A 56,569-nucleotide genomic window follows, 5' to 3' on the forward strand; every position below is an offset into this window, starting at 1 on the left:
CGCGGTCACGACGCCGACGGGCAGCTCGACCGGAAACAGCGTGCGCGCGGCGGCGTCCGCGCCGACCACCAGGATGGCGCCGACGACGGCGGAGCCGACGAGCGGCTCGCCGGGGGTGCGCAGCAGGCGTCGTGCGATCTGCGGCGCGGCGAGGGCGACGAAGCCGACCGGACCGACGGCGGCGGTCGCCACCGAGGCGGCCACCACGGCAGCCCCGATCAGGATGGCCTGCTGGGTCTGGATGCGCACTCCCAGTGCGCGTGTGGTGTCGGAGCCGAGGCGCAACGCGGCGAGGGTGCGGGCGGAGGCGAGCGCGACTACGGCGGCGACGCCCGCGGCGATCGCGGCGGGCGCCAGGTGCGCGGAGTCGGCCGCGTTGAGCGATCCGTTCAGCCACAGCTGCGCGCGCTGGGCGTCCCCCAGGCCGGCGCGGGTGAGCAGCCAGCTGATCCCCGCTGTCAGCAGGGCGTTCACCCCGACGCCGATCAGCACCAGCCGCAGCCCGGTGGCGCCGTACCCGCCGGTGGCGGTGCGGCCCCAGGCCAGCAGGTAGATGGCGACGGCGGTGAGCAGACCGCCGGCGAGCGCGGCCAGCGGCGCACCGACCGAAGCGGCCAGTCCGGTGCTCGCGCCGCCGGTGCCGACCAGCACGGCGACAGCGCCCAGGCTCGCGCCCGAGGTGATGCCGAGCATGTCCGGCGCGGCCAGCGGATTGTGCAGGATGGACTGGGTGATCGCGCCCGCGAGCCCGAGCGCGAGGCCGACCACGAGCGCGGTGAGCGCGCGCGGCAGCCGCGATTCGAGCACGATGAACCGCTGCGCTCTGGTGCCGCCGCCGGTGAGCACGTCCAGCACGCGCCCGAGCGGCAGATGGGATTCGCCCACCGCGATGTCCAGGCAGAAGAGCCCGAGCGCCAGCGCGATCAGGACCGCGACGATCAGCACCATCCGCGGTCGCAGCACCGCCGACACCGGGCCGACGCGCAGTGCGGGACGCGCGCTCGTGGTTCGCGGGGAGATCGTCACGGATTCACCAGCTTTCGGCGACGCACGAACGCGAGGAAGAACGGCACGCCGACCACGGCCAGCATCACCCCGACCTCCAGCTCACCCGGCCGGGCCACCAGCCGGCCCGCCACGTCGGCGCTCAGCAGCAGCAACGCGCCGAACAGCCCGGAATAGGGGATCAGCCAGCGATTGTCCGGCCCGGTGACCGCGCGTGCCAGATGCGGGACGACCAGGCCGAGGAAGGCGATCGGACCGACCGCCGCCGTCGCCGCGCCCGTCAGCAGCACGACCGACGCGAGCCCGAGCGCGCGGCTGCGGCCGACGTGCACGCCGAGGCCGCGCGCGACGTCGTCGCCCAGGCCCAGGACGTTCAGTCCCGGCGCGGCCAGCACCGCCAGCAGCATGCCCGCCGCCAGAAACGGCAGCACCTGCCAGAACACCGCGGCGTCGCGGCCCGCGACCGTGCCGATCACCCAGAACCGGTAGGTGTCCAGCGCGGAGGCGTCGAACAGCACGACGGCGTTCGTCATCGCCTGCAGGAACGCGGTGACCGCGGCGCCACCGAGCACCAGGCTCAGCGGATTCGCCTTGCCGCCACCCACCGACGAGGTCGCGAACACCACCACGCCGGCGATCAGCGTTCCGGCGAAGGCGAACCAGATGTATTGCTCCGGTGCGCTGAAGGCGAACAGATACGTGCTCAGCGCGGCGAGAAACGCCGCGCCCGCGCTGAGTCCGAGCAATCCGGCGTCGGCGAGCGGATTGCGGGTGTAGCCCTGGATGAGCGCGCCCGCGATACCCAGGGCCGACCCGCAGACCAGCGCCAGCGCGGTGCGGGGCAGACGCAGGCCGCGCACGATCTGCTCCTCGATGGAATCGGCTGCGCAGGTGAAGGGCCCGCCGGGGCAGGTGAGTGCGTGGTGCACGGCGTCGTACACGGTCCCCGGCGCGAGCGAGCGGGCGCCGACCGCGACGCCGGCGAGCACGGCGAGCAGTAGCAGAACGGTCGAGACGAGAAGTCCGGAAAGACGTCGCCGCCTCACGGTGGCAAGGGAGGTCACGGCGACGAGCTGCTCCTGAAAATCAGCGATACGGTTGCTAGGTCTGGTAAGCCTAACCTATCTTTCGCTACAGACGGGCATGGCCGAGTGTCCGCCGCGCCGCGCGACGGAGCCGATCCCCGAGGAGGTTCGATGACCGAGCTCATCACCACGCCACATCGCTCGACGACGGCGTTCGGGCGCGCCGGTGCCCGGCTTCGCGCGCTGCAACCGGAGCATCCGCGGGTCTATGCCGTGGCCGCGATCGCGGAACAGGGGAAACGGCGCTGGTGGCAGCTGGCGGACGGCGTGCGCGAAGGGCGCGTCGAACTCATGTACCGGCGCCACGCGGCGGAGATGATCAGCGCCGACATCGCGGCGGAAGTGGTTGCCACGGCCCTGATCCACGCGATCGCCGGGCGAGTGGTCGCATTGCTCGTCGCGGAGGGTCGGGCGTGGGATCCCGGGCTGGAGAACCTCTGGATCCATACCGACAACGATGGCGGAATCGACTGGGCGGGTCTGTCGGACACCACGATTCGCGTGATCGACGGTGACCCGCTGGCGGGCGGCCCCGGTGTGGTCACGCTGCCGTGCGCGGAAGCGATGTACGTCTGGCTCGCGCATCGCTGCGCGTCCGCGCTGACCGTCGTCCAGCAGAGTATGACCCGCTGCTCCGGTTTGAGTGCCCGGCGGTTCTGGTCTCTCGTCGGTGAATCGGTAGCGGGCGCTTCGACTTACGTCCCCGATCTCGCGCGGACCGATTCCGTCACCGGCGCCCGGCGTGGGCAGGGACTGCTGGCGGCGATGGCCGAGCGCGGGCTCCCCGTGCGGCGGACCGGGGCCTTGCTTAGTTAGGTAAGCCTGACCTATACTCGAACGCGGCGTATGGATCGCGTGCGAGTCCCGAGGGCTGCGGTGACCCCCGATCCCTTGCCGCGGCGGGCTCCACTTCCGGTGGGGCCCGCCGCTCTGTCTTTCTGTGAACTACGTCGCCCGCTCTGGCGTGCCGCCCCGTCCCGGATCTAGTCTGACGCCGACACGAACGTAGAACCCGCTGCACAGCAAGGGTATTCGTCGTCGGGTCGTCCTCGGTGGGTCACCGCCGCGCCGTGGATCGGCCCGGTGCCGTGTCGCGATCATCGGTGCGCAGCGTCGCGCGCCGGCTTCGAGCCATCGATGACGCCCGCTCGCCGGGTTCACGGTGGCTCTCCGGAAGTTCGAGGGGTTGTCGGCTTGCCCACCAACACACCGTCCCGTCCCATCGCAGCGGTGCTGGCCGCCGTCGCGGTACTCGTGATTCCCGCCTGCGGCTCCGGCGAGCAGCTGTCGAGCGAAACCTCGCCGCACGCCGCGCCGCACTGGGATTACGACGCCGAGGGCCCCGACCACTGGGCCGACCTGGACCGGGACTTCGTCACCTGCAAGAGCGGCCATCAGCAGTCACCCGTGGACCTGCCCGGTCACGCCCGGCTCGAGCCGCACGAGCACACCACCGTCGATTACCACTCGACCCCCGCCGTGACGCTGCGCAACACCGGGCACACCGTGCAGGCGAATCTCCCCGCGGGCAACGGAAATCGCATCGTGGTCGACGGCGTGCCGTTCGAGCTCACGCAGTTCCATTTCCACCTGCCGAGCGAGCACACCGTGGACGGCGTGGGCACCACGATGGAAGCGCACTTCGTGCACAAGAGCGCGGCGGGCGGGGTGGCCGTGCTCGGTGTGCTGCTGCGCGCGGCGCCGGGACCGTCGGCCTTCGCGCCGATCCTCTCGGTCGCGCCGCGGGCGGTGGACGCCGACACCGTCGTGCCGGGCCCGATCGACCTGCGCTCCATGCTGCCTGCCGACACCGACCAATACCGCTATCAGGGTTCGCTCACCACGCCGCCGTGCAGCGAGGGCGTCTCGTGGACGGTGCTCGGCAGTCCGGTCACGGTGACCCCGGACGACGTCGACCGGTACCGGGCGCTGTTCGCGCACAGCAACCGGCCGACCCAGCCGCTGAACGGCCGGACGGTCACGCTGGCGGGCGAGTGAGGGCGAGAGCGCGGCGTGACCGGTCGTGGCTTCGGCCGTGGATCAGTTGCGCGTCGTGCTTCCGTTCAGCCGGAACCAGAACGACTGCCCGTTACGGGTGGGCTTGATGACAAAGTTTTGCGCGAGGTGGGTGCCGAAGCTGCACCTGATACTCATCGTGATGTGATTGTCCCGATTGAGGGTGACGGGAATCCACACGATGTCATCGCCCGCATCGCCGCCGTTCTTCCCGGTGCTGTGGTTGTGATACGTCACGAACGCGACTTTGTTGAATTTGCCCGCGCATTCCCACCCACCCCAGTTGGGTACGATGCCGTAGATGCCCGCGTTCGGTGGAGCGGCGTGCGCGGATGCCGGTGCCAGCAGCAGGCTGCCGAAAAGTGTTGCCGCAAGCAGTGTGACTCGACGATGTAAGCGCGACATGCCATTTCCTTCCGGAGATAGCTCGAAGTATTCCAGTCCCATTGCCGCCGGGCTGTAGTTCGAACGATGGATACCGGTCGCTGCCTGCCACCTTTCGAAACGCAAGTGCGCCTGGTGCAAAGGCGGCAGCCGAGGACTTCTGTCGTCGGTTCGAATGACTGTGCGCCCTCGAAACTCCCGGCCACGTTGTGTGAATTCACGCCGAGTGGCGGCGGGGACGAGCGGCAGATGTCGAGACGTGCCGACTCCAGCGCATGACCTGGCTGAATTGGGAGACGGCTCATGACATCGATCGCGGCTTTCGCCGGAGCGATCGGTATCGGAGTGGTTGTGTCGGCGCCGAGCGCGGCCGCCGAATCACGGCATCGCGTCGATCTCACCGAGGCGTGCAAGGATCAATACCACCGGCAGACGGTCTACGTCCGGCACATCGATCAAAGGGTCGCCGGCATCGGGGGCAAGGCGACGCCGTACGGCTACTACTGCGCCGAATGGACCGAGCAGCTGACGGTGTCGAAGGATCCCAGTCCGAATGGTCCGGCGGTCACACCGGCAGGCGGGTGAGGCCGCGAGGGCGGGGAGCGGACGCTGTGCGACAGTGAATACATGACACAGCAGGAAACCTCGCAGGTCGGCTCGCTGGCGGATGTCACGCCCGAGCAGATGAACGCCTACAGCGAAGGCACCTTCGCCGACCTGATCGGCCTGCGCTACACCGAGCTGAGCCCCGACCGCGTGTGCGGCGAGTGGGTCGTCAAGCCGCATCTCTACCAGCCCGCGGGCATTCAGAACGGCGGCGTGTACTGCACCGTCATCGAGACGCTCGCCAGCATCGCGGGCGGCGTCTGGCTCGGCGACCAGGGCACGGTGGTCGGCGTGAACAACAACACCGATTTCCTGCGCGCGGTGCGCGAGGGCACGCTGTTCGGCGAAGCGACGCCGGTGCATCGCGGCAGGCTCCAGCAGCTGTGGCAGGTCGTCATCACCGACGAGCAGGGGCGCACCGTGGCCCGCGGTCAGGTGCGATTGCAGAATCTGCCGCACCGTTCCTGAGCGCTCCTCCGGCGAGGGCGGAACGGGCGTGCCAGAATGGCCGTCACCCGCCCCTGCGAACCGGTGAGGAGCCCGGATGCGACTGTCACCGCACGAGCAGGAGCGCCTGCTGCTCAGCTACGCCGCGGAGCTGGCCCGGCGCAGGCAGGCGCGCGGGCTCAAGCTGAACCATCCCGAGGCGGTGGCGCTGATCACCGACCACGTGCTGGAAGGCGCGCGCGACGGCCGCACCGTCGCCGAACTGATGTCCTCGGGGCGGACGGTTCTCGCCCGCGACGACGTCATGGAAGGTGTGCCGGAGATGATCCCCGACGTCCAGGTCGAGGCGACCTTCCCGGACGGCACGAAGCTCGTCACCGTGCACCACCCGATCGGCTAGGCGGCCGGTATGCGATACCCGAGCGGCCTCGAGCCGGATCGAGGCCCGGCGTGATCCCCGGCGAGTATTTCTGCGCCGAGGGCGTCATCGAACTGAACGCCGGTGCGCGGCGGCTCGAACTGGACGTGATCAATACCGGTGACCGGCCGGTACAGGTCGGCAGCCATGTGCACTTCCCGCAGGCGAACGCGGCGCTGGAGTTCGACCGGGCGGCCGCGCACGGCCATCGTCTCGATATCCCGGCCGGGACCGCGGTGCGCTTCGAACCCGGTCTCGGGCAACGCGTGTGGCTCGTGCCGCTGGGTGGCGCCCGCGAAGTCCACGGCATCAGCCCGACCCCGCCGGGCCGTCTGGATGACTAGCGCGTGTGCCCGGCGCGGGGCGGGGCCGAGTGCGCGGGCTCAGGAGGTTGGACGCGATGAGTGAGCTGAGCCGGGCGCGGTACGCCGAACTGTTCGGGCCGACGACGGGCGACCGGATCAGATTGGCCGACACCGACCTGCTGATCGAGATCACCGAGGACCGCAGCGGTGGACCGGGGCGCGCGGGCGACGAGGCCGTGTTCGGTGGCGGCAAGGTACTGCGCGAATCCATGGGCCAGTCCCGCGCGACGCGCGCCGAGGGCGCTCCCGACACGGTGATCACCGGTGTGGTGATCATCGATCATTGGGGAATCATCAAGGCCGACGTCGGTATTCGCGACGGACGGATCAGCGCGATCGGCAAGGCGGGCAACCCCGACACCATGACCGGCGTACACCCGGACCTGGTCGTCGGCCCGTCCACCGAGATCATCGCGGGCAACGGCCGCATCCTCACCGCGGGCGCGATCGACTGTCACGTGCACTTCATCTGCCCGCAGCTGATGGAGGAGGCGCTCGGCGGCGGGATCACCACCCTCATCGGCGGGGGCACCGGTCCGGCGGAGGGCAGCAAGGCGACCACCGTGACGCCCGGCGCGTGGCATCTCGCGCGCATGCTCGAGGCCACCGACGCCTGGCCGCTGAACATCGTGCTGCTCGGCAAGGGCAACACCGTGAGCGCCGAGGCCATGTGGGAGCAATTGCGCGGCGGGGCATCGGGATTCAAGCTGCACGAGGACTGGGGCTCCACGCCCGCCGCGATCGACGCCTGTCTCACCGTGGCCGACGCCGCGGGGGTGCAGGTGGCGCTGCATTCGGACACCTTGAACGAGGCGGGTTTCGTCGAGGACACCCTCGCGGCGATCGCCGGGCGCGGCATCCACGCCTACCACACCGAGGGCGCGGGCGGCGGGCACGCGCCCGACATCATCACCGTCGCCGCCCACCCCAACGTGCTGCCCAGCTCGACCAACCCGACGCGCCCGCACACCGTCAACACCCTCGACGAGCACTTGGACATGCTCATGGTCTGCCACCACCTGAGCGCGTCGATCCCGGAGGATCTGGCCTTCGCCGAGAGCCGCATCCGCCCGTCCACCATCGCGGCGGAGGATCTGCTGCACGATCTCGGCGCCATCTCGATGATCGGCAGCGACTCGCAGGCCATGGGCCGCATCGGCGAGGTCGTGCTGCGCACCTGGCAGACCGCGCACGTCATGAAACGCCGCCGCGGCGCCCTGCCGGGCGACGGCGCGGCCGACAACGCCCGGGTGCGCCGCTACGTCGCGAAATACACCATCTGCCCGGCCGTCGCGCACGGCCTGGACCACGAGATCGGCTCGGTCGAAGTCGGCAAGCTCGCCGACCTGGTGCTCTGGGAGCCCGCGTTCTTCGGCGTCCGGCCACACGCCGTGCTCAAGGGCGGCGCGATCGCCTGGGCCGCGATGGGCGACGCCAACGCCTCCATCCCGACCCCGCAGCCGGTGTTGCCGCGCCCCATGTTCGGCGCCGCCCCGGCGACCGCCGCCGCCACCTCGCTGCATTTCGTCTCCGAGCAGGCGATCGAGGACGGCCTCGCCGACCGGTTGCGGGTCCAGCGCAAACTGGTGCCGGTCGGCAACGTGCGCGGCGTGACCAAGACGGACCTGCCGCACAACGACGCCATGCCGCGCATCGAGGTCGAGCCCGACACCTTCACCGTCCGCATCGACGGCGAGGTCTGGCGCGAAGAACCCGCCACCGAGTTGCCCATGGCGCAGCGATATTTCCTGTTCTGATCGTCCTCGACCGACGATCACCCCGCAGATAGCCGCAGCGAGGCGCGGGTAAGGGTCTCGGTGGTGTTCCACTTGTGCGGCAGCTAGCAGGGGAGGAGCGTATAGTCCGGTAGCCTGCTGGGCCTCGAGGAAGGGAGGGAAGCATGTTCCGACCAGGTGAGCGGGGGGTGGCGCGCCGAGTTCTGCTGGGCGTTGTGGGCGGAGGGACGTTCCTGGCGGCGATGTTCGCGACCTCCGCGGCCGCACCGTTGCCGTCCGGTAGCGGGCAGGCCGGAGCGCCGGACGGCTCAACGGTCACCCTGAACGACTATTGCCAGGATCCCGGCGCGGTCGGCCACCTCGCCGACGGGCGGACCGTCTACTGCACACAGGTGCAGGGCACCGACGCGTTCGTATGGTCCTACAGCCGAGACCCGATCCCGCGCGACCCCAACACGCGCGGCTACACCTGCGACAGCGATGCCTGCCACTGGCCCGACGGCACCGCCGTCCCGAACTACCAGCGCTGCGGGATCCTGTGCGGCGAGCCTCCCACCAGCGGCGACAGGCAGAGCGGCCTCTCCGACTGTGTCGAAGCGGGAACCGAGTTCGAGGAGTGCGAACGCCGGATCAGATGAGTCGGCCGGAAGATTACGGGAGCCGGTGCTCGTCGACCGAGGTGCTCAGGCCGGTGCCGTTGAGGTCCAGATACAGCAGGCGCTCGGTGACCGACAGGGTGACGGTGTTGCGCCGTTCGACGGCGGCGACGGCGGCATCGATGAAGTCGCGGTCGAAGCTGTACAGCGGTATGGCTTCGGCGCGATGGATGCGTTTGCCGGTAAGTTGCGCCAGCACCTTGACCGGATCGCGATGGGTGTAGACGGCGACGCGTTCGGCCAGTTTGCTGCCCCGGTGCAGCCGCTCCGCGTCCGGTGCGCCGACTTCGATCCACGCGGTGACGCGCCCGGTGAGGTCGCGCACCAGCACCGCGGGCTCGTCGGTCGAGGAGACCCCGCCGTCGCTGAACGCGATGCCCTCCTCGTACTCGAGGCAGTAGGCCAGCACGCGCGTGAGCATGAACTCCGCGGATTCCGACGGGTGACGCGCCACCCGCAATTCCAACTCCTGATAGACGCCGCGATCGACGTCGGCCAAGTGGACGGCGAAGTTGTGCAGTGTCGCGCTGAGTGCCATAGGTGCAGCAGCTTAACCGGAGGTGCGCCGGGTGCCACGCGTTGCCCGTTGCCGGACCGCAAGGTGGGGCGGAAAACGTCTCGGAGCCCGAAGTCGGCGGCTCGGCGAATGTCGTCGGCGGCTTCTAGGATTCGGCGGTGACAGTTACCCGTGACGACTTGGCCGGTTACGTCGAGCGAGACTTGGACGCCGACCTGGCGCGATGGTTCGCCGACCGGCCACCGGTCACCGTGCCGGAACAGACCCGGCCCGTGGCGCTCTTCCTCGAACGGTTGGCGCCCTCGAACGCGGCGGCGCTCGCGGCTTTCGATCGACGGGTGCGATCCGGGCGGATGCCGCAGTTCCTGGACATCCATTCTTGGTCCTACGGTTTCGACTTCGCCGGAAATGACTGCGGGATCCGGGATTGCGACTACGAGACCGAACTCACCGACGACGACGTGTACTCGATCGGCGCGGACGGCGGCGGCAACCTGTACGTGGTGCTCACCAACGGGCAGATCGCGATCTGGTTCCACGAGGAGGAAGTCGTCGAAGGAGAGACCCGTTTCGACGACCTCGATGTCTTCCTCTGGTCGGTCGTGCGGTACCACGCGGTGCGCGCGGGGGTACTGGAACCGGCCGCGGTCGAGGCGGATTTCCTGTCCCTGGGCCAGGACGGCGCGCTCGAGCCGAACCTCGGTTTGCTGCGCTCCATGAAGTAGCCGCCGACCTGCTCAGTCTTCGCCCGCTCGTCGCTGAAACGGCCTGCGGGCCCGGAATATGTCGCGCACCCAGGGTGCTCGGCGGTGGTGGGGGCGACTGCGGTCGGCCCAGAGCGGATTGGATTCGTCCCGGCGGTAGGCCGCGAGCTGACCCGCGATGGCGAAGTGCAGCCGGGTGGCTTTGCCGACCACCTCACCGTCGGTGGCCAGCGCCTCCGGAGTGGGCAGCTGCACGAAGAGTTCGGGCAACTGGCGCTCGCCGTAGACCTTGCTGTGGCCGATCGCCGACAGCAGCAGTGCCAGCACGGCGCGGGTGCGCGACCACCGCAGATCGGCGCGCAGCCAGCGCACGTCGAGCAGCCCGGCGTCGAGCCGGCCGCGGAAAGCGGGCACGGCGCCGTGCGGGTGATAGGGACCGTTGCCGACGAACAGGAACCACACCCGCTGCCAGCGCCCGTCCAGGCAGATCTCGATCGGCTCGGCCCGGCGCAGGGTGACCACGAGCGCGGCGGCGAACGCAGGCCACTTACCCCAGCGCGGCTGCCACTTCTCGCGCAGTTGCACCAGATCCGGATAGGCGCCGAGGCTGGCGGTGTTGATCAGATGCCTGGTGCGCGAACCGGTTTCGTCCTCGCATTCGACGCTCGCGATGTCGACCGCGACCGCCTCGCCGACGCCGGTGGCGTCGATCACCTCGCGCAGGTCGTAGACGCCGAGATCGCGGGCGAAGTGGTTGAGCGTGCCGGTGGGGATGACGACCAGGGGCAACTCGTGGCGCAACGCGACCGCGGCCACGGCGGCCACGGTGCCGTCACCACCGGCGACACCGACCGCGAGCACCGGTTCACCGTGCTCGGCGATGGCCTGCTCGAGTTGTTCGGCACAGTCCAGATCGGGTCGGGTGCGCAGCACGGTGGCGGCGGGCAGCGCCGCCGCGACGTCGTCGGTGGGATCGTAGTTCGGATCGCCCGAGATCGGATTCACCATGACCACAAGGCCTTTGCCCTCCACCAGGGTGGGTACCTCGCGGACCGGGCGGGCTTGCGCCTCGTCGGATTCGCGCACCGGCCACCAGCGCCGTGTGGCCAGTGCGACACCGGAACCGACGGCCGCGCCGACGAGCACATCCGAGCTCCAGTGCACGCCGGTGTGCACCCGCGAGTACGCGACGGTGGCGGCCAGCGGGGCGACGACCAGTGCGGTCCGCGGACTTTCCAGGGCCACGGCCGTGGCGAACGCTGCGGCGCAGGCGCTGTGTCCCGAAGGGAACGAGGAGGAGGTGGGGGCGGGAGTGAGTCGCCGGTGCACCGGCAGGAGTTCGGCGGCCGGCCTGCGTCGTGCGATGAGCGACTTGAGGCCGACGTTGACGACGAGACTGGCCCCGGCGAGGGAGACGACACCGCGCAGCGCGGCTCGCCGAGGTGCGCCCTGGCGGGTGGCGAGCAGCGTCGCGATGAACAGCCACAGCCCGCTGAAATCGGCGGTGTTGGTGATCCGCAGCAGCCCTCGGTCGACCATCGAAGCAGGCAGTTCGGCGACCGCGCCGCCGATCGCTCGATCGATTCGTCCGATACCTTGGAACTTCCGGCGCACCCAGCTACTCACCCGGTCGACACTACCGATCACCGCGCAGACCTCACCGAACGCGGTGCCGCGCAGCATTCGTCGGCAAGTGGCCTCCGGGACCGGGCAGAAATGGTGATCATGCCGAATACATGCCCGGAAAATCGCGGATGTAACGGTGTGCGTGCGATACCGACTTCCAGTCGTCGGGAATTCGAAAGGGAGGCGAATGAAGACGATCATCGGTGCGGTGGTGACGGCGATGGCGATGAGCGTGGCTGTCGCGGGTTGTCAGGGTGAATCGGGTGCGCCGGCGACCGGAACGAGCGAACCCGGCCGGTCCACTGTCGAGGCCACCCCGACGACGCCCACGCGCGGCGGTGCCACCACTACCGAGGCCGCACCCGCGAAACTTCCTGCTACCAGCGGAAATGGGAGATGCGTCGATCCCGGGTCGAGCGTGGTCGCCCGCGCGATGACTTCGCTCGGGCCCGCGCCGGGCGGCACGCCGTACGTCGTCGACAGTGCCACCGACGCGTCCGCGGGAGCTTGCCCCGAACTGCTGTGGGTGCTGGCCGCGACACCCGGCGGAACGGCGAGTTCCCCTTGGCACGTGCTGTTCTTCGACCACGACGGCTATCTCGGCACCGCGACGGCGAAAGCGACGTCCTACACGACGGTGGTCGGTTCGGGCGACCGCGATGTGCGCGTGCAGTACCGGTGGCTGGAGGGTCGCGACGCCAACTGCTGTCCCTCCGGTGGTCCGGTCGTGATCACCTTCACTCTCGCCGGCGACGACCGCACAGTGACACCCAGTCCGGCGATCCCGGATCAGGTCGGGTGATCCCGGCCGCTGTCCGGTCGAGAAAGGCCGTGTGCGCGGCTACTCTCGGGACGCCGGCGGGGCTTTCTGTTGCCGTTGATCGTCGGGATCCTTGTCGTCCTGGGATTCGCCGCGTCCCTGGCCATTCAGGCTCGGCTCGAACCAGCCCATCCACCCGCCGCCGCCCCGGCCGACCTCTGCGCGGCGATCGGACCCGCTCTGTTCGAGCGATTGGTGCCCGACGGCGTTCCCTCTCCCGGGGGCAGCTACTCCTCCGGACCGGACGCCGCATGCTCTTACCGGACCGCGGATAGCCGTCATTCCGGCTCCGACGCCTACGGCCTCCTGGACGTGCGCGTGCTGCGCTACGGCCAGGTCGGGTGGGACTCCGGCGCCGAGCGAGCCGGGGCCGCTCTGGCCACCTCCTGTCGAGGCACCGCGGCGGCCGGGCAGTTGCACAGCGAGGGTGCCCTCGGGGACGAGGCGTGCAGCGCCTACAGCGCCGAGGGCGAGGGTGGTACGGCCTACGGTTCGGCTGTGGTCCGCCGCGGCGACCGTATCGGCCGTCCGGCCTATCGCATAGCGGTGGGAATGAGGTGGCGGCGGGCGAAGAGGCGGGCGTCTTCGTCGGTCTCGAGGGAGAAGTAGCTGTCCGGGATGAGCAGGAGGGTGAGGGACAGGCGCGCGGCGATCTCGGCCGACGCGTCGGGATCGATGTCGCCGAGGTCGTCGGCTCGGCGGAGCTGTTCGGCGAAGAACGCGCGCGCCGCGGCGAGAAGTGTTGCGCCGTAGGTGATGACGAAGGGCTGGCCGCCTTCGTCGGCGAGCAGGATGCGGTTGGTGAGTGGGTCGGTGCGCAGCGTGCGCAGGGCGATGGCGAAACCTTCGGCGGCGCGGTCGCGCACGTCGGTGTGGTCGGCGACAGCAGTGGTGATCCCGGACAGCACGCGCCGCAGCCACACTGTCAGCGCCATGGTGACGAGCAGATCCTTGCTGGGAAAGGCCCGGTAGACGGTGGCGCGATGCAGACCGGCGCGGCGGGCGATGTGCTCCATGCGGACGCGATCGATGCCGTGGTCGCGGAATTCCGCCAGGGCCGCGTCGATGATCCGGATGGCCTGCGGGTCGCCTTCGATGCCTGCGGCGAGCTGGTCGGCATCGAAGGCGGTGGTCGTCTGCCGGGCACTGCGCATGGCCCTAATACTGCCCGAGAGCGCGGGCGTGCCGCATGCCCGCGCGCGCCCTCGGGTGGTAGCGCACCGGCTCGGGGATGAGCCGCCAAGCGTTGCGGATCAAGCCTGCGGCGGCGCGGAAATGCGCCTGGTCGGTTTTGCTGTAGCGCAGGCCGAGCTTTTCCCGGGCGGGTTCGGGTAGCAGCGCGGCGGTGAGCACCCGGTATTCGGACATGATCACCGGCCGGAGTACCCGTTCGACCGGTTGCGGCAGATACGGCAGTCGCATGTCGCTGGTGAATCGCAGCCGCTCGGTCAGCCGGCGTGCCGACTCCGTGGCTTCCAGTACGTCGCGGCAGACGTCGTCGAAGTACTTCTGGAAAGCGGCGTAGTCGGCGGGCATCGGCCGGTCGCTCACGCCGTATCGCCGAAACCAGGTCTTGCTCTCCTGGTACAGCTGCTCGCGTTCGGCCGTGGTCAGGCCGTCGCCGAACACGTCGGCGACGTCGATGGTCGCTTGCACCATCGTGGCGTGTGTCCAGTAGTAGGTCTCGGGATCGAGTGCGTGATAGCGCTTTCCGTGCGCGTCGGTGCCCCGGATGGCGCGGTGATAGTCGCGGACCCGGGTTCCGGTGCCGCGTTCGACCGGGTCGTAGACGGTGCCGATGATCTCCGGAATCGAGCGCAGGACCCGATCCCACGGGTCGCCGAAGAAGTCGGAGTGCCCGGTGACGCCCGCGCCGACCGCGGGGTGCATCAGCTCCAGCATGCCGTACGGGGCGGCGACCAGAAACAGCCGCAGGTCACCCAAGTAACGCCACAGCAGTGTGCCGGGTCCGAGCCGCGGGTCCTCTCCCGTGCTCTCGTCGTGGGCGGTCTCCAGGTGCGCGGTCATCATCGACCCCTCTCGTGTGTGCGACGAAATTACTGTAAATGTCGCATACGTCGCATTCAAGCGTCCGCCGGTGCACATCTCGGACAATATGCAACCAATGGTTGCGTGACAGGCGAAGTCGGGTTAGCGTGATGTGCAACCAAATGTTGCGCATGGCGAAAGGGTGGCAAGTATGGAGTACGGCAGCATCGAACGGGAGATCTACGTCGACGCCTCGCCCGAGGTGGTCTTCGAGGTGGTCAGCAGGCCGGAGCACATCTCGCAGTGGTGGACCGACGATGCCGAATTCGAGGTGGCCTCCGGCGCGGTCGGTGAACTCGTCTGGGGTGACCGGGCGCAGGTCGCTCCGATCACCGTGGTGAACGCCGATCCGCCTCGGGTGTTCTCGTTCCGCTGGTGCTACCCCGACCGCGAGGTCGACGACTCCGCCGGGTCACTGCTGGTCACCTTCGAGCTCGCTCCCTCGGGCGCGGGTACCACGATCCGGCTCATCGAGACCGGATTCCGGGAGATGGGCTGGGAGGCCGCGAAGTCGGCGGAGCAGTACCGCGAGCACACCGTGGGCTGGGACACCTATATTCCGCGGCTGGGGGAGTACATCGCCCGACTGATGGCCACCCGGTGACCGCCGCCGTCGACGACGACCTGTGGTCCGCGGTCGGAGATCCGACCCGTCGGCGGATGCTCGACCTGCTGCTCGCGGAGGGCGGCGGCACCGCAACCAGTCTCAGTGAGCAACTGCCCGTCACGCGGCAGGCGGTCGCGAAACATCTCGGCGTGCTCGACCGCGTCGGCTTGGTGCACGCCACATCCGCCGGGCGGGAGCGGCGGTACCGGGTGGACGAGGCGCAGCTCGCCCGCGCGGTCGCGCAGTTGTCCTCGGTGGGGGCGGCGTGGGACGCCAGGCTGCGTCGTATCAAGCGGATCGCCGAGGCGATTCAGCGCAGTCAAGACCAGCAGTGAGTTCGTGGAAGTCAACGACAATCGACATCGGAAAGAAGTGGACGAAATGGTGGACATCCTGCACAGGGTAGGAATCAAATCCTCGGTGGCCGACGTTTACGCGGCCTTGACCACCACCGAAGGGTTGGCAGGCTGGTGGACGACCGACACCAGAGGCAAAGGCAGTGACGTCGGTGGTGTGCTCGAATTTCGCTTCGGCGCAGGGGGATTCGACATGAGGGTCACCGAACTCGATCCGGGCAGGCGCGTGCGGTGGGAAGTGATCGATGGACCCGAGGACTGGGTCGGCACGCAGTTGCACTGGGATCTCGCTCAGGCCGAGGACTACGCCATCGTTCTGTTCAAGCATCAGGGCTGGAAGGAACCGGTGGAATCCATGCACCACTGCAGCACCAAGTGGGCGGTCTTTCTGCTGAGTCTGAAGTCGCTGATCGAAACCGGGAAAGGCGCGCCGGAGCCCTACGACGTCAAGATCGACAACTGGAACTGACGTTTCCGGGGGAACCCGAGCTTCTCGCGCGGCGCGGGAATCGCGACAACGCCTTTACCGGCGCACTTCAATCGGTGACGGCGTCCTCGCCCTGACCGCGCGCACGCTCGGCCTCGGCTCAGTGGCGTGGTCGCCGTCGCAGTACTACGGCTACTGGAAGTAGTGGCCTTTGTCGAGGTCGTCGATGAGCCCGGGCTGGGTCGGCTGCCACCCGAGCCGCTGCCGGGTCAGCGCGCTCGAGGTGGGGCGGTCCATAGCGTAGAAAGCGGCCAACCAGCCGAAGTGCGCGCCCGCATCCCGGGGTGAGACCGAGGCGACCGGCACGCCGAGGTTGCGCCCGATCGCCGCGGCGATGTCTCGCGTCGCGACGCCCTCGTCGGCCACGGCGTGCAGGATCGATCTCGCCGGGGCGTGTTCCAGTGCCAGCCGCGCCAGTCTGGCCGCGTCGAGCCGGTGTACCGCGGGCCACCGATTGGACCCATCGCCGATGTACCCTGCCACGCCCGTTTCGCGGGCGATGGTGACCAGCCCCGCCATGAACCCGTTGTCGCCTTCGCCGTACACCGTCGGGGCGAATCGCATTACGCTGGAACGGATCCCGCGGTCGGCCAGCGCGAGCGTCGATTCCGCGGTGGCGAGCCGGAGCATCGGGCCCTCGGGTGTCGTCCCCGGCTCCGGGCCGAATCCGTCCTCCTCGGTCAGTACAGGGCCGGCGGCCTGCCCGATGACGCCGGAGGCGATGGCGAACGGTCGATCCGAACCGTCGAGCGCCGCGGCGATCGTCTCCACCGCACGGCGATCCGCTGCGGCCGCGCCCGCGAAGTCTCCGGAGAACGCGATGTCGTGTTTGAAGGCCAGATGGATCACGCCGTCGGAACCGGCCGCGGCGTTGCGCAGCACCTCGAGGTCATCGAGCGAGCCACGCCGCACCTGCGCTCCGGCGGCGGCGAGCGCGGCGGCCGAGGTGTCGGAGCGAGCGAGCCCGAGGACCTGGTGACCTGCGGTGATCAGTTCGGGAACCACGGCAGAGCCGATCCACCCGGAGGCTCCGGTGACAAAAACGCGCATGAGAAGTCCTTTGTGCGGATGCCGACCGACTGATGTCAGTCACTGACATCAGCGTAGCAACGATGTCAGCAACTGTCATGACCTAGAATTCGGACATGGGTCGATGGGAGCCGAACGGGCGCGGCAGATTGGAGGCGGCGGCGCTCGAGCTCTACGCCGAACAGGGGTTCGAGCAGACCACCGTGGCCGAGATCGCCAAGCGGGCCGGGCTGACCGAGCGCACGTTCTTTCGGCACTTCGCCGACAAGCGGGAGGTGTTGTTCCCCGGTGGAACGGCGCTGCACGATGTGTTGATTCGCGCCGTCGCGGAATCGCCGGAGTCGGCCGCGCCGATCCAAGCGACCGCGGCGGCCGTGGAAGCCATCGGCGCGGTGTTACAGGAGCGGCGGGAATTCTCCCGGCAGCGGCAAGCCGTCATCGACGCGAATGCCGAGTTGCGCGAGCGCGAACTCATCAAACTCGCCTCGTTGGCGGCGGCGATAACGGGCGCGCTGTGTGAGCGCGGTGTCGCCGAGCCCGCGGCGAACCTGGCCGGGGAGACCGGCATCGCCGTATTCCGGGTGGCGTTCCGGCGCTGGCACGACGACGCGAACACGAAAGAACTGCCGCGCCTGGTACGGGAGTCGTTCGGCGAGTTGACGGCCGTGGTGAACGGCGATGCCGGAGCCGCCACGATGTCGGACCACCTTCGCCAGGCAGCAATCGTCGCAGCGCAGCAGCCGGTGGCCACCGAATCGCTCGGTGGCAACGACGGCCTCGATCAGGCGCCGATGTAGTCCGCGAGATGCTTGCCGGTCAGGGTGGAGCGGGCGGCGACGAGGTCGGCGGGAGTGCCCTCGAAGACGACCCGGCCGCCGTCGTGCCCGGCGCCCGGGCCGAGGTCGACGATCCAGTCGGCATGCGCCATGACCGCCTGGTGATGTTCGATGACGATGACCGACTTGCCGGAGTCGACGAGCCGGTCGAGCAGGCTCAGCAGCTGCTCGACATCGGCCAGGTGCAGGCCGGTGGTCGGCTCGTCGAGGATGTAGACGCCGCCCTTGTCGGCCATGTGGGTGGCCAGCTTGAGCCGCTGCCGCTCGCCGCCGGACAGCGTGGTGAGCGGCTGGCCGAGGCTGAGGTAGCCCAGCCCGACGTCGGCGAGCCTGCCGAGGATGGCGTGCGCGGCCGGCGTGCGCGCCGCACCGTCGCCGAAGAACTCCTGGGCCTCGAGCACCGACATGGCGAGCACCTCGCTGATGTCGCGGCCGCCGAGGTGATATTCCAGCACCGACGCCTGGTAGCGCTTGCCCTCGCACTCCTCGCAGGGGATGGCGACACCGGCCATCATCGCCAGGTCGGTGTAGACGACGCCCGCGCCGTTGCAGGTGGGGCAGGCTCCCTCGGAGTTCGCGCTGAACAGCGCAGGCTTCACGCCGTTGGCCTTCGCGAACGCCTTGCGGATCGGGTCTAGCAGTCCGGTGTAGGTCGCCGGGTTGCTGCGCCGCGAGCCGCGGATGGGCGCCTGGTCCACCGACACCACGCCCTCGCCCGCGGGAATGGACCCGTGCAGCAGCGAGCTCTTGCCGGACCCGGCCACACCGGTGACGGCGACCAGCACTCCCAGCGGAATGTCGACGTCGACGTCACGCAGGTTGTTCGCCTTCGCGCCGCGGATCTCCAACGCGCCCGTGGGTTCGCGCACCGTCTCCTTGAGGGACGCCCGGTCGTCGAAATGGCGGCCGGTGACCGTTCCGCTGGCCCGCAGCCCTTCGATGCTGCCCTCGAAGCAGACGGTGCCGCCCGCCGCACCGGCGCCGGGGCCGAGGTCGACGACGTGATCGGCGATCGCGATCGCCTCCGGCTTGTGCTCCACGACGAGCACCGTGTTGCCCTTGTCGCGCAGCCGCAGCAGTAGATCGTTCATCCGCTGGATGTCGTGGGGGTGCAGGCCGATGGTCGGCTCGTCGAAGACGTAGGTGACGTCGGTAAGCGAGGAGCCGAGGTGGCGAATCATCTTGGTGCGCTGGGCCTCACCGCCCGACAGCGTGCCCGATGGCCGGTCGAGCGAGAGGTAGCCCAGCCCGATCTCCACGAACGAGTCGAGGGTGTGCCGCAGCGCGGCCAGCAGCGGCGCCACCGACGGCTCGTCCAGGCCGCCGACCCATTCGGCCAGGTCGCTGATCTGCATCGCGCAAGCGTCGGCGATGCTGATCCCCTTGATCTTCGATGATCGAGCCGCCTCGCTCAGCCGGGTGCCGTCGCACTCGGGACAGGTGGTGAAGGTGACCGCCCGGTCCACGAAGGCGCGGATGTGCGGCTGCATCGCCTCCCGGTCCTTGGCCAGGAACGTTTTCTGGATCTTGGGGATCAGCCCCTCGTAGGTGAGGTTGACGCCCTCGACCTTCACCTTGGTCGGCTCTTTGTACAGGAAGTCCTGCATCTCCTTCTTGGTGTACTCGCGGATCGGCTTGTCCGGGTCGACGAAGCCCGACTCCGCGTAGACCCGCACCGTCCAGAAGCTGTCCGACTTCCAGCCCGGAATGGTGAACGCGCCCTCGGTGAGCGACTTGGAATCGTCGTAGAGTTGCGTGAGGTCGATATCGGACACCGAGCCCCTGCCTTCGCACCGTGGGCACATGCCGCCGGTGATGCTGAAGCTGCGGCGCTCCTTCACGGTCTTCCCGGCGCGCTCGGTCGTGACCGCACCCGCTCCGCTGATCGAGGCGACGTTGAAGGAGTACGCCTGCGGTGAGCCGATGTGCGGCTTTCCGAGCCGGCTGAACAGGATGCGCAGCATGGCGTTGGCATCGGTGGCGGTGCCGACCGTGGAGCGCGGGTCCGAACCCATGCGTTGCTGGTCGACGATGATCGCGGTGGTCAGCCCTTCGAGCACGTCGACATCGGGCCGTGCCAGCGTCGGCATGAAGCCCTGGACGAAGGCGCTGTAGGTCTCGTTGATCAGCCGCTGCGACTCCGCGGCGATGGTGCTGAACACCAGGGAGCTCTTGCCCGAGCCGGAGACGCCGGTGAACACCGTCAGCCGCCGCTTCGGGATCTCGATGCTGACATCCTTCAAGTTGTTCTCGCGCGCGCCGTGCACGCGGATCAGATCGTGGCTGTCGGCAGCGTGCGGCGCGGGCGACCGCGTGTCCGTCGTCGTGGCCGTGCTCATCGTGTCTCCCTTTGTCGGCGGGGCCGCCTGCGCGGCCCGGGGTCGGCGTCGCCTGGCTCGATTCAACCAGGTGGACCGCTCCGTCTGAGTGTTTGTCGATGCGCCCGGTCCGAGACGCCGGACCAGCGACGGGTCGCGGCCGTCTCCGGGGCGAACCGGTCGTGAGGCGGCTGTCGTGGGTGGCGGCTCCGATGCCGGCGCACCGCCCACCGAGTCGCAGGCACGCGGACGCGTTCGTCGGATGACGTGCTGCTCGGTGTGACGGTGGCCATCGCGCGGGGCGCGGCCGCGCGGCTCAGCGCAGTTGCTGGATGCGGATCAGGTTGCCCGCGGGATCGCGGACGGCGCAGTCGCGGACCCCGTACGGCTGCTCGGTCGGCTCCTGGACGATCTCCGCGTCCCCGGCCACCAGCCGCTCGAAAGCGCCGTCGAGATCTTTGGTAGCCAGAAGGATGCCGCCATAGGTGCCCTTGGCCATCATCTCGGTGATGGTGCGGCGCTCGTCATCGGTGATGCCCGGGTCGGCGCCCGGCGGGTGCAGAACGATGGACGTGCCCGGCTGGTCGACGGGGCCGACCGTGAGCCAACGCATCCCTTCGTATCCGACGTCGTTGCGCACCTCGAAGCCGAGAAGGTCACGGTAGAAGGCGAGGGCCGCGTCCGGATCGTCGTGCGGCAGGAAGCTCGCGTGAATGGTGATGTCCATGGCAGTCAGGCTAATTGCGGCTCGGTAACCGGTGCTTCTCGATTCCTGATCGGTCTGGTCACCTGTTTCGCCACACACGACGGAATCCCCGCCGTCGTGCGCGCGGCGTCGCGCCGGTAGACGCTGGGCGGCACGCCGACCAGCTCGGTGAAGCGCGTACTGAAGGTGCCCAGCGACGAACAGCCGACCGCGAAACAGACCTCGGTGACGCTGAGGTCGCCCCGGCGCAGCAGCGACATCGCGCGTTCGATGCGCCGCGTCATCAGATAGGCGTACGGCGACTCGCCGTAGGCGAGCCGGAACTGGCGGCTGAGGTGCCCGGCCGATATGTGCGCGTCGCGCGCGAGCGCCTCCACGTCCAGCGGCTGCGCGTACTCGCGGTCGATGCGGTCGCGAACGCGGCGCAGTCGCGCGAGATCGTGCAGGTGCTGCGTCGCGGCGGGTCTGCTGGTCACTCACCAGATCGTGCCACATCGCGGTGACAAACGACCGCGTGGAGCCGCTGAACCGGCAGGTCACCCCCGTCGCTACCAGAAGGTCGCCGAGAGCTCGTACTCGGCGAGCGCGGCCCGCACCAGCTCGCTGAGTTGCTCGGCGTCCAGGAGCGTGGGCGGGTGGAAACCCATGACGCGCAGCGTGATCGCTTCCCCGGTTTCGACCAGCGCGACGTACAGATTGCCGCCGCGTTCGGTCACCACGGTCGGCGAGTTCAGGCTCTGATTGACCAGGCCGATCATCATCGCCGAGGCCGGACGGCCGTCGATGCGGAGGATCTCGGAGTCGAGCTTGCCGAGACTGGAACACACCGTCGAGATGGCGTCGGTGGCGGCTTGCCGCGCCAGCACCGCGTAGCGGCCGCGCGGCAGCGCCACCGCGACCGGGACCAGCGGCGGGACATCCGGTCCGCCGGCCGTGGCCGCGCTGAGCTGTTCCTTCATCACCGCGCGCAGCGGGGCGAGGTCGGCCGGTTCGCCGTCGCGCGTATCCACCTCGAAGGCGATGGAGGTCAGCGCGTTCGCGCGGAGATCGTCGGCGGTGCGGGTGCTGACCGGCATCATCATGCGCACCCGGCCCTCGTCGTCGGTGCGGCCGATCGCGGTGGCGATGGACGCCATCATCGCCACCGCCAAGGTGGTGCCGGTGCCGCCCCGGTTGCGTGCCGCCGCATGCCAGAGCTGCGCCGGGACCGTCGCGGTGACCGTCGGCAGGCGGAAGTCCCGCGCGTCCTCGTCGGTAGGTCCGGTCTTGCCGCCCCGCCCGGTCACGGCCAACCGCAACGCCAGAACGGCAGCCGACGGCAACGACCGGGCGCGCCGCGCGGCATCGCGAAGATCGTCGGCCAGCAGACGCATCCGGCCGAATTCGTCGCTGCGGTACGCCAGATCGAGCCGCTTGTCCGCGACCGCGTCCGCGACCGCCGCGCAGAAGGCCTGGCCGTCCGCGAGCGTGTGCGAGACCAGCAGCGACACCGCGCTGCCCCCGTCGTCGAGGTGGGTCGCCGCCAGCCGCCATGCGGGTCCGCCGAAGGTGCGCAACTCGGCATGCCCCTGCTCGGCGATCCAGGCTTCCAGATCGCCCGGGGGGATGGGCGCTTCCGTGACCTCGAGCGGGCTGAACTCGGTGCGGGTGGTCCACCGGTCCCCGGCGGCCGGGATCATCGCGGGCCCGACCGCTCTCGCCAGCCTGCCGTGCCGCAGTGCCTCGTGGAAACGCTCCAGCGCCGCCGTGTCGACCGGACGGTCGTAACGCCAGACCGCCTGTATCGCCAGGGTTCCCCCTAGCGCGGAGTGCCCCCGCGCACTCACGCAATCGATATCGGTCAGGCGGTAGGTCACGCGAATCTCCCCTCGAGTTCTGGACACCGGAGCAGGTCCGCACCGGCGTCGTCGCCGCCACAACTCGGCGCTACGACGATGAGGATCGTTCGAATGTCCGGTTTCGAGCTGTTCGGCCAAACAAGAGCATTAGTCCTGGCAACGTCGTGGTCAACCCTACTGGCGGGTTCGGTGGGGGCGCCCGCGACGGGGCGCCGGAAGCGGGCGAAAAGCTACTCGTCGGTTCGCTGTCCTGCGCGAACGGCGAACCTGCCGCCAGCTGCGCGGAAACCGCGGCACGGGTGTCAGTCGCCCCGAACCGGCCCGATGTCGAGGATTCGAGCTGGACGGGCGACCACTTCAGCAACGCGCCGGTGGACGAGTGGCGTCCGCCGGTGTCGCCGGATCGCGTCGCCGGATCGGCGGCAAGTAGACCTCGTCCACGATGTCGGCCAGAACGTGGTCGGGGCTCCGCGCACAACGGATTCGTTGCGGAGCAGGACCCGGCTGGATGAATCGACACGTGTCGCGCGGCGTCGAGACTCATCGGTGCTGCGCGATCCGGATTGCGTCGGACATCGGAGGCGCTCGCCGAGCGGTGCGTGCAACATTCGGGTCCCCGGCCACGTTGAGGCTCGCCACTACGGGGTGGACGTGGCGGAGTGACGCCGGGTCGGTCGTGATGCGCGCGGTGGTGGCGGAAGGCCAGGCGGACCAGTCCGGCGAGTTCGAGTTCGGCCAGATGCTGGCTCACGGCGGGTACGGAGTGGCCGATGGCGGCGGCGAGGCTGCCGACGTCGGGAGGGTGACACGGCCGTGTCCGGCTGTGCAACCGCACGGTCGCCACCGACCGGCCGGTGCGCCGCAGGACCGAAAACCGCTGTCCTGGACGTCATCCGGGCCGTTAGATTTCCACCGGGTGGCGCGTTGTCGAATACTTGCGCAACTGATTGACGTACCCCGATCGGCGGGTTTCTAATGATTGATGGCGCAATTCGTGCGCCGGTCGACCAACGAAGCGAGGTGAGCGGCAGATGCCGGTTGACAGTATCGACGTCTACAGCCGGGCCGCCCTCGAGAAACGGGTCGCGCCGCCGCGTCGTTGATCTGTACGCGATCGGCGGCCGGGCAACGGCGTCCCGATCGTTCGACGCGGCATCGAATTACACCTTCGTCAGCTCTTCGACGCGTGACGGCGGCGCGTGCGCGTCCGGCCGATGCGCTGGTCCTTCGTCCACGGCGCGACCGGTTTCGTCGTGGCTCGACTCTGCCGGCCCCGTGCGCGCGTCCTCTGTCCCGGAGGGGCGTGCCAGCCCCGCACGATAGTAAGTATTGGAGTCCCCGCTATGGCCACATTGCTCGAGAAAGTCGAAAAATCTTCTCGGTCACGGAAACCGGAGCGTCCGCGGCAGGCGGCTTCGCTTCTGCGCTCCTTCCCCGGGCAGCGGTAGTCGATGACGACCTTTCTCAGCGCCGTGACCGCCGACCACTTCGACACCGAAGTGCTCCAGCAGCACTGGATTCCACTCGCCGCCGACGACGCCGACACCGCTGCCGTGCTCCGGGAACGGCTGGGGATCGACTTCACCGTCGCCCGCAGGCAGGTCTGGGAGTCCGACAACTTCCTCTATTTCCCGGTGGTCGCCTGCTACCAGCGCGGCGAGACGATCGAACACGCGACGATCGTCTTCGCCTTGGGCGGTGAATTCCTCGTGACGCTCCAGCCGTCCGAGCATTTCGTCCCCTTCGACAAGGCGGTCGCGAAGATGCGCCGCAGCCCGGAACTCGCCGGCTCCGCGCACGGGGTGATGTACGCGCTGCTGTGGGCGCTGAACGAGGCGTCGGAACGGGTGCTCCAGCACGCCGGTGACGCGCTGGAGGCGATGCACGAGGAGATCGAGCAAGCGCTCGAACGCCATGATCGAAGCGGCACCGACATCGCCGACCTGCGCGAGGCCATGTCACGGCTGGACGCGACCGCGCGCATCGTCGCGCGCACCCGCGAGACACAGCTGCAACTGGCCCGCACCGCCCGCCACCTGATGGCCGACGCCGGGTCCGGCCACGGGAAGCTGAACGATTCCGTCGGCCTCCTGCTCGCCGACATCGACGGGGTGAAGGAGCACGCGGGCGTCGAATCCGACAAGGCCCGCTACCTCCAGCAATCCGTGACGAACGGGCTGGGCGCGCGTCAGAACGAGGTCGTCAGGGCGTGCACCGTCGCCACCGCGGCTTTCCTGCCGCCCGCGCTGATCGCGGGCTGCTACGGCATGGATCTCACCGGCATCTCCGAAATCTCCTGGCAGCTGGGTCTTTTGGTCACCACACTGCTGGCGCTGATGGCCGCGGTGATCCCCTTGGCGTACCTGAGGAAGAAGGGCCTACTGCGCTGAACCCTCGCCCGCGTGGCGACCGCTTCGTTTCCGGCGACTATTACCTCGCGCGTAATCGACGCGGGGCGCGCGGCACGGCAAGGTTGGTGTCAGCCGATCGGAGAACCTCGGGTCGGTGACTGTAAACCATTACCGCACAGGAGGATTCATCATGTCGCGCTACGACGAAGCGGTCGATCGGTACTTCGCCGCGTGGAATGCCACCGACGAGGAAGCCAGGGCCGCGGCGGTCGCGGCCGCTTGGGCCGAGGACGGCGCATACACCGATCCGCTCGCGGAGGTGAGCGGGCACGCCCAGCTGGCGGCGGCCATCGGAGGAGCGCAGGCACAGTTCCCCGGCTTCGAGTTCCGCCGTGTGGGCGAGGTCGACGGCCACCACGACATCGCCCGCTTCTCCTGGGAGCTGGTCTCGGCGGCCGATGGCAGCGCCCCGGTCGCGGGCTCGGACGTGATCACCCTCGGCGCCGACGGCCGGATCACGAGTGTGCACGGCTTCCTCGACCGGGTGCCCTCGGCGTAGCCTCCGGTCGCGGCGCATTCCGCGACACGCCCGGCAGGCCGCAGTCCGGTTTGCGCCTGCGGCGAACACGGTGCGTCGTCCACGCCACGGGGGCATCCTGGACGTCAGGAGTGCAGTTCCGGCAAACAGGGTGGTGGTCGGCGTGGACAACGCCGCGATGGATGCCTACTCCCGCACCGTGATCGCGGTGGCGGCGTCGGTGACCCCGCACGTGGCCAGTGTGCGGACCAGGCGGGGGAGCGGATCGGCGGTGGTCTTCACCGACGACGGATTCCTGCTGACGAATGCGCACGTCATCGGCGTGGCGAGCGGGGGAGAGGTGGTCTTCGCCGACGGAGTGGAATCCCGGTTCGAAGTGGTCGGGGTGGATCCGCTGTCGGATCTGGCCGTGCTGCGCGCTCGCGATGGTGCGCCGGGCGCGGTGCCGCTCGGGGACAGCGACCGATTGGTGGTCGGTCAGCTGGTGGTGGCGGTCGGCAGCCCGCTCGGCCTGGCGGGTTCGGTGACGGCGGGCGTGGTGAGCGCGCTCGGGCGCGCGGTTCCGGTGGCGTCTCGCCGCGCCGGGCGGGTGATCGAGGACGTGATCCAGACCGACGCCGCGCTGAACCCCGGTAATTCCGGTGGCGCCCTGTCGGATTCGGCGGGCCGGGTGGTCGGCATCAATACCGCGGTCGCGGGCATCGGGCTCGGCCTGGCCATCCCGATCAACGCGACGACGCGCCGGATCATCGGCACGCTGCACGCCGAGGGACGCGTCCGGCGCGCCTACCTCGGCTTGGTCGGCGTGCCCGCGCCGCTGCCCGAGCCGGTCGCCGCGCGCACCGGGCAGGCCGCCGGGGTGCGCATCGTCGAGGTGGTCCGCGGCGGCCCCGCCGAACAGGCCGGGCTGCGCCGCGGTGATCTGGTGCTGAGCGTGGCACGGTCGGAAGTGCGTGACGCCCAGGGCATACAGCGACAGCTGTTCGCCGAGGCGATCGGTGTGCAAATGCCCGTCACCGTGCTGCGCAACGGGGCCATGGTGGACGTGATCGCGGTCCCGGTGGAATTGGCGGCGGACTGAGCGCGGGCCTAGTCGGCGGCCGGGACCGGCTCGGCGGCTGCGGTCGGCGCAGGTGACTCTGTCTTCCATCGCGCGTCGACGACCAAACCGCCCAGGCCGACGGCGAGGCAGACGCCGGACAGCGCCAGCATCGCCGGATGGGTCGTCCCGGTGAGCGCGTCACCGAGGATGACGGTCCCGATGGTGCCGGGCAGTACGCCGAGCACCGTGGCGATCAGGTAGGGCCAGAACCGGATCGACGACAACCCACAGCAATAGTTGATCACCGAGAACGGCACCGCCGCGATGAGCCGCAGCGAGCCCACCGCCAGCCAGCCCCGGCGTGCGAGACGTTCATCGATCGCGCGCACCGCGGGGTGGGTGAGCCGGGCGGCCACCTGATCGTGATCGAGCGCGCGCACGAGCAGGATCGCCAGTACCGCGCTGACGGTCGTCGCCCCCACCGCCAGCGTGATGCCCAGCAGCGGGCCGAACAGCAGTCCGGCGCTCACGGTGAAGACGGTGCGTGGGATCGGCGCCACCGTCACCAGGGCGTGGACCAGGAAGAACAGCAGCGGGAAGACGGGGCCGACGGACGTCGCCCAGTCCTGCACCTGGCGGGGCGACGGCAGCGGAACCAGCAGAGCCGCGCCGAATAACGCCACCGCGCCGACGATCAGCGCGACGATACGCGGGTCCCGGAGCAGCCTGGTCATCCGCGACAGGTTACCGGTTGGTAGTGGCGGGCAGGGTCAACCGGCTGGGAATCCGCCCGCTAGCATCAGAGGAGCGGGACGAATGCCCGTTAACCGAAGTAGTCGCTGAGCTGGGCGAATGTGAGGGTATCGGGCGCACACTGCCGGTGCGCCCGTGTTGAGGAAGAGGAACAGCAAGCTATGCCGATTGCTTCAGATTCCGGGGCTGATCCGGTGCCCGAATACGCCGCGTGGCGCAAGGGCGTCGCCGGGGTGCTGGCCAAGGCTCGCCGCGTCGATGTCGGCGAACTTCCCGAGGAGCCCGAGCGGCTGCTCGACGAGACCACCTACGACGGGCTGACCGTCGCCCCGCTCTACACCCGGCGCGACGAGTTGCCCGAGCAGCCCCTGCCGGGAACTTTCCCCTTCGTTCGCGGCCGCGACGCCACCCGGGATGTACACCGTGGCTGGTTCGTCAGCGCGCAGTTCGCCCAGCGCGACGCCGCGGCGGCCAACCGGGAGATCCTGGCCGCGCTGGAGAACGGGATCAGCGCGATCTGGCTCGGCGTGGGCGAGCGTGGCGTGCCGGTGGCGGAGCTGCCGACCGCGCTGAACGGCCTGCTGTTCGAATTGGCGCCCCTCACGATGGACGCGGGCGGCGACGTCGCGGACGCGGCGGACCAGGTGTTCGCGGTGCTCGACGGCTACGCCGCGCCCGCGCGCGATGACATCCGCGTCTCCCTCGGCGCCGCACCCTTGACCAGCCGCTTCGCCGACCTTCCCGATACCGGTCTCGCCGAGGCCGTCGCGCTGGCCGGACGGGCCGCCGAACGCCCGGAAACGGTTCGCGCGATCACCGTGGACGGCACCGTCTTCCACGACGCGGGCGCCTCCGACGCGCAGGAACTGGGCGCGGCCGTCGCCGCGGGCCTGGCCTATCTCCGCGCGCTGACCGAGAGCGTCGACATCGCCGCCGCGCTGGAACAGTTGGAGTTCCGGTTCGCGGCCACCGACGATCAGTTCGCCACCATCGCGAAGCTCCGTGCCGCCAGGCAGCTCTGGGCGCGGGTCGCGCAGGTCTGCGGCGCACCGGATTTCGGCGGCGCGCCGCAACACGCGGTCACCTCGGCCGCCATGATGAGCCGGCGCGATCCCTGGGTGAACATGCTGCGCACCACCCTCGCCGCGTTCGGCGCGGGCATCGGCGGGGCCGACACGGTGACCGTGCTGCCGTTCGACTCCGCCCTGCCGCCCGGTGAGCTGGGCGTCTCGAAGTCGTTCGCCGATCGGATGGCTCGCAACACCCAGTTGCTGCTGCTCGAGGAATCGAATCTCGGCCACGTGCTCGACCCGGGTGCGGGCTCCTGGTACGTCGAGGACCTCACCGCCGCGCTGGCGGCGAAGGCGTGGGAGTTCCTCCAGGAGATCGAGGCGGCCGGTGGCTACCTCGCCGCGCTGGAGTCGGGCATGCTCGCCGAGCGCGTCGCCGCGACGAAGCACGCCCGCGACACCGATGTCGCGCACCGCAAGACCGCCGTCACCGGCGTGAACGAATTCCCGAACCTGGCCGAACAGCCGTTGTCCGAGGCGGCGCGGCAGGAGGGCCGGGTCGCTCGCTACGGCGCCGCGTTCGAGCAGTTGCGCGACCGCTCCGACGCCTACCTCGCCGAACACGGCGCGCGGCCGAAAGCGCTGCTGGTGCCGCTCGGTTCGGTGGCGGAGCACAACGTGCGGGTCACCTTCATCGCGAACCTGCTGGCCTCCGGCGGTATCGAGTCGATCAACCCCGGACCGCTCGCGGTGGACGGCATCGCCGCCGCGGCCACCGAAGCCGGGGCGCCGATCGCGGTCCTGTGCGGGTCGGATGCCCGCTACGGATCCGAAGCCGGTGCGGCGGTGGAGCAATTGCGTGCCGCCGGCGTGGGAACGGTGCTGCTGGCGGGTTCGGCGAAGGCCGTCGCCGACCTCGACGACGCGCGGCGCCCGGACGGATTCCTCGCCGCGCGCATCGACGCCGTAGCCGCGCTGTCCGGCCTGCTGGAGAAGGTGGGAGCCTGATGACTACTCGTGAGATCAAGCATGTGATCGGCAGTTTCGCCGAGGTGCCGCTGGCCGAGCGCGCGCCGGAGCCCGCCGCGGTGGACGCGGCGCAGGTGACCGAGTACGTGCGCGCGGCAGCGGCGGCCAACCGGTACGCACCCGAGCAACTGGTGTGGTCGACGCCCGAAGGCATCGATGTGCCGCCGGTGTTCACCAAGGCCGACCGGGACGCCGTTGCCGCCGAAGGGTATCCACTCGACAGCGTGCCCGGTGTCGCGCCGTTCGTGCGCGGGCCGTACCCGACGATGTACGTCAACCAGCCGTGGACCATCCGCCAGTACGCGGGCTTCTCCACCGCCGCGGATTCGAACGCCTTCTACCGGCGCAATCTGCAGGCGGGCCAGAAAGGCCTGTCGGTCGCGTTCGACCTGGCGACCCACCGCGGCTACGACTCCGATCACCCGCGCGTGCAAGGTGACGTCGGCATGGCGGGCGTCGCGATCGACTCGATCCTGGACATGCGCCAGCTGTTCGACCACATCCCGCTGGACCAGGTCAGCGTCTCGATGACGATGAACGGCGCCGTGCTGCCGATCCTGGCGCTGTACGTCGTCGCCGCCGAGGAGCAGGGTGTCGCGCCCGAGCAGCTGGCCGGAACCATTCAGAACGACATTCTGAAGGAGTTCATGGTCCGCAACACCTACATCTACCCGCCCAAGCCCTCGATGCGGATCATCTCCGACATCTTCGCCTACACCAGCGCGAAGATGCCGAAGTTCAACTCGATCTCCATCTCCGGCTACCACATCCAGGAGGCGGGCGCGACCGCCGACCTGGAGCTGGCCTACACCCTCGCCGACGGTGTCGAGTACATCCGCGCGGGCATCGACGCGGGCATGGAGGTCGACAAGTTCGCGCCGCGCCTGTCGTTCTTCTGGGCCATCGGCATGAACTTCTTCATGGAGGTCGCCAAGCTGCGCGCCGGGCGCCTGCTGTGGAGCGAGCTGGTCGCGAAGTTCAACCCGAAGAGCGCGAAATCGCTGTCGCTGCGTACCCATTCGCAGACCTCCGGCTGGTCGCTCACCGCGCAGGACGCCTACAACAACGTCGCGCGCACCTGCATCGAGGCGATGGCCGCCACCCAGGGGCACACCCAGTCGCTGCACACCAACGCGCTCGACGAGGCGCTGGCGCTGCCGACGGACTTCTCCGCCCGCATCGCCCGCAACACCCAGCTGTTGATCCAGCAGGAGTCCAATACCACCCGCCCGATCGACCCGTGGGGCGGTTCGTACTACGTCGAGTGGCTCACCCACCAGCTGGCCAACCGCGCCCGCGCGCATATCGCGGAGGTGGAGGCGCACGGCGGCATGGCGCAGGCGATCGGCGAGGGCATCCCGAAGCTGCGCATCGAGGAAGCCGCCGCGCGGACCCAGGCGCGCATCGACACCGGCCAGCAGCCGGTGATCGGCGTCAACAAGTACCAGGTCGAAGAGGATCAGCAGGTCGAGGTCCTCAAGGTCGAGAACTCGCGGGTGCGCGCCGAGCAGATCGAGAAGCTGCGGCGGCTGCGGGCCGAGCGCGATCCCGACGCCGTGCGGCGGGCGCTGGCCGAATTGAGCCGTGCCGCAGCCTCCTCCGAGGGTGGCATGGCGAACAACCTGCTCGCGCTGGCGATCGACGCGGCAAGGGCCAAGGCCACCGTCGGCGAGATCTCCGATGCGCTGGAGCAGGTGTACGGACGGCACCAGGCCGAAATCCGTACGCTCTCCGGCGTGTACCGCGACGAGGCAGGAAAGGTCACCAACATCACCGAGGCGAGCGAGCTGGTCGAGGAATTCGCCGAGGCCGAGGGCCGCAGGCCCCGTATCCTCGTCGCGAAGATGGGCCAGGACGGCCACGACCGGGGCCAGAAGGTGATCGCCACGGCCTTCGCCGACCTCGGCTTCGACGTCGACGTGGGCCCGCTGTTCCAGACTCCGGAAGAGGTGGCGCAGCAGGCGGCCGACAACGACGTGCACGTCGTCGGGGTGTCGTCGCTGGCGGCGGGTCACCTGACGCTGGTGCCCGCCCTGCGGCAGGCACTGGCCGATGTCGGACGCCCCGACATCATGGTCATCGTCGGCGGCGTGATCCCGCCCGGTGACTTCGAGGAGCTCTACCAGGCGGGCGCCGCGGCGATCTTCCCGCCCGGCACGGTGATCGCGGACGCGGCGATCGACCTGCTGAAGAAGCTCGGCGCCGAACTCGGTCACGCACTCGGCAGCGGCGCCACGGATTCCGCCGCGACGGAATGAGCGAAGCCGGTTCCGCGGCGCGCGCCACCCCGAAGGCGGCCGCGCGCCGCACGATCGACGTCGACGCCCTGGCCGCGGCGGTCCGCGCCAACGAGCGGGCCGCCCTGGCGCGGGCGATCACGTTGGTGGAGTCCACCAGGGCCGATCACCGGGCGCTGGCGCAGCAACTGCTGCTGAAGGTTTCGCCGGAGGCGGGTGCCGGGGGCGCGCCCTCCAACCGCGTGGGTATCACGGGCGTTCCGGGCGTCGGAAAGTCGACCTTCATCGACGCGCTCGGCATGTACCTGATCGGGCAGGGCCACCGGGTCGCGGTGCTCGCGGTCGACCCGTCCTCGACCCGGACCGGTGGCTCCATCCTCGGCGACAAGACCAGGATGGCGCGATTGTCGGTGGAACGCGACGCCTACATCCGGCCTTCACCCACCGCGGGCACGCTCGGCGGCGTCGCCAAGGCGACGCGGGAGACCATCGCGCTGCTCGAGGCGGCGGGCTACGACGTGATCCTGGTCGAGACCGTCGGGGTGGGTCAGTCGGAGGTCACGGTCGCGAACATGGTCGACGTCTTCTGCTTCCTGACCCTGGCCCGGACCGGCGATCAGCTGCAAGGCATCAAGAAGGGTGTGCTCGAACTCGCCGATCTGGTCGCGGTGAACAAGGCCGACGGCAAACATCAGGTCGAGGCCAAGGCCGCCGCGCGGGAACTGGCGGGTGCGCTGCGCCTGATCCATCCGCACGATGCGCTGTGGCGGCCGCCGGTGCTGACCATGAGCGGATTGGAAGGCGTCGGTCTGGACCGGTTCTGGGAGACGGTGCTCGAACACCGTCGTGTGCTCACCGACGCCGGGGAGTTCGCCGAGAAGCGGCGTCGCCAGCAGGTCGACTGGACCTGGACCATGGTGCACGACCAGTTGCTGCGCAGGCTCGCGGACAACCCGGAGGTGAAAGCCATTCGTACGCAGGTGGAAAAACAGGTCCGCGACGGCACCTTGACCGCCGCACTCGCCGCCGAGGAACTGCTGCGCGCGTTCGACGGACGCTGACCTGCCGTAGGCGCGAACGCCGCGTCGTGCGGCATCGCGATGGCGGCCGGGTCGTTGCGGAAACTGCGGGGGCCATCTGCGCCCGCGCGACCGTTCGCGCGCCGGACACTCGGAGATTCCGGGATCCGGCCGACCTCGCCGATGGTGCGGGGTGGCTTACCGTTGCTTTCCGTGCAAGCGGACCTGCGCCACCAGCGCGCGGTGGTCGGCTCCCGGGAGGTCTACGGTCTCCACAGCGACCGCGCGACCGTCTGCGACGAGAATGTGGTCGATGCCGACCAGGGGCGGCCAGCGCTTATCGGTCGGATAGGTGACCAGATGCCCGGCGCCCGCCTGTTCGGTGGCGTCGCCGAAGCGGCCGGAGAGCATCGCACGGAACTGCCGGTGATCGTAGGTCGCGTTGAAGTCGCCGCCGGCGATCGCCGGTCGATTCGCGGGCGATCGGTCGAGAATGCCGCGCAGCCGGGACAATTCGTCGGCCCAGACGCGCGTCCCGTACACCGGCGGTACCGGGTGGAAGGCGTACACCGTGACCGGCCCGGCGCCCGGGATCTCCGCGGTCGCCGAGAGCTGGTTCAAGACGAAGCCGTCGTACTCCACGGTTTCCGACAGGGGATGGCCGCTCCAGATTCCCGTCCCGGTCGCGGTTCTTCCCGGCGACAGGAAACGGTATGGCAGCACTTGATCGAGACCTGCCCGGCCGAGATCCTCGACCGCCGTGGGAGTGAGCTCGTTCACGGTGAGCACAGCGACGTTGCGTGCGCGCACCTCGTCGACCAGCGCCCGGGGGTCGGCTCCGTCGAACAGGAGATTGGCCTGCATCACGGTCACGGTGTGTCCGTCCCCGTCGTCCGGGTGGCCGACATACAGCGGCGCTTGCGTCCACGTCGCGATGGCGACGACCACGATCGCGACTCCCGCGCCGATCCGGTGCCGCATGGCGACGAAGGCGACCGCACCCAGGACGGCGGAACCCATCAGATACGGCGCGCCCGACGCCGCCAGAATCAGTATTCGAGACGAGGACCCGCTGAAGTGCAGGACGATCCCAGCGACGGCGGCCAGAGCCGCAGCCCACGCCAGCAGACGGATGCCGAGCAGAACCGGCTTCGAGATCACGTCCGATACCCGAGCACGTCCGTTCACTCGATACCGAACAGCGTCGCCGCGTTGCGGTAGCAGACCTGACGCATCCAGTCGTCACCGAGTTCGAGCCGTTCGAGCGCCTCGATCGAATGACCGTAGGAGTGCGGGATATTGGGAAAGTCGCTGCCGAACAGGATGCGGTCGGCGAAGGCGCGCAGCCTGCCGTGCTCGTGCGCCGGGAACGGAGCGTCGGCCTCGGAGAAGTCGGTCCACACCATCGTGGTGTCCAGCCGCACTTCCGCGTAATCGCCTGCGAGGTCGAGGAATTCGGAATACTCGGGCGTGCCCATGTGCGCGATGATCAGCCGCAGCCGCGGAAAGCGCCGCAGCACACCGGCGATCGGCTCCGGGCCGGTGTGGGTTCCGGGCGCGGGGCCGGAACCGCAATGGATGACGATGGGGATGCGCGCGTCCTCCAGCAGGCCCCACACCGGATCCAGCAGCGGGTCGCCCGGGTGGTATCCGCCGACTTGGACGTGCGCTTTGAAGACGCGGGCACCGCGCTCGACCGCCTCGCCGACATAACCGGCCGCCTGCGGCTCGGGAAAGAAGGTGGCGGTGTGCAGGCAATCCGGGGTGCCGGCGGCGAAGTCGGCGGCCCATTCGTTGAGCCACGCCGCCATGTCCGGTTTGTGCGGGTACACCAGCGCGGTGAACGCGCGCACGCCGAAGTCGCGCAGAGTCTTCAACCGGACCTCGGCGTCGTCGCGGTAGGTGATCGGCCAGGTGCGGCCGGTCAGCGGCCCGACCGTGTCGAAGTACGCCCACACCTTCCGCATCACCTGATCGGGCATGAAATGGGTGTGCACGTCGATGATGCCGGGCAGGCCCAGCCCGGCGCGGAAGGCGGACAGGTAGGTCGCGTCGTCGGCGGCGGTCATCGGACCTCCTGCGCCGCGGGCGGGTGCACCGTCAGCGCGAGGTCGCCGACCCGGGCGATCAGTCGTTCGAAGAACAGCTCCGGGTCGGTGCCGATCACGATGTCGGCGTTGGGTTCCCGGCCCCACATGCCCGCCCAGTCGGCGACCGTGGTCGCGCGGGTGAGGGTGCCTGCGAGCTCCACGTCCACCGTCGCCGGACGGGTGCGGGCCAGCGCCGGGTCCAGCGCCACCGCGGCCGCGAACGGATCGTGCATATGGGCCAGATACCCCAGGTCGTACCCGTGGTGGAAGTCGAAGTAGAACCGCACGGCATCGGTGACGTGGCGGACGATCGGATTGCTCGCGGCCGATCGGGCCTCGGGTGGGTCGGCGGGCGAGACGACCTCCACCGGATAGCTTTTCGCCCGCTCGGCCAGGCGGACCAGGTGCTCGGGTCGCATCTCGATCGTCTCGGTGATGTCGAGCGCGCAGACGATCGGCCTGCGCTCGGCGGGCGCCGCGGCGAACGCGTCGAAGACCTCTTTGGCGGCCTCCGGGTCGACGTGCACATTCCACTCGTTGGTGGGCGTGGTGTTGCCCGGATGGTTGAACGCGCCGCCCATGATGACCAGGCGATTCAGCAGCAGCGGCAGATCCGGTTCGATCCGCAGCGCGAGGGCGAGATTGGTCAGCGGCCCGGTGCAGAGGCCGACGATCTCGCCGGGGTGGGCGCGCACCAGCTCGGCCCACATCAGCGCTGCCGATCGCGGGGAGAGCCGGCGAGCGGACGGGGGAAGTTCGGCGTATCCGATGCCATGGGGTCCGTGCGTGTCCTCGGTGGTGCGCAGCGGGATCGCCAGGGGATCGGCGGCGCCGAGCGCCACTTCGATCACGGGCGCGCGGCAGACGTCCAGCCAGGCGAGGTTGTTCGCCGCCACCTGCGCCGCCGGAACGTTGCCCGCGGTGGCGGCGATACCGGCGATCTCGGCCTCGGGGGAGCCGAGCAGGTACAGCAGCGCCAGGGAGTCGTCGATGCCGGTATCGACGTCCAGGATGATCTTCTGCCGCACGGCACGAGACTAGCGAGCCCGGATGCCGGGCCCGCGGCGAGGTGCCGATTGCTCGGCGGTCGCAGCAGGTAGTACATACGTCTAGTACGTTTGTCTGAGACGTTGTAGCCTGTGGGTATGGGAAATCGCGAGGATCTGCTGGCGGGAGCACGGAAAGTCATCGTCGAGCGAGGCATCGCCAAGGCGACCGCCCGCGACATCGCCTCGGCGGCCGGTGTGAGCCTGGCGGCGATCGGCTACCACTTCGGCTCCAAGGACCAATTGATCACCGAAGCGCTGAGCGACGCTTTGGGCACCGCGATCGGCGACAACATGGAGGCGAAGATTCGCGAGGGCAGCGGCTCGGCGCCCTTGGCGGCGTTCGCCGCCATGTGGAACGGCATGCCCGCGGTATTCACCGAGAACCGCGACAGCATGCTGGCGAGCATGGAGAACCTGGTGCGCGTCGCGCGCTCGACGGAGTCGCAGGAGTTCTTCGCGCAGAGTCTGCCCGGCGCCTACCGGGACATGGCCGACGCGCTGCGGCAGGCGCACCCGCAGCTGAACGAAGAGCAGGCCGAGGCGATCGCCGAACTGTACTTCGTGCTCGTCCAGGGACTCGGCGTACTCCAGACCATCGCTCCGGAGGCGAACCTGCCGGACGGTGACCGCCTGGCGCAGGCGGTCGCCGCGCTGGCGGGGGTGGAGATCTAGTGCCGGCTCGGCAGCCGCCCGGCGGGAGGCCGCGGACGATCTCCGCGGCCTCCCGCCGGGACGGTCAGTGCGTCGGCAGCGGCCACGCCGGATGGTCCGCGCCGTAGGCGGGCGCGGGCGAGGCGTAATCCGGGTACTCGGCCAGCACGGGCGGCGCGGTGACGACCTGTCCGTGCCGGACCACATGCGCCGCGCTGGGCATCGCGGGCTTTGGGTGACGCGGTGTGCGGTCCGGCGCGTCGAGCAGCCAGGACGCGGTGCGCGCCAAGGCCACTCGTACGTCCCGCCCGATTCCGTCGTCGCTGCGCGCGACGAGGGCGTCGATCACGCCCGCGGCGAGCAGGTAACCCGACGCGTGGTCGAGTGCCTGCGCGGGCAGCGCCCCCGGCACGGCGGGCGCACCCTCGATGATCGAGATGCCGGACGCGGCCTGCACGATGCTGTCGAAACCGCGACGCTCACCCCAGGGACCGGCTTCACCCCAGGCGGACACCCGCCCGTGGATCAACCCGGGACGGGCGGCCGCTCGCACCCCGGCCCGCTCCAGCGCGCCCGGCCGGTATCCGGTGATCAGCACGTCGGCGGCGGCGACCAGATCATCGATACCGTGGGCGCGCAGGTCCACCAGCGTCGAGCGTTTGCCCTGGCAGGTGTCGGCGAATTGCCAGGAGATCTCCGGCAGCTGCGGCGGGTCGACGCGCAGCACCTCGGCGCCGAGCAACGCCAGCGCGCGCGTCGCGACCGGTCCCGCGATCACCCTGGTCAGATCGAGCACCCGCACCCCCCGCAGGGGTTGCAGAGGCGCGGCGCCCGCCGATAAGCCGGTCTCCCCGCGGTCGGGGCGGTCGGTGATCGCGACCAGCGGACCCGCCGCGGCGGCCTGTCCCTGCGGGCTCGCGGCCCATTCCTCCTCGGTGCGGACGCGCACCGCGATGGCCCCGTGCGCGGCGGCCTGCTCCTCCAGGTCCGAGGCGCGGATCATGGCCATCTGGGCGACGGCGAGGTCGACCGGCGCTGAGTCGGGCAGGCCGAGCGTGGCGAACAGTCGCGCCCGGTGATGCGAATAGTTGGCGTGCGTGCGAACCCAGCCGTCGAAGGTGGGGAAGAAGCCGGAAAGATCGGCGAACGGTGTCGGCATCCGGCCGCCGATGCGTAACAGACGCTCGCTGGAGAAGGCCGCGGTGATGCGGGCGGGATCGAGGCGATGCGCCACCGGGCCGAGACCGCGTGCGGTCCGCATGCGGTTCGCGGCCGTGGTCAGCGCCGCGATCGAACCGGCGGCCAGTGCCCAGACCGGTAATGTCGCGGCGAGATTGCTACCCGGATCGGGCGCGGGGGAGATGTTCGAGGCGGTGACACCTATACCGGCCTCGTAGTCCTGGACGAGCCGTGCGTGCGTGTTCACTCGCTTCAGCCTAGTTGCCGCTCCTGGGAACTCGCGTGGCGTGGTCCCTCCGGCCCGGCATGCGCGAAGGACGCTACTTCCGTCCGCCGCGCCGCTCCCCGCGGCCACCTGCGGCGATTCGGCTCGAAGACGCGTCGGCTCCGCGCACCGGTGCGCCGTGCGCCGATGCGGCGACGCTGTCGTCGACCGGCCGTCGCGTTCGGCCGGGCCGGACCGCCGCGGGCGCTCGGGCGGCGACCGCGTGATCGCGGACGCGTGTTCCCGGGGTAGCGGATGAGGTGCTGACGGGTCCGAGACCTTCGGGGAAGACCCACGATCTCGCGGTATCGAGGCCGGGCGAATCTCGGGCTCGCGCGGCGTGAAAAGAGCTGTCCGAGAGGGTTTCTCGCCAGTGAGGATAATGACACGCGCCGGACCGCGCGGAATGGGCCAGCATATCCCCAGGCTGCACGGCAGCAGTCGGCGCGGGACGCCGCGCGGATCCGATGACCTTTCCTTCGGGTGCGAAGACAGGCAGAGCATGGCCGGCCGCAGAGGAATGCCGCGGCACCGATATGTGAGGTCGAGAGACGATGACGAACGTCTATGCCGGGAGCGCGGAATACACGGTGCCGACGACCAGGACGAAAGAGAACTCCGCAGCGCGGGAGCGTGTTCCGGTCTTCGGGATCGATATGCGTCCGCGCACCGCTCTGCTCCCAGACCGGGTTCGTCGCGCGCCGATCGAACGCGACTACGAACTGATGGCCGTGCAGGACGCCCAGAACGCCGGGTACCTCCGGGAGATCCAGGACCTCGCCGCGGAGCGCGCGTCGCTCGGGAACGCCGGCCACGACCAAGCGACGCGATTGCGCGTGGCGCAACTCGAGGCCGCGCTCACGGCGGCGACGGCGGACGCGGTCGCCGCGGGAGTCACGACGCGTCGCCACCCGCCCCACCGGGACGGGGATGCTGCATCGGTGCAGGAGATCTTTCGGACCGCAAGCGTGCAGGGGTGGGTTCATGCCCAGTGCGTCGACTGTGGCGCGGAAGCGGGTACGCGAGCGGACGAGCCGGTGGTGCTCGCCTCGGTGGTGAAGGTGCCGCTGGTCCTGGAGTTCGCCAGGCAGGTGGTGGCGGGGCAGCTGGATCCCGCGGATCGGGTGCGGGCGCGGGCGGCGGATCGGCTCGGCGGCGTCGGCACCGCGGGCTGCGCCGACGACGTCGAGCTCAGTCTGCGCGACGCGGCGTACTTCGCGCTCACCGTCAGCGACAACACCGCGGCCGACCTCGGGACCGCCGCATCAGGAAGCTCCCGCACTCGACCGAGGCGACTACCGTGGTCTGGTCCGGCCGCGCGGTGGGACGACGACGGCGAAGGGAGACCGAACGTGGCAGGCGGCAGCACCGACTCGGAGTGGTTGCGGACGCTGCGATCCGGAACGGTCGCGCGGCAACACCTGCTGTGCTTTCCGCCCGGCGGAGGGTCGGCCACGGCATACCGCGATCTCGCGCAACGGTGCGGGGTGGGCGTCGCGGTGCTCGCGGTGCAGTATCCGGGACGGCAGGACCGATTGGGTGAGGACCCGATCACCGACCTGGTCGCGCTGGCGGACCGGATCGCCCAGGCGGTGCTCGCGCAGGGCCGGATCGCGCGGCTGTCGTTGTTCGGGCACAGCATGGGCGCGACCGTGGCGTTCGAGACCGCGCGCAGGCTCGAGCGTGCCGGGCAGCCGGTGGCCACCCTGTTCGTATCCGGCCGTCCGGCACCCACCTTCGAGGAGACGCAGCGGTTGCACCTGGCCTCCGACGCCGAACTCATCGATGACCTGGTGCGGCTGGCCGCGGATCCCGCCCCGCTCGAGCTGCTGCGCGCCGAGCCGGGCCTCGCCGAACTCGTGCTGCCCGCCGTGCGCGCCGACTACCGAGCCGTGGAGACCTACCGATACCAGCCGGGGGAGCCGCTGCGCGCCGATATCGCGGCGCTGGTCAGCACCGATGACCCGACGATGCGACCCGAGCAGGCCGACGAATGGCGTGCGCACACCAGCGGAGGATTCGACCGGGCGACCTTCTCCGGCGGCCATTTCTACCTGGACGAGCACGTCACGGAGGTGGCGGGCTTCGTCGCGCGCCACCTCGGCGCCTGAGCACCGGCGTCAGCGCGGTGCGTGCACACGGGCGGCCGGGGCGGGCCGGCGCTGCGCCCACACATAACCGATCCACGACGCCACCACCAGCGCGGCCGCCACTGCGCGCACCAACCCGAGCGCGTGTTCGGGGTAGATCACGCCGGTGAGGTAGTGGTCGATGAATCCGCTCGACGGCAGCCGCTCCCGGCCCGCGTGCTCGCGCGCCCAATTCTCCAGATGCGTGAGCGGGCAGTCGAAACCGACCACGATCGTGCCGAACCCCCAGCAGACCGCGAGCAGGTGCAGCCAGATCGTGCGCGGAAAGCGCCATGCGAGGAATCCGCCGACCACCACGTAGGCCACGAAGGCGAAATGCGTGACGGCGGTGGCGTCGGCTGCCAGCCGGTAGAGCACGCCTCCAGGGTAGCCCTCCGCCGCGTGACGGAGCCCGGATCGACCGCTACCAGGGGGAGGGCTGATAGTCCTTGAGGAAGCAGCCGAACAGATCGGTGCCGTTCTCACCCTGCACGATGGGGTCGTAGACGCGCGCCGCGCCGTCGACCAGGTCCAGCGGCGCGTGGAAACCCTCGTCGGCGAGCCGGATCTTGGTGTAGTGCGGTCGCTCGTCGGTGATCCAGCCGGTGTCGACCGCGGTCATCAGAATGCGGTCCTGCTCCAACATCTCGCGGGCGCTGGTGCGGGTCAACATGTTCAGCGCCGCCTTGGCCATGTTGGTGTGCGGGTGCCCCGGGCCCTTGTAGGCGCGGGAGAACTGCCCTTCCATGGCGGAGACGTTCACGACGTACTTCCGGCGGGCCCCGGCGGCGGCCATCGCCGGGCGCAGGCGGGAGACCAGGATGAACGGCGCGACCGAATTGCACAGCTGCACTTCGAGCAGCTCGGTCGGATCCACCTCCGCGACCGTCTGCACCCAGCTGTTGGTGTGCGCGAGGTCGGGCACCAGGCCACCCGCGTCGATCGCGACGCCGCGCGCGATGCGTTCCGGCGTCGCCGACCCCGCGACCAGTGCCAGCTCGGCTACGTCGGCGGCGGTCAGCGCCGGGGTGAGCGACGCGGTAAGTGCGGTGGGGTGGGCCTGCATGGTCTTGCCGAAGCTCACCACTTCAGGCAGCGCGCCCGCGGGCAGCGGTCCGGATTCGGCGTCGACCAGGGCACTGTAGGCGCCGGGGGAGCGGCGCACCGTCTGCGCGGCGTTGTTGATCAGGATGTCCAGCGGGCCCTGGGCGGCGACGTCGTCGGCCAGGGCGACCACCTGAGCCGGATCACGCAGATCGATGCCGACGATGCGCAACCGGTGCAGCCAGTCCGCGCTGTCGTCCATCGCCGCGAAACGCCGGATGGCGTCGTTGGGGAAGCGGGTGGTGATGGTGGTGTGCGCGCCGTCGCGCAGCAGGCGCAGCGCGATGTACATGCCGATCTTGGCGCGGCCGCCGGTGAGCAGCGCCCGCCGCCCCGTCAGATCGGTGCGGGCGTTTCGTTTGGTGTGGCTGCTCGCCGCGCACTCCGGGCACAGCTGGTGGTAGAAAGCGTCGACCTGGGTGTAGCGCTGCTTGCAGATGTAGCAGGGGCGCGCGCGGAGCAGCGTGCCCGCGCTGGCTCCGTCGGTGGCCGAGCTGATCGGGATGCCCGCGGTCTCGTCATCGATCCGGTTCGGGGATCCGGTCGCGGTGGCGGCGACCACCGCGCGGTCGGCGGCCGAGACCGCCGCGCGCGCTTCGGTGCGGCGGCGCTGCTTGAGCTTTTTGAACATGTGGCCGACCGCCCGCTGCACGGCCACCGAGTCCGGATGATCCTTTTCGAGCGTTCCGGCCTGCTCCAGGACCCGAAGACAGGTCGCGAGCTCCTCGGGATCGATCATGCTTTCGGCCATCGGGGCGGGGGACATCCTTCATCGAGCTGGGCAGACGACCGACCCATTGTCGCAAACCCCGCCTGCCGGGTGGTCGCCCGGTCGCCCACGCCCGCTCGAAGCGTCGGTCAGCTGCTGCGCGGGGAGATGGCCGCCCGGTCGGCGCGCAGGTCGTCGACGAAGTTGGCGACCGCTTCGGCGACCAGCAGTGGCTCGGTGATCGGCAGCCAGTGATTCGCCGGAACGGCGCAGCGCCACAGCTTGTCGACCCAGCGCGTGGAGGCGTCGTAGACGGCGGCGGGCACGAACGGGTCGGTGGTGTCGACGAGCAGCTGGACCGGGACCGCCGTCCGCCGCACCCGCGGCTTGCCCAGGTGGTGCACCAGATTGGCCCGGGCGATCCGGGCACCGGCGACGAGATCGGTGCGCCAGGTGGGCGCGACGCGCGCGGGCACCGGCGCGAGACCGCCGAGCCGGCCCACGAGCAGCCCGCGCACCCGCGGCGGGTAGAGCCTGCGGACGATCGGGCCGGGCGTCAGCGCCCAGCGCGCGCCGCGCAGCCACCAGCCCAGGTCGCCGAGTTCGCGTCCGGCGCGCGGCGCCAGCGCGCGCAGCCACAGACCCAGATGATCGAGATTCGGTCCGGCGATCGCGGTGAACGAGGCGATACGGGTGTTGGCCCGCTCGTCGCAGACCGCCTCCCACAGTTGCACGGCGCCCCAGCCGTGGCCGCAGGTGTGCACCGGCCTGCGCGGGCTGGCGGCATCGATCACCGCGAAGAAGTCCTCCGCGAGCAGGCCGAGGCGATACTCCGACAGCGCCGCGGGTGTGGCCGAACGTCCGTGACCGCGTACGTCGTAGGTGATCACCCGGAAGCCGTCGGTCAGCAGGGCCGCGACCGTCGACCACACGCGGTGGGTGTCGGTGAGGCCGTGCACCAGCACCAAGGGCTCTGCGGCGGGGTCACCCCACTCGTAGACGGCGAGATCGGCGCCGTCCCGGTCGACCGTCCAGGTGCGGTCCGGGCGGGGCGTTTCGGTGCTGTCGAGCAGTTCGGCCATGTCGTTACCCCTTCGCTGCCGGCTACCGATCCGATGGCACGTCGCCGCCGTGCCCGACGTCAGTGATTCCGATACGGACAGTACGAAGAATTGACCCATCGAGGGAAAGGTAAAACGCCCGAATATGGCGCAGCTCACCAACGGGGGAATGCGACCTCGCCGCCCGCGCCGGAGGGCCACCGCACGGACTCGCCGCCGGGCCTCGAAATCCCCTGGCGGCAACGGAGGTCCGGCCCGCCCGCGGAGCGCTCTCGCAACGGTGCGCGACGCTTGTTGACAACTCGCCAATAGTCCGGAAATCTGGGGCGTAACCGGTGACGAGACCGGACCGGAGCGAGCGAAGGATCGAGCGATGGCACGCGCGGCGTGGAGTGACGACGAGGTCGAGGCGGTACGAGACCTGGCGAGGACCTTCTTCGAGAAGGAGGTCGTGCCGCACGAGGAGAAATTCGTCGCCCAGGGGCACCCCGATCGCGCCCTGTACAACCGGGCGGGTGAACTCGGCCTGCTGTGCCCCGCCATTCCGGCCGAATACGGCGGCGGCGGTGGCACCTTCGCGCACGAGGCCGCCATCATCGAGGAGCAGGCGCGCGCGGGCGACGGGTCGATGGGCATCCCCGTGCACAGCTCGATCATCGCGCCGTACCTGTACGAGTTCGGTTCCGAAGAGCTCAAGCGGCGCGTGCTGCCCAAGGCCGCGAGCGGCGAGATCGTGCTGTCCATCGGCATGACCGAACCGGGCACCGGATCCGACCTCCAGAACATCAAGACCCGTGCGGTCCGGGAGGGCGACGAGTATGTCATCACCGGTTCCAAGATCTTCATCACGAACGGCTGGCTCTGCGACGGCATCATCATCGCGGCCAAGACCGACCCGACCAAGGGCGCGGCCGGAGTCTCGCTGATCTTCGCCGAAGTCGGCGACGACACCCCCGGCTTCAAACGCGGGCGCATCCTGAACAAGATCGGTGGCAAGGCCCAGGACACCGCCGAGCTGTTCTTCGACGGACTGCGCGTGCCCGCGTCCAACCTGCTCGGCGAGGCCGAGGGCCAGGGTTTCTACCAGATGATGCAGATGCTCGCGCAGGAGCGCTTGGTCACGGCCATCATCGCGGTCGCCATGATGGAGAAGGCGGTGCAGCTCACCGTCGACTACACCAAGGGCCGCGAAGCATTCGGCAAGCCGCTGTTCGCCATGCAGAACACCAAGTTCGAGCTCGCCGAGTGCGCGACCATCACCAAGGTCTCCCGCACCTTCCTCGACGACTGTCTCGACAAGCACCTGCGCGGCGAACTCGATATTCCCAGCGCTGCCATGTCGAAGTACTGGCTGACCGATCAGCTCGGTATCGTGGTGGACCGCTGCCTGCAACTGTTCGGCGGCTACGGCTACATGACGGAGTATCCGATTTCCCAGCTCTACACCGGTGCCCGCGTCCTGCGCATCCTCGCGGGCAGCAACGAGGTGATGAAGGATCTCATTGCCCGGTCTCTCTGACACCACGAGCGCGACCGCGGACGGTGGCGCCGATCCGGCGCTACCGCGCCGCCGCAGGCTCGAGCCCGACGAGCGGCGCGCGCAGATTCTCGCCTGTGCGATCGACATGTTCGGCGAACGCCCGTACGCGGCCGTCTCCACCGCCGAACTGGCGCAGCGGGCCGGTGTGGCCCGCGGTCTGATCAACCACTATTTCGGCAACAAGCGCGATCTCTACCTGGCGGTGGTGCGGCGGATGGTGACGCTGCCCAGGCTCGACAACATGGCCGTGCCCACCGGCTCCTGGCGCGAGCGGGTCGACGCCAGCGTGCGCTGGTTGCTGGACACCATCGCCGAGCACGGCAGCACCTGGGTGAAGGTGACCAGCCACGAGGGGGTCGGAGACGATCCCGAGGTGCAGCAGATTTTGGACGCGGCCGACGACGCGGCGGCCGAGCGCCTGCTGCTGATGGTCGGCCTCGCCCATTCGGCCCACGATGCCCAACTGCGCGCGATGGTGCGTGCCTACGGTGGGCTGGTGAAGGTCGCGGGCCGGGAATGGATCACCCGCGGCACGCTCACCCGCGAGCAGGTACACGACCTGCTGTGCGACATGTTGCTGACATTGGTCACCGAATCGCTGCCCAAAGTCGACCGCAGGCAGTGAACGGCGCCGCGGGTCACCGTCGGCGTGCACGCCACGCGGCGCCGCCGAACGCGCGCAATACGAGGCCCCGCAGGGTGGAATTGTCCTCGAGCAAATCACCGGCCCCGCCATGCCGGTCAGGGTGCCCGGGCCGCTCGACGTCGTCTTATCGGACACCACCGCTCCTTCGAATGGTCGTGCCCACGCAGGCCGCCGGTCGGCAGCGTGCTCCTCGGCTAACAGATCGGCGGGCATTGCGCGAAGTTTGTTATCACGGGCGGATCACAAATTGCCGGAGACTTCGGATCAACTTTTCGCGGTGCGCGTCCTATTCTGTGTCGGTATATCGGGGCGGGTCCGGATAGTCCGAGGTTCCTGCGCGGTGTGGTGGTGTGGAGAGGACCTTGATGACACGGGCAGAACGGCGTGAAACGGATCGCTGGCCGCAGGCGCAGCCGGAGGACCGCTGGACGGAGCCGGAGCCCGACGGCCGCTGGCCCGACGACGAGGACGAGCGCTGGCCCGAGCCGCCGAGCCGCCGCCGGACCGGACGGCTGCGCGTGGAGATCCCGCCGATTGTCAATCCGTACGCGATCATCGCCCTGGTGGCGGCCCTGCTCGGGTTGTTCCCCGTGGCCATCGTGTTCGGCTTCATCGCCTTCAGCCATCCCCGCGGCCGAGTCATGGCGATGTTCGCGCTGCTGCTCGGCGTAGCCGAGATCGCCGCGGTGGCGGGATTCATCCTGTTGACGAGCAATTGGCTACCGGACGTGACCAACCGCACGGCCTCGCTCGGGCCCGCGCCCGTCGCCTCGACTCCCACCACCGTCGAGCGTCCGGTGGTGACCACCACGGCCGCCGCACCCAGCCTCGCGGTGACGACCACGCCGGCGGAGAGCCAGGAATCGGTCACGAAGGGCGCGCCGTGCACCGACGCCCAGCTCGGCAAGATCGGCAGCGCCGCCACCGGCGGCACGCTGATCTGTCTCGCCGCCGCCGGTGGCAACCAGTGGTCGGGCCCGCACGTGGTGGCGACCGCCGTGCAGCAGGCGGGCTCGAAGTGCGACGCCTCCGGCGCCAAGACCGGGCGCACCGCCGACGGCCGGGCCTTGGTGTGCGAAGTCAGCGGCCGCAGCGGCACATGGGTGCTGTGGACCGAGTAGCCGTCGACGCTATTCGGGCTTCTTCGCGCGGCTCGGCTGCACCCGGGGCGGTTCGTTGGGCATCTTCGGGTACTGCGGTGGCCACGGCGCGTCCATGAGTCCGGCCGCCATGTCCCGTTCGGACATCTCCAGCAGCGGGGCGATGGACTGCGGCGCGCGGTCGGCCCACGGGTCGCCGGATTCGGCGTAGCGCGCGGGCACGGTCGCGATGGTCAGGTCGTCGGGCACCACCGAATCCAGATCGGACCAGCCGATCGGCGTGGACACCTGCGCGCCGACCTTCGGCCGCACGCACCACGCGCCGAAAACCGTTTTGTGCGGAGCGTTCTGATTGAAATCGATGAACACCCGGTTGCCGCGTTCTTCTTTCCACCATTGCGCGGTGATGTCCTCGGGGTACCGGCGCTCCAACTCGCGCGCCAGCGCCACCGCGGCGGCGCGCACCTGATAGCCGTCCCACTTCGGCTCCAGCGCGGAGTACAGGTGCAAGCCGCGTGAGCCGGAGGTCTTGACTCGGGATTCGATGCCGAGTTCGGCCAGCAGATCCCTGGTGCGGATCGCGGCCCGGCGCAGGTCGGCGAAGGTGATGCCCGGCGAGGGATCGAGGTCGATGCGCAGTTCGTCGGCGATCTCCAGATTGTCGGCGCGGTTGGGCCAGACGTGGAATCCGAGGCACCCCTGATTCACCGCCCACAGGATATGGGCGAGATCGTGGGCGACGAGGGCGTCGCTGGTGGTGCCGTTCGGCGTGGTCACCTCCACCGTGCGCAGCCACTCCGGTGCGGATTTCGGCACCCGCTTCTGGAACCAGGATTTGCCCGATGCCCCGTCCGGGTAGCGCTCCAGCAGCAGCGGCCTGCCGCCGACCACATTCAGGAACGGTTCGGCGACCGCCTGGTAGTAGCGCACCAGATCGAGTTTCGTCTCACCGCGCTTGGTGAAATAGATCTTGCCCGGATTGCTGATCGTGACGGTGCGGCTGTCGGTCTCGATGTCGACGGACTCGGTCATCGTGCCCCGCCTTCGCCGAACAACATGCTCAATTCCGCCGGCGCGACTTCGTCGAGCTGCGCGTAGGTACACGACTGCGGGGTCCGGTCGCTCCGGAAGCGCACCAGCCTGCCACCGTGGCGCAGTCGGCCCGACTGCACGTGCTCGTAGCGGACTTCGGCGACCAGCTCCGGCCGCAGCGCCTCCCAGGACAGATCCTTGCCGCCGGTCCACCGGCTGACGCCGCCGGGCATCTTGCCGTCCGCGGCCGCCTGCGCCGCCGCATCGGCCCACTGCCGCCAAGGGTGATCGTCCAGCGCGTTCTCCCGCAACGGCGCCAGCTCCTCGACCAGTTCCCTGCGCCGCGCCGCGGTGAAGCTGCTGGCCACGCCGACGTGATGCAGGTGGCCCTCGTCGTCGAAGAGCCCGAGCAGCAGCGAACCCACCCCCGCTCCGTCCTTGTGCCAGCGGAAACCCGCCACCACACAGTCGGCGGTGCGTTCGTGCTTGACCTTCAGCATCACCCGCTTGTCCTGGAGGTAGGCGAGGTCGTCGGACTTGACCATCACGCCGTCGAATCCGGCGCCCTCGAAACGGGTGAACCAGTCCTCGGCCACGTCGGGGTCGTGGGTGATCGGCGTGAGGTGGACGCGCGCGAGCGCGGTGTCCAGGATCGTCTCCAGCAGCCGCCTGCGTTCGGTGAACGGCTCGCCGGTCAGGTCCTTGTCGCCGAGCGCGAGCAGATCGAAGGCCACGAAGCTGGCAGGCGTCTCCACGGCCAGCTTGGCGACCCTGGACGCGGCCGGGTGCAGGCGGTTCTGCAAGGTGTCGAAATCCAAACCCTGCTCGGTGACCACCACGATCTCGCCGTCCACCACGCAGCGGTCCGGCAACGCCTGCTTCAGCAACTCGGCGACCTCGGGAAAATACCTGGTCAGAGGCCGGTCATTGCGCGAGCCGAGCTCCACTTCGGCGCCGTCGCGGAACACGATGCAGCGGAAACCGTCCCATTTGGGTTCGTAGCTCAGGCCCGGCTCGCGCGGCACCGCGGGTGCGGTTTTGGCCAGCATCGGCCGCACTGGGGGCAGAACCGGTAGATCCACGCGATCCTCCTCGGGTTCGATCCTCACCCATACCGACGGTGCGCGCCGAGCGAACTCATCGGTCTGTGGCCGTGGTCTCGGCTCGATCGTAGGCGGGCGCCCCGACAGGATCGCGGAGTTCGCCGCTCAGTTCTCCAGCCAGCCCTGCTGGTCGGCGAACGCGGTGAGCCGGTCGCGGATGGTGAGGATCTCGCCCGCGGTGAGCGCGGGGCTCGCGTCCAGGAGCAGTTCGGTGATCAGGCGTTTGTGCTCGGCGACGGTGAGCGGTCCGGAACCCGGCCGGTCCTTTCCCTTGTACCGCGCCGGGGGCGCGGACGATCCGCCGACCACGTTGAGATTGACCGCCTTGGGTCCGCGGTCGCCTTCGGTCACCTCGAATTCGAACACCCGCCCCTGCCGCAACTCGTCCTCGTCCAAGCCGATGTCGTTGACGTGGACGAACACGTCCGGTCCACCGTCCTCCGGCCGAATGAATCCGAATCCCCGAGAGCTGTCGAACGACACCAATTTCCCGATGGACACCAACACCCGCTCCTCGTCGCCGTCGCTACCGGGCAACTTTAACCCGCGTTTTCGCCGCCGTCGGTGGAAAGCGCCTTTTGCAACGAATGGAAAACGGTCAGTCCTTGACCGACCATTCCGTTCACCAGTTCGCCCACTCCGTCCGGTCCGTTCAGCACGGTGAGATTCGCGTTCGCCAGCCCGTTCGACGCCTGCTTCACGATTTCCGGCAGTTGTTCGATCAACAACTGATCCAGCGCGATCCGGTTGTTCGACGCGGCCGCGGCGGCCTGGATGCGGGTGCGGTCGGCCTCCGCCTCGGCCAGGATGCGCACCCGATCCGCTTCGGCCTGAGCGGGTTTCACGACCTCGGTCTGCAACTGCTGCTCCCGCAACTCGGCCTCTTTGCGCGCCTGCTCGGCCTGGGCGGTGAGCACCTCCTGCAACGCCATCGCCTCGGCCAGCGGGCCCGCCTGCGCGGCCTCCGCGTTGGCCTTGTCGATATCGCGCTGGTATTGCGCGCGCAGGATCGCCGTCTCGCGCTGATATTCCGCCTGCCTGCGCTGGGATTCCTGCTCGGCCTGCGCCGCCGCCTGCGCGGCCTGCGATTGCGCGATCTGCGCGTCGCGCTGCACGGCGGCATTGTGCGGCGCGGCGAGCGCGGCGATATAGCCGAGGTTGCCGTCATCGATGGACTGGATCTGGAAGGAATCGACCCACAGGCCGATATTGCTCATCTCGACTTTCGACGCGACGAGTACTTCGTCGGCCAGTTTCTGGCGCTCCCGGATGATCTCCTCGACCGTCATCGAGCCCACGATCGACCGCAGGTGCCCGGAGAAGATGCGCCCGGTCAGCACCGACATCTCCCGCTCCTGCTCCGAGAGGAACCGCTGTGCGGCGTTCACGATGGACTGGGTGTCGTTGGCGACCTTGAACGCGATCACCGCGCGGACGTCGAGCTGGATCGCCTGCTTGGTGACGCAGCGCTCCTTGATCTCGGATTCGAACATCGCCAGCGACAGGTAGCGGACTTTCCGGAACAGCGGAACCGCCCAGGCGCCGCGCCCGATGACCACCTTGAACGGCGCGTTGTCGCGGCTCTTGGCGCCGCTGACCAGCATCGCCTCGTCCGGGTCCGGCACGTGGTAACCCAGCACGTCTGTCTCCCTTACTTTTTCAGGTTTGTCCGGCCGCGTCCGGGGTGAGCGGAATCCATGGGACGACGTCGACGACGCGCCCCGGATGGACCGCGATGACCAGCACGGCCGCACCGGCCGGGATCGGCTCGGTGGACTGTGCGATGTACAGCTCGGTTCCCCCTCGAATAGCGACCAGGACCTCGCCCAGCGTCCCGGCGCCCCGGATCGGCGATGTGAGCGTACCCGTCAACCCCACCACCGGGTCGATCATCCCAGGATCTCCTTCCGACGATCCGCCCGTCAGCCTACGTCTCGCACAGCACCTTTCGATATCGGCCGGGCGGGACCGCCGCGGGGGCGCAGGTATGTTTCTTGCATGGGAGGACGGCTGGCGCTGGTGGTGGGGTCGGAATGCGCGGCGCTGGGAGAATTGGGTTTCACCGAGGAACTCGCCCATGGGCTGTACGGGAGCCTGACCGAAGCGGGAGGTTGGCGGCCCGCGATCGATGTCGACGGCCCGGTGCTCAATCCCACTGCCGCGCAATTGTTCACCGCCGTCGACACGGCCTTCGCGGCGGCATCGCAGCGGCAGGCCACCCTGCTGCTCGGCTTCATCGGCCACGGCGTGGCGACGACTGCCGAGGACTTCTACCTGCTGAGCCACGACTCACCGGGTGAACCCACCTCGCACAACGCGTTCCACCTGACCCAGGAGATCCGCGAGCGGCTCGACCGCGCCGCGCTCGACGGGCTTGTGCTGCTCGTCGACGCCTGCGAAGCAGGTCAGGGTGTGCAGGGCGCCGCGCGCCGGTGGACCGATCTGCTGGCGCAGTCGGGCGGCCGGATGGAACTGCTGGTCGCCTCGGGCGACGGTCCCGCGTACTCCGGCTGCTTCACCCGTACCATGCTCGCCACCTTCGACCTGGGCCTACCGCTGCGCGGGGAGAACCTGCTGCCCTCGGACCTGGTCGATCCGATCGCCGGGCAGTGCACCCATCAGCAGCCGCAGCATCTGTCCTTCAGTTCCGGCGCGGTGTCCACGACGCAGGGCGTCGACCCTGGATTGTGGCTGGTGCCGAACACCGCCCGCCACCGCGACGCGGTGAGCGGACGTTCCGCCGCCGGGTTCGTCGACCAGCTGACCCGGCGTCTGCTGTTGACGCCCGATGTGCGCGAGCGTCTCGACGCGATCATCGACGCGGGCAGCCACCGGCTGCGGGCGGTGCTCGGGCCCGCCGGCGTCGGCAAGTCCACGCTGCTGGCCATGCTGATCCGCCCCAGCCTGGTCGACGGACTCGCCGTGACCCCCGACTACATCACCGCCGCGGTGTTCTTGACGGTGAACAGCTCGGTGGAGTCGGTCGCCTCGGAACTGGCCGCGCAACTCGACGCACGACTACCCGGCTTCCGGGAGGCGGCGCGCGCGGCGCGGGCGCACCGGCCCAGGGACGAGTTCGACATCTTCGACATCCTGGTGCGTCGCCCGCTGGCGCGCCTGTCCACCGCGGGCCGGCGGGTCACCCTGGTCTTCGACGGATTGAATCAGCCGCAGGAGGGGACCAGGCGGTTGCTGGTGGCCGCGATCGCCGATCTGACCCGCCGGGAAGATCTGCGGCACGTCCGGGTGATCGTCGGCATCCGGCCCGGCACCGGTGTCGAGGACGATCCGGGACTGGCGCACATGTACCGGATCGATGTCGCCGAACCGGCGGCCGACGACATCGCCGCCGTGGTGGACTCGGCGCGCGGAACGGCGCCGGTCGGCCCGGTCGACTGGATCGGCTGGATCCAGCGGCTGCTGGCCGAGACCCCGACCGACGCGAGCGGTTCGCGAGTGGTCTCCGGCGGCTGGCTGGTGGCGCGCATCCTGCTGGAGGTGGCCTCGAGATTGACCGACGGCGCGGTCGCGTCCGGGATCGGTCTGGACCGGGTCATCGCGCTGCGGATCGAGACCGCGCTGCGCGGGGCCGATCCCGCGACCGCGAGCGACACGGCGAACCTGCTCGGGTTGCTGGCCGCGGCGGGAGTCGGGCCCGTGCTGCCGCTGGAGCTGCTGGATTCGGCGCTGTTGTCGCTCGGTGTCGACCTCAGCGCCGCCCGGATCCGCGATATCGCCGTCAATCTCGGCGATTTGATCACCCGCAGTCATCCCGGCACCGTTCGCGAGTCGCTCGGTGTCACCCACAGCGCGTTCCTGCCCGCGCTGGAGGCGGAATGCCGTCGTTCCGGTGTGCGCATCGCGGACGCGCACCGCGCCCTCGTCGCGGCGATCCAGGCCGACGACGGTGACCGGGCCGCCGACTACGCGCGGGGCGCGGCCGTACGCCACTGCCTGGCCTACGGTGATTCCGCCTTGGCCATCGACTTCTTGACGAAGCTGGAGACCGGCAGATCGGCCGACGATCGCGACCTGTGGGCCGCGTGGGCGCCGGACTTCGTCGAGTCGCTGGGACCGGATCATCCCGACACCTTCACCACGCGGGAACGGCGGGCCTTCCACCGCGCCGAGAGCGGCGACCTGGTCGGCGCGATCGCCGATTTCGAACAGTTGCTCACCGACCGGTTGCGGGTCTTCGGCCCCGACGACCCGGCCACCTTGGACACCCGCGACAGGCTGGCCAGCTACCGCGCCCGCTGCGGTGACCACTCCGGTGCGGGCGAGGAATTCGAACGACTGCTCACCGACCAGCTGCGCCTGCTCGGCCCCGACCATCCCGAAACCCTGCGCACCAGGAACAATCTCGCGTCCAATCGCGGCGACGTCGGCGATTTCGCCGGGGCCATCGCCCGTTTCGAACAGCTGCGCGCCGACCGCGACCGCGTGCTCGGCCCCGACCATCCGGACACCTTGCGCACCCGCAACAGCCTGGCGTACTGGCGGGCCGACAGCGGCGACATCGACGGCGCCCGCGCCGAGTTCGAGCAACTCGTGGCCGACTATCTGCGCGTCTTCGGCGCCGATCATCCCAACACACTCGGCGCACGCAACAACCTCGCGGCGTTCCGCGCGCGCAGCGGTGATCTCGCCGGTGCGGGCGCGGAGTTCATCCGCCTGCTCGACGACCGTCTGCGGGTGCTCGGCCCGGACCACCCCGACACGCTGCTCACCCGCGGCAGGCTGGCCGGTTACCGCGCCGACAGCGGTGACCTCGAGGGCGCGATCACCGACCTGGAGAAACTGCTCGGCGACCGGTTACGGGTGCTCGGCCCGGATCACCCGGACACCTTCGGCACCCGTAACGAACTCGCGGGCTGCCGCGCCCGCCACGGCGACCTCGACCGCGCGGTCGCGGAACTGGAGGTTCTGCTGGTCGCGGAGTTGCGGGCCCTCGGCCCCAATCACGCCGCCACCATCCGGACCAAGGACACCCTCGCGTATTGGCGGGGTCGGTCCGGGGATTGACGCCAGGCGCTCGGGGTCGCGACGCTGGTCAGGACCGGTAGAGCGAGCGGTACACGGTCAGCATGGCGAGGCAGTGCTCGATGATCTGCTCCCGGGTGGCGCGCAGCGAGCCGTTCAGCCACGCCGAGAACATGCCCGCGTTTCCGCTGGCCATGCTCACCGCCGCCAGCCTGCGTTTGACCGGGTCGTCGATGTGGCCGAACAGATGGTCCTGCATGACCCGGGTGAAGACCGGCATGACCGCGAAGGTGGTCTGCCCGAGGCCGGTGCTGGAATACGGCTCGACCAGGAACAACCGCGACTTGCGCGGATCGTCGAGCACCTTGTCCACGAGTATCTCCGACAGCGCGCGGTCGCGGGACGGGTCGTCGGTGGCGGCGAAGGCCGTCATGGGCTCCAGGAATTCCTCGGCGACCTGACGGTAGAGCACGTCCAGCAACTCGTCGCGGCTGGCGAAGCTCTCGTAGAAGTAGCGGTCGGTGAGGTTGGCCTTGCGGCACACCGCCCGCATGGTGACTCCACTCGCTCCGGACTCGCCGATCAAATCGAGCGCGGCCTCCAGCAGCGCCGCCCGCCGCGTCTCCCTGCGTTCGGTGAGCGTCGTCCCGCCCCAGATCCGCGGGCCCCCGTCGTCGTCTGCTTCCTGACCTGTCTGCACGGCCCCACGATAATGCCTGGCGGCGCGCCCCCGCGCCGCGCGCACCGAGCCCGGACCCCGCGGTCTTGCCGAAATGGCTCCCGCGCCGTCACGGCATGGTAGCTGTCGGTTTACTCGTTCTGGTTACCGTCCCGGGGTCTCTCGGGGATTCGGTAGTGGAGGGTAACGGCGCGTGAACAACTCCGCTGCGGTGATCTGGTTTGAGGCGATCGGCGCCCGAATCGGGCACCCGGGATCACGTTCCGCCCGACCAGCGGTTCGGCACCGGCGCGGTGCGCCCGCGGGCATCGACGGGGTCTTCATCTACCCGACGGCGCTGTTCGAGCCGGGCACGGCAGACGCGTTCGTCGAATTGTTCACCGTCACCGTCGAATGGCTGGCCAGAGGCTACCGCGGCCCGGTCGCCCCGCTTCTGTCGGGGTTTTCCGCCGCACCGAGGTGGCCGACGGCCTGCGAGCCCGCGGCGATCAGCCTCGTTCCAGCGGCAGCCCCGCATCGCGCCAGGCGACGACACCACCGGCCAGGGCGGCGGCGTCGTATCCGGCTCGACGGGCTCGCGCGGCGAAACGCACCGACAACTCACCCACGGGGCAGACGAAGACCACGGGCCGCGAGCGCGGGAACGGGATGCCGTGGCCGAACATGTCATCGAGCTGGTCGTCGCGAATGTTCAACGCGCCGGGCACGTGCCCGATCCGGTAGGCCATGGCGCCACGGCTGTCCACGATGGTCGGGCGGCCGGTCCGGTCCAGCTCGGCGAGCTGCTCGGGCGACAGGCGCGGCACCGCCGCCAGCTCGTCGGCGCTCGGCGCCGTTTCGCGTTCGGCGCGGCCGAACAGTTCCGGCCTGCGCTTCTTGATGTAGGACAGGTACGGCTCGAGCCGATCGCAGACGATGAACACCGCGACGATCGGGTCGTCCGGATCGGTGGCCGAGCGATCGAGTGCGCCGAGCGTGTCCAGCGCGGCGGTGTAGGCCGCGCCGCTGGTGGGCCCGGCCAGGACACCGTATCCGGTCGCCAAGCGCAGCGTCGCGTCCACGGCGTCGCCCGCCGATACGGAGACGATCCGGTCGTAGAACTCCGGCTGGAACAGCCCGACATCCCACATCTCGGTCTCCGACCGGATGCCGGGAATGAAGTCCGACCGCTCCGAGACAACCGCGACGGCGCGCAATTCGGGATTGTGTTTGCGCAGGTAGGTGGCGGTCCCCCTGGTGGAACCGGTGGTGCCGAGCCCGCCGATCAGATAGTCGATCCTGGTGATGCCATCGGCCGCGAGGTCCTCGTGGATCTCCCGACCGGTGCCGTGGTGGTGCGCCTCGATGTTCTTCTCGTTGGTGTACTGCGACAGATGCCGGTAGGCGCCGGGATGCTGCGCCATTGTCGCCTCGATCACCGAGTAGACGTCGTTCGGTGTGGTCGGGTCCGGGCACTCGGACAGCCCGGGCAGTTCCACGATCTCGGTCCCGAACAGCTGCAGCAGGTCACGGACCTCGCCGACTTTGATCCGGTTGGTCACCGCGCGCAGGTCGATGCCGTACATCGCGCCGAGGACGCGCAGCGCTTTGGCCGTGTTCCCGCTGGAGGCCTCGATGAGCGTCCGGCCGCCTCCGCGCAGCTCCGTCAATTCGTCGCGCAACATCGCCCAGGCCACCCGGTCCTTGACCGAGCCGAAGGGGTTGTGCGACTCCAGTTTCGCGTAGAGCTCGACACCGGCCAGTCCGTGCACCGCGGGGTCGAGCCGCAGCAGCGGCGTGTCACCGATGAGTTCGGTGATGTGGTCGTATCGCATCAGGAGGCCTCGACCGATCGGACCGGGCCTGCGGCGTGCGTCGCGAGAGGACGCGGCCGCGACGACTCGACGGGGAAGTCGGGTTCGTAGGCGGTATCGGGGACGATCCGGAATCCGTCGGGCGCCCGGGTGACCGCGAGTTTCGCGGGAAGCGGGTGCATGGAGGCCGTCGCCGCGGACAGGTCCATGTGGTAGGCGGCGGTATTCGGGAACACCACCGTGTCGCCCGGCAGGGGGCGGACGGGCAACCAGACCTTGTGATTGGTGATCAGGTCTCGCTCCAGGCACAACCGTCCGGCGATGTAGACGCCGACCGGGCCCTCCGCGCGGTCGGTGCCTGCGGCGACGCCCGCGCGGGGCAGCAGGATCGGGTCGACCATGACCTCCTGGTCGGCGGGTGTCACGGCATCGCGGCTGAGATCGACGTGCACCAGCACGCTGCCGTCGGCGACCTCCTTGACGAACTCGACCGTGGCCAGCGTGATGCCCGCGTGGTCGACCAGCGCCTTGCCCGGCTCGAGCCATATCTCCAGCAGATTGTCGCCCGCCACCTGCGCGACCGTGCGCCCGCCGTGCCGCTCCAGCGGCGCGTCGAGAAGATCGGCGAGCATGCGGTCGGCGGGAACGGTGTTGGCGTACTTGTGGAACACCGGTGTGCCGTGCACGGCGCCGCCCGCGACGTGATAGCCGAAGGTGTTACTGCCCCAGGTCATCGGTTCCCCACGGCCGAGCAGCGACTCACGCAGCGCCAGCACGTAGGCGTCGAACCGTTCGGCGTCGGCGGTGAACACCTGCCGGAAGCCGCCGCCGATGTCGAGCACCGAAGGGGCGAGCCCGCGATCGTA

General features: G+C 69.6%; 55 protein-coding genes (1 of these 55 cut by a window edge). 26 read left to right on the forward strand and 29 right to left on the reverse strand.

The annotated features are described in order from the left end of the window. Together ON29_RS13190 and ON29_RS13195 are read right to left on the reverse strand one after the other, a co-directional pair. Positions 1–1,026: FecCD family ABC transporter permease (locus ON29_RS13190; protein WP_040866544.1), on the reverse strand; the 1,026-nt coding region annotated here is incomplete at its 3' end. Continuing rightward, positions 1,023–2,069 carry a FecCD family ABC transporter permease gene (locus ON29_RS13195; RefSeq protein WP_040866545.1) on the reverse strand — a complete coding sequence of 349 codons (1,047 nt, stop codon included), beginning with the start codon at positions 2,067–2,069 and terminating at the stop codon, positions 1,023–1,025. The genes ON29_RS13190 and ON29_RS13195, both read right to left, overlap by 4 nt. Before the next feature lie 132 nt (positions 2,070–2,201). Between ON29_RS13195 and ON29_RS13200 the strand changes: the two genes are divergently transcribed. Both ON29_RS13200 and ON29_RS13205 read left to right on the forward strand, forming a co-directional pair. Further along, entirely contained in the window at positions 2,202–2,906 is a 705-nt protein-coding gene (locus ON29_RS13200; RefSeq protein WP_040866632.1) for a hypothetical protein, read from the forward strand. 378 nt (positions 2,907–3,284) lie between these two features. Further along, the gene (locus ON29_RS13205) at positions 3,285–4,088 is read left to right on the forward strand and encodes a carbonic anhydrase (RefSeq protein ID WP_063825307.1); all 804 of its coding nucleotides are present in this window, start codon (positions 3,285–3,287) and stop codon (positions 4,086–4,088) included. Between the two features lie 42 nt (positions 4,089–4,130). Here ON29_RS13205 and ON29_RS13210 read toward each other — a convergent pair whose 3' ends face one another. Further along, positions 4,131–4,553 carry a hypothetical protein gene (locus ON29_RS13210; protein ID WP_040866546.1) on the reverse strand — a complete coding sequence of 141 codons (423 nt, stop codon included), beginning with the start codon at positions 4,551–4,553 and terminating at the stop codon, positions 4,131–4,133. Between the two features lie 240 nt (positions 4,554–4,793). Between ON29_RS13210 and ON29_RS13215 the strand changes: the two genes are divergently transcribed. The 6 genes from ON29_RS13215 to ON29_RS13240 all read left to right on the forward strand — a co-directional run bounded on the left by ON29_RS13215 (position 4,794) and on the right by ON29_RS13240 (position 8,700). After that, positions 4,794–5,075, forward strand: a complete 282-nt coding sequence (locus ON29_RS13215; protein WP_040866547.1) for a hypothetical protein — start codon at positions 4,794–4,796, stop codon at positions 5,073–5,075. Positions 5,076–5,174: 99 nt separating this feature from the next. After that, a complete protein-coding gene (locus ON29_RS13220; RefSeq protein WP_245548945.1) occupies positions 5,175–5,564 on the forward strand; it encodes a PaaI family thioesterase in 390 nt (129 codons plus the stop codon). A gap of 76 nt (positions 5,565–5,640) precedes the next feature. Beyond that, positions 5,641–5,943 carry an urease subunit gamma gene (locus tag ON29_RS13225; RefSeq protein ID WP_040866549.1) on the forward strand — a complete coding sequence of 101 codons (303 nt, stop codon included), beginning with the start codon at positions 5,641–5,643 and terminating at the stop codon, positions 5,941–5,943. Between the two features lie 50 nt (positions 5,944–5,993). Further along, positions 5,994–6,305, forward strand: a complete 312-nt coding sequence (locus ON29_RS13230; RefSeq protein WP_040866550.1) for an urease subunit beta — start codon at positions 5,994–5,996, stop codon at positions 6,303–6,305. A gap of 56 nt (positions 6,306–6,361) precedes the next feature. Next, entirely contained in the window at positions 6,362–8,083 is a 1,722-nt protein-coding gene (locus ON29_RS13235; protein WP_040866551.1) for an urease subunit alpha, read from the forward strand. Positions 8,084–8,226: 143 nt separating this feature from the next. Next, positions 8,227–8,700: a hypothetical protein gene (locus tag ON29_RS13240; protein ID WP_157172764.1), complete on the forward strand. Its 474-nt coding sequence runs from the start codon at positions 8,227–8,229 to the stop codon at positions 8,698–8,700. Between the two features lie 13 nt (positions 8,701–8,713). On the opposite strand, the gene ON29_RS13245 is transcribed toward ON29_RS13240, so the two are convergent. After that, positions 8,714–9,256, reverse strand: a complete 543-nt coding sequence (locus ON29_RS13245; protein ID WP_040866553.1) for a YaeQ family protein — start codon at positions 9,254–9,256, stop codon at positions 8,714–8,716. Between the two features lie 137 nt (positions 9,257–9,393). Between ON29_RS13245 and ON29_RS13250 the strand changes: the two genes are divergently transcribed. Next, positions 9,394–9,960 (forward strand): hypothetical protein, encoded by a 567-nt coding sequence (locus ON29_RS13250; RefSeq protein ID WP_040866554.1) that lies wholly within the window; start codon positions 9,394–9,396, stop codon positions 9,958–9,960. 12 nt (positions 9,961–9,972) lie between these two features. Here ON29_RS13250 and ON29_RS13255 read toward each other — a convergent pair whose 3' ends face one another. Then, positions 9,973–11,565: a bifunctional phosphatase PAP2/diacylglycerol kinase family protein gene (locus ON29_RS13255; RefSeq protein ID WP_245548938.1), complete on the reverse strand. Its 1,593-nt coding sequence runs from the start codon at positions 11,563–11,565 to the stop codon at positions 9,973–9,975. 187 nt (positions 11,566–11,752) lie between these two features. Between ON29_RS13255 and ON29_RS13260 the strand changes: the two genes are divergently transcribed. Next, the gene (locus tag ON29_RS13260) at positions 11,753–12,367 is read left to right on the forward strand and encodes an LppP/LprE family lipoprotein (protein ID WP_040866555.1); all 615 of its coding nucleotides are present in this window, start codon (positions 11,753–11,755) and stop codon (positions 12,365–12,367) included. Between the two features lie 551 nt (positions 12,368–12,918). Here the strand turns inward: ON29_RS13260 and ON29_RS13265 are convergent. Further along, the gene (locus ON29_RS13265) at positions 12,919–13,539 is read right to left on the reverse strand and encodes a TetR/AcrR family transcriptional regulator (RefSeq protein WP_051175161.1); all 621 of its coding nucleotides are present in this window, start codon (positions 13,537–13,539) and stop codon (positions 12,919–12,921) included. A gap of 4 nt (positions 13,540–13,543) precedes the next feature. Continuing rightward, a complete protein-coding gene (locus ON29_RS13270; RefSeq protein ID WP_051175162.1) occupies positions 13,544–14,413 on the reverse strand; it encodes an oxygenase MpaB family protein in 870 nt (289 codons plus the stop codon). 172 nt (positions 14,414–14,585) lie between these two features. On the opposite strand from ON29_RS13270, the gene ON29_RS13275 reads away from it, so the two are divergent. The 3 genes from ON29_RS13275 to ON29_RS13285 are packed head-to-tail and all read left to right on the forward strand — an operon-like array spanning position 14,586 to position 15,866. Then, complete coding sequence (locus ON29_RS13275) at positions 14,586–15,038, forward strand: SRPBCC family protein (RefSeq protein ID WP_040866556.1); 453 nt, start codon at positions 14,586–14,588, stop codon at positions 15,036–15,038. Beyond that, positions 15,035–15,376: an ArsR/SmtB family transcription factor gene (locus ON29_RS13280; protein WP_040866557.1), complete on the forward strand. Its 342-nt coding sequence runs from the start codon at positions 15,035–15,037 to the stop codon at positions 15,374–15,376. The genes ON29_RS13275 and ON29_RS13280 overlap by 4 nt, the downstream gene beginning before the upstream one ends. A gap of 4 nt (positions 15,377–15,380) precedes the next feature. Further along, positions 15,381–15,866 carry an SRPBCC family protein gene (locus tag ON29_RS13285; protein WP_245548939.1) on the forward strand — a complete coding sequence of 162 codons (486 nt, stop codon included), beginning with the start codon at positions 15,381–15,383 and terminating at the stop codon, positions 15,864–15,866. Between the two features lie 150 nt (positions 15,867–16,016). Here the strand turns inward: ON29_RS13285 and ON29_RS13290 are convergent, their stop codons facing one another. Continuing rightward, the gene (locus tag ON29_RS13290) at positions 16,017–16,934 is read right to left on the reverse strand and encodes an SDR family oxidoreductase (RefSeq protein ID WP_040866558.1); all 918 of its coding nucleotides are present in this window, start codon (positions 16,932–16,934) and stop codon (positions 16,017–16,019) included. A gap of 95 nt (positions 16,935–17,029) precedes the next feature. On the opposite strand from ON29_RS13290, the gene ON29_RS13295 reads away from it, so the two are divergent. Beyond that, complete coding sequence (locus ON29_RS13295; protein WP_063825309.1) at positions 17,030–17,710, forward strand: TetR/AcrR family transcriptional regulator; 681 nt, start codon at positions 17,030–17,032, stop codon at positions 17,708–17,710. Here ON29_RS13295 and ON29_RS13300 read toward each other — a convergent pair. The 5 genes from ON29_RS13300 to ON29_RS37755 all read right to left on the reverse strand — a co-directional run bounded on the left by ON29_RS13300 (position 17,695) and on the right by ON29_RS37755 (position 23,455). After that, positions 17,695–20,088, reverse strand: coding sequence for an ATP-binding cassette domain-containing protein (locus tag ON29_RS13300; protein ID WP_040866559.1), 2,394 nt, complete (start codon positions 20,086–20,088; stop codon positions 17,695–17,697). The genes ON29_RS13295 and ON29_RS13300 overlap by 16 nt on opposite strands. A 295-nt stretch (positions 20,089–20,383) precedes the next feature. After that, positions 20,384–20,794 (reverse strand): VOC family protein, encoded by a 411-nt coding sequence (locus tag ON29_RS13305; RefSeq protein WP_040866560.1) that lies wholly within the window; start codon positions 20,792–20,794, stop codon positions 20,384–20,386. Between the two features lie 5 nt (positions 20,795–20,799). After that, positions 20,800–21,249 (reverse strand): helix-turn-helix transcriptional regulator, encoded by a 450-nt coding sequence (locus tag ON29_RS13310; RefSeq protein WP_040866561.1) that lies wholly within the window; start codon positions 21,247–21,249, stop codon positions 20,800–20,802. A gap of 72 nt (positions 21,250–21,321) precedes the next feature. After that, positions 21,322–22,629 carry a hypothetical protein gene (locus tag ON29_RS13315; RefSeq protein WP_040866562.1) on the reverse strand — a complete coding sequence of 436 codons (1,308 nt, stop codon included), beginning with the start codon at positions 22,627–22,629 and terminating at the stop codon, positions 21,322–21,324. 70 nt (positions 22,630–22,699) lie between these two features. Continuing rightward, the gene (locus ON29_RS37755; RefSeq protein WP_373283874.1) at positions 22,700–23,455 is read right to left on the reverse strand and encodes an ArsR family transcriptional regulator; all 756 of its coding nucleotides are present in this window, start codon (positions 23,453–23,455) and stop codon (positions 22,700–22,702) included. 607 nt (positions 23,456–24,062) lie between these two features. Here ON29_RS37755 and ON29_RS13320 point away from each other — a divergent pair. The 3 genes from ON29_RS13320 to ON29_RS13330 all read left to right on the forward strand — a co-directional run bounded on the left by ON29_RS13320 (position 24,063) and on the right by ON29_RS13330 (position 26,581). After that, a complete protein-coding gene (locus ON29_RS13320) occupies positions 24,063–25,001 on the forward strand; it encodes a CorA family divalent cation transporter (protein WP_083863449.1) in 939 nt (312 codons plus the stop codon). Between the two features lie 151 nt (positions 25,002–25,152). Continuing rightward, entirely contained in the window at positions 25,153–25,521 is a 369-nt protein-coding gene (locus ON29_RS13325) for a nuclear transport factor 2 family protein (RefSeq protein ID WP_040866564.1), read from the forward strand. Between the two features lie 157 nt (positions 25,522–25,678). Further along, the gene (locus ON29_RS13330) at positions 25,679–26,581 is read left to right on the forward strand and encodes a S1C family serine protease (protein WP_174371819.1); all 903 of its coding nucleotides are present in this window, start codon (positions 25,679–25,681) and stop codon (positions 26,579–26,581) included. Between the two features lie 8 nt (positions 26,582–26,589). Here ON29_RS13330 and ON29_RS13335 read toward each other — a convergent pair whose 3' ends face one another. After that, positions 26,590–27,276: a TVP38/TMEM64 family protein gene (locus ON29_RS13335; RefSeq protein ID WP_083863451.1), complete on the reverse strand. Its 687-nt coding sequence runs from the start codon at positions 27,274–27,276 to the stop codon at positions 26,590–26,592. A 180-nt stretch (positions 27,277–27,456) separates the two neighbouring features. Here ON29_RS13335 and ON29_RS13340 point away from each other — a divergent pair, with 180 nt between their 5' ends. The 3 genes from ON29_RS13340 to meaB are packed head-to-tail and all read left to right on the forward strand — an operon-like array spanning position 27,457 to position 32,632. Next, on the forward strand, positions 27,457–29,313 hold the full coding sequence (locus tag ON29_RS13340) for a methylmalonyl-CoA mutase family protein (RefSeq protein ID WP_040866565.1): 1,857 nt from the start codon (positions 27,457–27,459) through the stop codon (positions 29,311–29,313). Then, complete coding sequence (scpA, locus tag ON29_RS13345) at positions 29,313–31,592, forward strand: methylmalonyl-CoA mutase (protein ID WP_040866566.1); 2,280 nt, start codon at positions 29,313–29,315, stop codon at positions 31,590–31,592. Before ON29_RS13340 ends, scpA begins: the two co-directional genes overlap by 1 nt. Beyond that, positions 31,589–32,632 (forward strand): methylmalonyl Co-A mutase-associated GTPase MeaB, encoded by a 1,044-nt coding sequence (meaB, locus tag ON29_RS13350; RefSeq protein WP_051175163.1) that lies wholly within the window; start codon positions 31,589–31,591, stop codon positions 32,630–32,632. Before scpA ends, meaB begins: the two co-directional genes overlap by 4 nt. Positions 32,633–32,788: 156 nt before the next feature. Here meaB and ON29_RS13355 read toward each other — a convergent pair whose 3' ends face one another. From ON29_RS13355 to ON29_RS13365, 3 genes are read right to left on the reverse strand one after another with little or no spacing between them, the layout of a single operon-like run. Next, on the reverse strand, positions 32,789–33,751 hold the full coding sequence (locus ON29_RS13355; RefSeq protein WP_040866567.1) for an endonuclease/exonuclease/phosphatase family protein: 963 nt from the start codon (positions 33,749–33,751) through the stop codon (positions 32,789–32,791). A 23-nt stretch (positions 33,752–33,774) separates the two neighbouring features. Beyond that, positions 33,775–34,659, reverse strand: a complete 885-nt coding sequence (locus ON29_RS13360) for an amidohydrolase family protein (RefSeq protein WP_040866568.1) — start codon at positions 34,657–34,659, stop codon at positions 33,775–33,777. Beyond that, on the reverse strand, positions 34,656–35,708 hold the full coding sequence (locus ON29_RS13365; RefSeq protein ID WP_040866569.1) for a nucleoside hydrolase: 1,053 nt from the start codon (positions 35,706–35,708) through the stop codon (positions 34,656–34,658). Before ON29_RS13365 ends, ON29_RS13360 begins: the two co-directional genes overlap by 4 nt. Before the next feature lie 117 nt (positions 35,709–35,825). On the opposite strand from ON29_RS13365, the gene ON29_RS13370 reads away from it, so the two are divergent. Beyond that, the gene (locus ON29_RS13370) at positions 35,826–36,401 is read left to right on the forward strand and encodes a TetR/AcrR family transcriptional regulator (protein WP_040866570.1); all 576 of its coding nucleotides are present in this window, start codon (positions 35,826–35,828) and stop codon (positions 36,399–36,401) included. A 64-nt stretch (positions 36,402–36,465) separates the two neighbouring features. Here ON29_RS13370 and ON29_RS13375 read toward each other — a convergent pair whose 3' ends face one another. Further along, entirely contained in the window at positions 36,466–37,806 is a 1,341-nt protein-coding gene (locus ON29_RS13375; RefSeq protein ID WP_174371815.1) for a CoA transferase, read from the reverse strand. A 572-nt stretch (positions 37,807–38,378) separates the two neighbouring features. Between ON29_RS13375 and ON29_RS37035 the strand changes: the two genes are divergently transcribed. Continuing rightward, positions 38,379–39,935 carry an alpha/beta fold hydrolase gene (locus ON29_RS37035; RefSeq protein ID WP_083863457.1) on the forward strand — a complete coding sequence of 519 codons (1,557 nt, stop codon included), beginning with the start codon at positions 38,379–38,381 and terminating at the stop codon, positions 39,933–39,935. A gap of 9 nt (positions 39,936–39,944) precedes the next feature. Here ON29_RS37035 and ON29_RS13385 read toward each other — a convergent pair whose 3' ends face one another. The 3 genes from ON29_RS13385 to ON29_RS13395 form a co-directional block, all read right to left on the reverse strand. Beyond that, the gene (locus ON29_RS13385) at positions 39,945–40,331 is read right to left on the reverse strand and encodes a DUF2784 domain-containing protein (protein WP_040866571.1); all 387 of its coding nucleotides are present in this window, start codon (positions 40,329–40,331) and stop codon (positions 39,945–39,947) included. Between the two features lie 46 nt (positions 40,332–40,377). Continuing rightward, positions 40,378–41,808 carry an SDR family NAD(P)-dependent oxidoreductase gene (locus ON29_RS13390; RefSeq protein WP_040866572.1) on the reverse strand — a complete coding sequence of 477 codons (1,431 nt, stop codon included), beginning with the start codon at positions 41,806–41,808 and terminating at the stop codon, positions 40,378–40,380. 107 nt (positions 41,809–41,915) lie between these two features. Next, positions 41,916–42,848 carry an alpha/beta fold hydrolase gene (locus ON29_RS13395; protein ID WP_040866573.1) on the reverse strand — a complete coding sequence of 311 codons (933 nt, stop codon included), beginning with the start codon at positions 42,846–42,848 and terminating at the stop codon, positions 41,916–41,918. Between the two features lie 352 nt (positions 42,849–43,200). On the opposite strand from ON29_RS13395, the gene ON29_RS13400 reads away from it, so the two are divergent. From ON29_RS13400 to ON29_RS13410, 3 genes are all read left to right on the forward strand, one after another. Continuing rightward, the gene (locus ON29_RS13400) at positions 43,201–44,346 is read left to right on the forward strand and encodes an acyl-CoA dehydrogenase family protein (RefSeq protein ID WP_040866574.1); all 1,146 of its coding nucleotides are present in this window, start codon (positions 43,201–43,203) and stop codon (positions 44,344–44,346) included. After that, the gene (locus ON29_RS13405) at positions 44,330–44,992 is read left to right on the forward strand and encodes a TetR/AcrR family transcriptional regulator (RefSeq protein ID WP_040866575.1); all 663 of its coding nucleotides are present in this window, start codon (positions 44,330–44,332) and stop codon (positions 44,990–44,992) included. Before ON29_RS13400 ends, ON29_RS13405 begins: the two co-directional genes overlap by 17 nt. A 386-nt stretch (positions 44,993–45,378) precedes the next feature. After that, entirely contained in the window at positions 45,379–46,134 is a 756-nt protein-coding gene (locus tag ON29_RS13410) for a DUF4190 domain-containing protein (protein ID WP_157172765.1), read from the forward strand. A gap of 9 nt (positions 46,135–46,143) precedes the next feature. Here the strand turns inward: ON29_RS13410 and ligD are convergent, their stop codons facing one another. From ligD to ON29_RS13435, 5 genes are all read right to left on the reverse strand, one after another. Further along, on the reverse strand, positions 46,144–47,145 hold the full coding sequence (gene ligD / locus ON29_RS13415) for a non-homologous end-joining DNA ligase (RefSeq protein ID WP_040866577.1): 1,002 nt from the start codon (positions 47,143–47,145) through the stop codon (positions 46,144–46,146). Then, positions 47,142–48,227 (reverse strand): ATP-dependent DNA ligase, encoded by a 1,086-nt coding sequence (locus ON29_RS13420; protein WP_217999159.1) that lies wholly within the window; start codon positions 48,225–48,227, stop codon positions 47,142–47,144. The genes ligD and ON29_RS13420 overlap by 4 nt, the downstream gene beginning before the upstream one ends. Before the next feature lie 126 nt (positions 48,228–48,353). Next, positions 48,354–48,755, reverse strand: a complete 402-nt coding sequence (locus ON29_RS13425; RefSeq protein WP_051175182.1) for a cold-shock protein — start codon at positions 48,753–48,755, stop codon at positions 48,354–48,356. Between the two features lie 32 nt (positions 48,756–48,787). Then, on the reverse strand, positions 48,788–49,888 hold the full coding sequence (locus tag ON29_RS13430; protein WP_040866578.1) for an SPFH domain-containing protein: 1,101 nt from the start codon (positions 49,886–49,888) through the stop codon (positions 48,788–48,790). A gap of 19 nt (positions 49,889–49,907) precedes the next feature. After that, positions 49,908–50,141: an NfeD C-terminal domain-containing protein gene (locus tag ON29_RS13435; RefSeq protein ID WP_040866579.1), complete on the reverse strand. Its 234-nt coding sequence runs from the start codon at positions 50,139–50,141 to the stop codon at positions 49,908–49,910. A gap of 105 nt (positions 50,142–50,246) precedes the next feature. On the opposite strand from ON29_RS13435, the gene ON29_RS37470 reads away from it, so the two are divergent. Next, a complete protein-coding gene (locus tag ON29_RS37470) occupies positions 50,247–53,273 on the forward strand; it encodes a tetratricopeptide repeat protein (protein ID WP_051175164.1) in 3,027 nt (1,008 codons plus the stop codon). Between the two features lie 28 nt (positions 53,274–53,301). Here ON29_RS37470 and ON29_RS13445 read toward each other — a convergent pair whose 3' ends face one another. The 3 genes from ON29_RS13445 to ON29_RS13455 all read right to left on the reverse strand — a co-directional run. After that, entirely contained in the window at positions 53,302–53,931 is a 630-nt protein-coding gene (locus ON29_RS13445; protein ID WP_051175165.1) for a TetR/AcrR family transcriptional regulator, read from the reverse strand. Between the two features lie 467 nt (positions 53,932–54,398). Then, the gene (locus ON29_RS13450) at positions 54,399–55,724 is read right to left on the reverse strand and encodes a pyridoxal-phosphate dependent enzyme (protein ID WP_040866580.1); all 1,326 of its coding nucleotides are present in this window, start codon (positions 55,722–55,724) and stop codon (positions 54,399–54,401) included. Further along, positions 55,724–56,569 carry the 3' portion of a type III PLP-dependent enzyme domain-containing protein gene (locus ON29_RS13455; protein WP_040866581.1) on the reverse strand. It continues 660 nt past the right edge of the window, so the window shows 846 of its 1,506 coding nt (coding positions 661–1,506); its start codon lies off the right edge, out of view — the gene reads right to left on this strand; the stop codon is at positions 55,724–55,726. Before ON29_RS13455 ends, ON29_RS13450 begins: the two co-directional genes overlap by 1 nt.

It is taken from the genome of Nocardia exalbida NBRC 100660 (assembly GCF_000308575.1).
GTDB lineage: Bacteria > Actinomycetota > Actinomycetes > Mycobacteriales > Mycobacteriaceae > Nocardia > Nocardia exalbida.

What these genes read in the sequence shown, in the direction of transcription:
- ON29_RS13200 (WP_040866632.1), top strand. Translation starts at nt 2,202, where the DNA reads ATGACCGAGCTCATCACCACGCCACATCGCTCGACGACGGCGTTCGGG.
- ON29_RS13210 (WP_040866546.1), bottom strand. Translation starts at nt 4,553, where the DNA reads ATGGGACTGGAATACTTCGAGCTATCTCCGGAAGGAAATGGCATGTCG.
- ON29_RS13215 (WP_040866547.1), top strand. Translation starts at nt 4,794, where the DNA reads ATGACATCGATCGCGGCTTTCGCCGGAGCGATCGGTATCGGAGTGGTT.
- ON29_RS13220 (WP_245548945.1), top strand. Translation starts at nt 5,175, where the DNA reads ATGAACGCCTACAGCGAAGGCACCTTCGCCGACCTGATCGGCCTGCGC.
- ON29_RS13225 (WP_040866549.1), top strand. Translation starts at nt 5,641, where the DNA reads ATGCGACTGTCACCGCACGAGCAGGAGCGCCTGCTGCTCAGCTACGCC.
- ON29_RS13235 (WP_040866551.1), top strand. Translation starts at nt 6,362, where the DNA reads ATGAGTGAGCTGAGCCGGGCGCGGTACGCCGAACTGTTCGGGCCGACG.
- ON29_RS13240 (WP_157172764.1), top strand. Translation starts at nt 8,227, where the DNA reads ATGTTCCGACCAGGTGAGCGGGGGGTGGCGCGCCGAGTTCTGCTGGGC.
- ON29_RS13245 (WP_040866553.1), bottom strand. Translation starts at nt 9,256, where the DNA reads ATGGCACTCAGCGCGACACTGCACAACTTCGCCGTCCACTTGGCCGAC.
- ON29_RS13260 (WP_040866555.1), top strand. Translation starts at nt 11,753, where the DNA reads ATGAAGACGATCATCGGTGCGGTGGTGACGGCGATGGCGATGAGCGTG.
- ON29_RS13265 (WP_051175161.1), bottom strand. Translation starts at nt 13,539, where the DNA reads ATGCGCAGTGCCCGGCAGACGACCACCGCCTTCGATGCCGACCAGCTC.
- ON29_RS13270 (WP_051175162.1), bottom strand. Translation starts at nt 14,413, where the DNA reads ATGACCGCGCACCTGGAGACCGCCCACGACGAGAGCACGGGAGAGGAC.
- ON29_RS13275 (WP_040866556.1), top strand. Translation starts at nt 14,586, where the DNA reads ATGGAGTACGGCAGCATCGAACGGGAGATCTACGTCGACGCCTCGCCC.
- ON29_RS13290 (WP_040866558.1), bottom strand. Translation starts at nt 16,934, where the DNA reads ATGCGCGTTTTTGTCACCGGAGCCTCCGGGTGGATCGGCTCTGCCGTG.
- ON29_RS13295 (WP_063825309.1), top strand. Translation starts at nt 17,030, where the DNA reads ATGGGTCGATGGGAGCCGAACGGGCGCGGCAGATTGGAGGCGGCGGCG.
- ON29_RS13300 (WP_040866559.1), bottom strand. Translation starts at nt 20,088, where the DNA reads ATGAGCACGGCCACGACGACGGACACGCGGTCGCCCGCGCCGCACGCT.
- ON29_RS13305 (WP_040866560.1), bottom strand. Translation starts at nt 20,794, where the DNA reads ATGGACATCACCATTCACGCGAGCTTCCTGCCGCACGACGATCCGGAC.
- ON29_RS13320 (WP_083863449.1), top strand. Translation starts at nt 24,063, where the DNA reads ATGACGACCTTTCTCAGCGCCGTGACCGCCGACCACTTCGACACCGAA.
- ON29_RS13325 (WP_040866564.1), top strand. Translation starts at nt 25,153, where the DNA reads ATGTCGCGCTACGACGAAGCGGTCGATCGGTACTTCGCCGCGTGGAAT.
- ON29_RS13330 (WP_174371819.1), top strand. Translation starts at nt 25,679, where the DNA reads ATGGATGCCTACTCCCGCACCGTGATCGCGGTGGCGGCGTCGGTGACC.
- ON29_RS13335 (WP_083863451.1), bottom strand. Translation starts at nt 27,276, where the DNA reads ATGACCAGGCTGCTCCGGGACCCGCGTATCGTCGCGCTGATCGTCGGC.
- ON29_RS13340 (WP_040866565.1), top strand. Translation starts at nt 27,457, where the DNA reads ATGCCGATTGCTTCAGATTCCGGGGCTGATCCGGTGCCCGAATACGCC.
- scpA (WP_040866566.1), top strand. Translation starts at nt 29,313, where the DNA reads ATGACTACTCGTGAGATCAAGCATGTGATCGGCAGTTTCGCCGAGGTG.
- meaB (WP_051175163.1), top strand. Translation starts at nt 31,589, where the DNA reads ATGAGCGAAGCCGGTTCCGCGGCGCGCGCCACCCCGAAGGCGGCCGCG.
- ON29_RS13360 (WP_040866568.1), bottom strand. Translation starts at nt 34,659, where the DNA reads ATGACCGCCGCCGACGACGCGACCTACCTGTCCGCCTTCCGCGCCGGG.
- ON29_RS13370 (WP_040866570.1), top strand. Translation starts at nt 35,826, where the DNA reads ATGGGAAATCGCGAGGATCTGCTGGCGGGAGCACGGAAAGTCATCGTC.
- ON29_RS37035 (WP_083863457.1), top strand. Translation starts at nt 38,379, where the DNA reads ATGACGAACGTCTATGCCGGGAGCGCGGAATACACGGTGCCGACGACC.
- ON29_RS13390 (WP_040866572.1), bottom strand. Translation starts at nt 41,808, where the DNA reads ATGGCCGAAAGCATGATCGATCCCGAGGAGCTCGCGACCTGTCTTCGG.
- ON29_RS13395 (WP_040866573.1), bottom strand. Translation starts at nt 42,848, where the DNA reads ATGGCCGAACTGCTCGACAGCACCGAAACGCCCCGCCCGGACCGCACC.
- ON29_RS13400 (WP_040866574.1), top strand. Translation starts at nt 43,201, where the DNA reads ATGGCACGCGCGGCGTGGAGTGACGACGAGGTCGAGGCGGTACGAGAC.
- ON29_RS13410 (WP_157172765.1), top strand. Translation starts at nt 45,379, where the DNA reads ATGACACGGGCAGAACGGCGTGAAACGGATCGCTGGCCGCAGGCGCAG.
- ligD (WP_040866577.1), bottom strand. Translation starts at nt 47,145, where the DNA reads ATGACCGAGTCCGTCGACATCGAGACCGACAGCCGCACCGTCACGATC.
- ON29_RS13435 (WP_040866579.1), bottom strand. Translation starts at nt 50,141, where the DNA reads ATGATCGACCCGGTGGTGGGGTTGACGGGTACGCTCACATCGCCGATC.
- ON29_RS37470 (WP_051175164.1), top strand. Translation starts at nt 50,247, where the DNA reads ATGGGAGGACGGCTGGCGCTGGTGGTGGGGTCGGAATGCGCGGCGCTG.
- ON29_RS13450 (WP_040866580.1), bottom strand. Translation starts at nt 55,724, where the DNA reads ATGCGATACGACCACATCACCGAACTCATCGGTGACACGCCGCTGCTG.